Source organism: Tahibacter soli (assembly GCF_025717065.2).
Taxonomy (GTDB): Bacteria; Pseudomonadota; Gammaproteobacteria; order Xanthomonadales; family Rhodanobacteraceae; genus Tahibacter; species Tahibacter soli.
Genome location: NZ_JAOVZO020000023.1, coordinates 518,427 through 576,097 on the forward strand (window position 1 = coordinate 518,427; position 57,671 = coordinate 576,097).

Annotated in this window: 25 protein-coding genes (2 of these 25 cut by a window edge); 19 read left to right on the forward strand and 6 right to left on the reverse strand. The window is 70.0% G+C overall.

Annotated features, from left to right (window positions below; translation table 11 throughout):
- The 3 genes from OD750_RS27250 to OD750_RS27260 all read left to right on the forward strand — a co-directional run.
- Nucleotides 1-6,971, forward strand: partial view of an RHS repeat domain-containing protein gene (locus OD750_RS27250; protein ID WP_263542480.1) — the 3' portion only. 247 nt of this gene lie to the left of the window's left edge; 6,971 of the gene's 7,218 nt are visible here — the last part of the coding sequence; its start codon lies off the left edge, out of view; it ends in the stop codon at nucleotides 6,969-6,971.
- Nucleotides 6,972-7,173: 202 nt separating this feature from the next.
- The gene (locus tag OD750_RS27255; RefSeq protein WP_263542479.1) at nucleotides 7,174-10,035 is read left to right on the forward strand and encodes a serine/threonine-protein kinase; all 2,862 of its coding nucleotides are present in this window, start codon (nucleotides 7,174-7,176) and stop codon (nucleotides 10,033-10,035) included.
- 8 nt (nucleotides 10,036-10,043) lie between these two features.
- The gene (locus OD750_RS27260; protein ID WP_263542478.1) at nucleotides 10,044-10,574 is read left to right on the forward strand and encodes an ECF-type sigma factor; all 531 of its coding nucleotides are present in this window, start codon (nucleotides 10,044-10,046) and stop codon (nucleotides 10,572-10,574) included.
- A 50-nt stretch (nucleotides 10,575-10,624) separates the two neighbouring features.
- Here OD750_RS27260 and OD750_RS27265 read toward each other — a convergent pair whose 3' ends face one another.
- Genes OD750_RS27265 through OD750_RS27275 form a run of 3 tightly spaced genes read right to left on the reverse strand, consistent with a single transcriptional unit; the run spans nucleotide 10,625 to nucleotide 18,833 of the window.
- The gene (locus OD750_RS27265; protein ID WP_263542477.1) at nucleotides 10,625-17,866 is read right to left on the reverse strand and encodes an Ig-like domain repeat protein; all 7,242 of its coding nucleotides are present in this window, start codon (nucleotides 17,864-17,866) and stop codon (nucleotides 10,625-10,627) included.
- Entirely contained in the window at nucleotides 17,863-18,447 is a 585-nt protein-coding gene (locus OD750_RS27270; RefSeq protein ID WP_263542476.1) for a hypothetical protein, read from the reverse strand. Before OD750_RS27270 ends, OD750_RS27265 begins: the two co-directional genes overlap by 4 nt.
- Nucleotides 18,448-18,479: 32 nt before the next feature.
- Entirely contained in the window at nucleotides 18,480-18,833 is a 354-nt protein-coding gene (locus OD750_RS27275; RefSeq protein ID WP_263542475.1) for a hypothetical protein, read from the reverse strand.
- Between the two features lie 45 nt (nucleotides 18,834-18,878).
- Between OD750_RS27275 and OD750_RS27280 the strand changes: the two genes are divergently transcribed.
- The 8 genes from OD750_RS27280 (at nucleotide 18,879) to OD750_RS27315 (ending at nucleotide 44,941) form a co-directional block, all read left to right on the forward strand.
- Nucleotides 18,879-19,502: a hypothetical protein gene (locus OD750_RS27280; protein ID WP_263542474.1), complete on the forward strand. Its 624-nt coding sequence runs from the start codon at nucleotides 18,879-18,881 to the stop codon at nucleotides 19,500-19,502.
- A complete protein-coding gene (locus OD750_RS27285; protein WP_263542473.1) occupies nucleotides 19,492-19,842 on the forward strand; it encodes a hypothetical protein in 351 nt (116 codons plus the stop codon). The genes OD750_RS27280 and OD750_RS27285 overlap by 11 nt, the downstream gene beginning before the upstream one ends.
- A 434-nt stretch (nucleotides 19,843-20,276) precedes the next feature.
- Nucleotides 20,277-27,425 carry an RHS repeat-associated core domain-containing protein gene (locus OD750_RS27290; RefSeq protein ID WP_263542472.1) on the forward strand — a complete coding sequence of 2,383 codons (7,149 nt, stop codon included), beginning with the start codon at nucleotides 20,277-20,279 and terminating at the stop codon, nucleotides 27,423-27,425.
- Between the two features lie 277 nt (nucleotides 27,426-27,702).
- On the forward strand, nucleotides 27,703-29,319 hold the full coding sequence (locus tag OD750_RS27295) for an RHS repeat-associated core domain-containing protein (RefSeq protein WP_263542471.1): 1,617 nt from the start codon (nucleotides 27,703-27,705) through the stop codon (nucleotides 29,317-29,319).
- Nucleotides 29,320-29,524: 205 nt separating this feature from the next.
- Nucleotides 29,525-30,082, forward strand: coding sequence for an ECF-type sigma factor (locus OD750_RS27300; RefSeq protein WP_263542470.1), 558 nt, complete (start codon nucleotides 29,525-29,527; stop codon nucleotides 30,080-30,082).
- A gap of 39 nt (nucleotides 30,083-30,121) precedes the next feature.
- The gene (locus OD750_RS27305; RefSeq protein WP_263542469.1) at nucleotides 30,122-32,884 is read left to right on the forward strand and encodes a protein kinase domain-containing protein; all 2,763 of its coding nucleotides are present in this window, start codon (nucleotides 30,122-30,124) and stop codon (nucleotides 32,882-32,884) included.
- Between the two features lie 208 nt (nucleotides 32,885-33,092).
- Complete coding sequence (locus OD750_RS27310; RefSeq protein WP_263542468.1) at nucleotides 33,093-37,646, forward strand: DUF11 domain-containing protein; 4,554 nt, start codon at nucleotides 33,093-33,095, stop codon at nucleotides 37,644-37,646.
- Nucleotides 37,647-37,873: 227 nt separating this feature from the next.
- Complete coding sequence (locus tag OD750_RS27315) at nucleotides 37,874-44,941, forward strand: RHS repeat-associated core domain-containing protein (RefSeq protein WP_263542467.1); 7,068 nt, start codon at nucleotides 37,874-37,876, stop codon at nucleotides 44,939-44,941.
- Nucleotides 44,942-45,042: 101 nt separating this feature from the next.
- Here the strand turns inward: OD750_RS27315 and OD750_RS27320 are convergent, their stop codons facing one another.
- A complete protein-coding gene (locus OD750_RS27320) occupies nucleotides 45,043-46,527 on the reverse strand; it encodes a serine hydrolase (protein WP_263542466.1) in 1,485 nt (494 codons plus the stop codon).
- A 140-nt stretch (nucleotides 46,528-46,667) separates the two neighbouring features.
- On the opposite strand from OD750_RS27320, the gene OD750_RS27325 reads away from it, so the two are divergent.
- Complete coding sequence (locus OD750_RS27325) at nucleotides 46,668-47,513, forward strand: ECF-type sigma factor (RefSeq protein ID WP_263542465.1); 846 nt, start codon at nucleotides 46,668-46,670, stop codon at nucleotides 47,511-47,513.
- A complete protein-coding gene (locus OD750_RS27330; RefSeq protein ID WP_263542464.1) occupies nucleotides 47,510-50,125 on the forward strand; it encodes a serine/threonine-protein kinase in 2,616 nt (871 codons plus the stop codon). The genes OD750_RS27325 and OD750_RS27330 overlap by 4 nt, the downstream gene beginning before the upstream one ends.
- A 26-nt stretch (nucleotides 50,126-50,151) precedes the next feature.
- Here OD750_RS27330 and OD750_RS27335 read toward each other — a convergent pair whose 3' ends face one another.
- Nucleotides 50,152-50,643 (reverse strand): hypothetical protein, encoded by a 492-nt coding sequence (locus OD750_RS27335; RefSeq protein WP_263542463.1) that lies wholly within the window; start codon nucleotides 50,641-50,643, stop codon nucleotides 50,152-50,154.
- A 102-nt stretch (nucleotides 50,644-50,745) separates the two neighbouring features.
- On the opposite strand from OD750_RS27335, the gene OD750_RS27340 reads away from it, so the two are divergent.
- From OD750_RS27340 to OD750_RS27365, 6 genes are all read left to right on the forward strand, one after another.
- Nucleotides 50,746-51,624 (forward strand): LysR family transcriptional regulator, encoded by an 879-nt coding sequence (locus tag OD750_RS27340; protein WP_263542462.1) that lies wholly within the window; start codon nucleotides 50,746-50,748, stop codon nucleotides 51,622-51,624.
- A 136-nt stretch (nucleotides 51,625-51,760) separates the two neighbouring features.
- Nucleotides 51,761-53,806 (forward strand): DUF6242 domain-containing protein, encoded by a 2,046-nt coding sequence (locus tag OD750_RS27345; protein WP_263542461.1) that lies wholly within the window; start codon nucleotides 51,761-51,763, stop codon nucleotides 53,804-53,806.
- 162 nt (nucleotides 53,807-53,968) lie between these two features.
- The gene (locus tag OD750_RS27350; protein WP_263542460.1) at nucleotides 53,969-54,241 is read left to right on the forward strand and encodes a hypothetical protein; all 273 of its coding nucleotides are present in this window, start codon (nucleotides 53,969-53,971) and stop codon (nucleotides 54,239-54,241) included.
- Entirely contained in the window at nucleotides 54,238-55,050 is an 813-nt protein-coding gene (locus OD750_RS27355; RefSeq protein ID WP_263542459.1) for a hypothetical protein, read from the forward strand. Before OD750_RS27350 ends, OD750_RS27355 begins: the two co-directional genes overlap by 4 nt.
- Before the next feature lie 177 nt (nucleotides 55,051-55,227).
- On the forward strand, nucleotides 55,228-56,772 hold the full coding sequence (locus OD750_RS27360; protein WP_263542458.1) for an EAL domain-containing protein: 1,545 nt from the start codon (nucleotides 55,228-55,230) through the stop codon (nucleotides 56,770-56,772).
- Nucleotides 56,773-56,788: 16 nt separating this feature from the next.
- Entirely contained in the window at nucleotides 56,789-57,472 is a 684-nt protein-coding gene (locus tag OD750_RS27365; RefSeq protein WP_263542457.1) for a hypothetical protein, read from the forward strand.
- Nucleotides 57,473-57,509: 37 nt separating this feature from the next.
- Here OD750_RS27365 and OD750_RS27370 read toward each other — a convergent pair whose 3' ends face one another.
- On the reverse strand, nucleotides 57,510-57,671 hold the end of the coding sequence (locus tag OD750_RS27370; RefSeq protein ID WP_263542456.1) for an amidohydrolase family protein. It continues 1,125 nt past the right edge of the window; 162 of the gene's 1,287 nt are visible here — the last part of the coding sequence; the start codon falls outside the window, past its right edge; its stop codon occupies nucleotides 57,510-57,512.

A 57,671-nucleotide genomic window follows, 5' to 3' on the forward strand; every position in this document is an offset into this window, starting at 1 on the left:
TGGCGCGCCGTCGCCCGGAAGTCTCCGGCGGCAGCGCGCACGGGCACGAGCGCTGGAGCCTCACCTTGCTCGGCGAACGCATCGACCTCGTGCGCAACGCGACCGACACGCTGTGGATCGCCGCCAGCGACCATCCGCAGCTGGAAGTACGGGAGGTGAACGCGCAGACGCTCGTCGCCTACGACGGCGACGGCCGCTCGTATACCTTTGACAATCGCCGCACGAACGGCGCCCCGCTCGCCGGCGGCAATCTGTATCTGCTCACGCGCATCGCCGACGCATCGGGACGTTCGGTGCGGCTCGAATACGCGACCCCCGACGTCGCGCTGCCTGGCGGGGGCAACGGCGTGCAGCTCGATCTCGCGCGCGTGCGCTACAACGCGCATCCGACCACGCCCGACTGCTACAAGAACGAAGTAGTGCTGCAGTACGACGCGCCGGCCGCGGCGCCGCTGTCGCTGTCGATCGCGGGCGGCAGCGTGCTGGCGCGCGCGAGCAAGCTCGCGACGATCGGGGTCAACGCGGCGGCCGACTGCGCCGCGACGCCGACGCGCCTGCGCACGTGGCGCTTCGACTACACCGACGCGCAGACGCATCAGGACAAGCCCGACACCGACACCGGCCTGCCGCGCCTGCGCGCGGTCACCATGACCGGCCGCGCCGGCACGCCCGAGGCCGACGTCGTGCTGCCGGTGGCGGCGTACGCCTACGGTTCGGTCGTCGATCCGGCGACGCGCGTCATCACCTACCAGAAGGCGCAGCCCGTCAATCCGCCGATCCACACCGGCGCGCACACGTTCGACTTCGGCATCGGCTACACGACGACCAACGCGTCGAGCGCGCCGCACGGCCCCCATGAGGTGGTGTACGACCTCACGACCGACCAGAACCTGATCGACCTCAACGGCGACGGCCGGGCCGACTTCTACGACGAGACCGGGTTCTACCGCAACGTGCCGGCCGCGGGCGGCATCAGCCAGCTCCTGCCCGGCACGCGGGAATCGTGGGTCGACATGCGCGAGCGCATCGAATCGCGGCAGATGAACGCGCCGACGCATCCGCCCGGTACCGCGCAGATCGTCGGCGGGAACGACACGCTGCGGCAGGTCATCGACATGAACGCCGACGGCCGCCTCGACGTGGTGGAAGCCGGCGTGCCCGACGACGACCACTGGACGATCCATCTGAACGCGCCGTCGGAATGGGACGCCAAGGCCATCACCTGGCGCAACGTCGTGGTGTCTATCGACGCGCCGCGCAACGCGCTGGCCGCGACCGGCGCGAACATCTCGCGGCTGCCGCTCGCGCGGGTCACGCTGCTGCCGCAGCTGTTCGCGCACTGCTGGTACTGGGAGTCGCGCTGGAAGGAGGACAGTCTCGCCGGCTGCAGCGACATACCGGCCGGCGCGTCGCTGCCCAAGACGATCACCGAGTTCGCGCTCAGGGACGTCAACGGCGACGGCTATCCCGACTTTGTGTACAACGCCTCGCCGGTCAACGTCGTCGACCCGGTGGCGAAGCCGCCGATCCCGACCGATCCCTTTCCATTGCAGCGCGCATCCACGACGGTATCGCCCGACATGCAGGGCTCGCGCGACGTGCGCGTGCTGATGAACGTCGCCGGCACGCATCTCGCGGCGAACGGCGCCCTGTTCGCGGCGACGCCGATCACGCTCGAGGCGGGCGGCACGAACGGCTGCGGCATCGAGCGCTGGGAACCCGATCCGGCGTTCGTGCCGGCGCCGACGACGTTCGCGCCGGTCAACCAGCTCTGCGGGTTCGCGGACGTCAACGGCGACGGCCTGGCCGACCGCGTGACGACCTCGACGCAGAACGGCACGTTCGTGTCGAAGGCGATGCTCGGTACCGGCGACGCGGCGCAGCCGTTCGCCGCCGGCGCGGCGGTGACGCTGCCCGGCGTGATCGGTGCCACGCGCACGAATTTGACCCAGGGGCCGGCCGGCGGCTGGGAACCCGTGTGCGGGGCGCCGAATCAGGCGTTCTCCGACACGCAACGCACGCGCGGCCTGCGCGACGTCAACGGCGACGGCATTCCCGACTACATCAACGGCGCGACGGTGGCCATGGGTACGGGCGCGGGCTATGCGCCGGCGGTGACGGTGTCGAGCCCGGTGGGCCTCGAACTGTCGCTCGAGCGCACCGCATGCCCGACCGTGTATCGCAGCACGCCGCGCGGGCTGTACGACATCGACGGCGACGGACAGCCCGAAGTGATCGACATGGTGGGCACCGGCAGCCCGCACTGGGAGGTCTACCAGATCAAGCGGCCGCGCCCGCAGTGGGAGCTCGCCGCCACGCCGAGCGCGCCCGAGGCGGGACGTCTCGTGAGCATCGACAACGGCTACGGCGCCTACACGCGCATCGCCTACCAGTCGGCCAAGGACGACACGTACAGCCGGCACGACGTGCCGTTCGCCGAAATCGTGGCGACGCTGGTGGCCGTCACCGACGCGACGGGCGTGCCACTGGTCGAGACGGTGCGCCACGCCTACGGCTACGCGACGCAGTATTTCGATCCGGCGGCCGACGCGTTCGTGTTCGCCGGCTACGCCCGTACCGTGCAGGCGCAGCGCACCGTCGACGGCAGCCCGAACCTCGGCATGGCCACCATCAGCGACGCGTACGAAATCGAACCGTTCGTGCCGGGCACCAACGCCGCGCTGCGCCTCGCGCGCTACGCCAACGTCGGCCGCGTGCACGACGTCACGCGGCTGGCCGGCGCGCTCGGCGACCTCGCCAATCCGTGGGCGCTGCTCATGACCGACACCGGCAGAGACGCGCGTCGCGTCGGCGGCACGCACTACGCGTGGGACCTGCGCCTGTTGCCGGCGGGCAAGGGGCCGGCCGCGAACGCGCCGTGCGTCGACATGATGTATCCGTACGACTACGCCGCGAGCCTCGCCGACGCGCTGTCGGCGACCGACGATGCGTGCACGAAAAACGCGTTCGTTTTTCAAACGAACCGCACCGACTGGACCGGCAGCCCCGGCACCGCCTCGCCGGCCGCGCTGAGCCCCAACGTCGTCGCGACCAATACCACGGTCAAGGCGCAGGACGTCGACGATCTCGGTCGCGTCGCCGCGATCGCCGAGAACAACGATCTCAACCGCGGCGACGACGATCGCTGCGTGCAGGTCGCCTACGCGAATCCGCCGTCGGCGGCGGCGCGTCCGCGCGTGATCAACGCCGTGTCGCAGCGCACCGTGACCAATTGCGCCGCGAGCCCGGTCACGCTGACGAAGCAGCAGTGGGAATACGACGCGCTGCCGGCCGGGCAGGCGACGAAGGGCTACGCCACGGCGCACATCGCGACGCGGCTCGACGAGAACGGCGTGCCGGTGCCGGGCGCCGACGGCGCGAGCGCCGTGCGGCGCTTCGACGCGGTGCGCGACGCACGCGGCAACGCCACCAGCGTCCGGCGCGTACGCGACGACGGCGCGGTGCGCACCGTGACGACGACGTTCGACGCGTTCGGCCTCGCGAGCACGGGCATCAGCGTCGCGGCGACGAACGCCGACGGCACCGCGCTGCCGCTGCAGGCATCCGGCGTCGCGCGCGACCCGCTGACGCTCGACGTGCTCGCCGCGACGGAACCCAACGGCAGCCGCGCCGAAACGGCGTACGACGGCTTCGGCCGCCTGCGGCAGTCGGGCGCCGTGCCGGTGTCGGGCACCGCGGGCGTGCTCGCGACGACCACCTACCAGGGCTATGCGGTCGGCGAAACCGGCGGACGCCGCATCGTGGAAAAATCGTTTGCCGATCCGGTGCCCGCCGCGACCGCGTCGGTCGCGGCGGGCCGCACGCGCACCGCGATCGTCGACAGCCTCGGCCGCGCGCAGCGTACCGAGGTGCAGCTCGGCGCCGACTACGGCAATCAGGTGCTCGTGGTGGGGTTCCGCACCTTCGACGGGCAGGGCCGCGTGCGCTTCGACGCCGATCCGTTCTTGTCGACCGACCCGGGGCTGACCGCCTACGGCACCACGCATTTCTTCAACGCCGACGGCTCGCCGTTCTGCGACGTGCGCGGCGCCGGCATGCGCCAGCCGAAGTCCGCGTGGCAGACCGACGAGAGCCAGCAGATCTATCCGACCTGCTATACGCGCACGTACCAGTCGTACCGCCGCACCGACGCGGTGCAGCCCGCCGACGCGCTGCTCCCGGGGTCCGCGCAGGCCGGCGTGACCTGGGCGACGACCGTCAGCGCGACGGGCCGTCCGCTGGTGCGCACGGTCACGCGCGCGACCGGCGGCCTATGGACCGTGCTCGAGAAAACGCAGTTCACATCCGATGCGCTCGACCGCCTCGTCAAGATGCGGCGCTACCGCAATCCCGGCGCCGAGACCGAGCCCGTCGACACCGCCTGGCACTACGACTCGTTCGGGCTCGCGACGCGCATCGAAGAGCAGGGCAATGCCACGCAGCACCGCCGCTACGACAGCTGGGGCGCCCTCGTGCGCACGCAGCGCTGCGACGACGGCGTGAGCGTCGCGCCGTGCCCGGCGAGCGACCGCCGCCAGCTGTTTCGCCACGACGCGCTCGGCCGCGTGCTGCACAGCGAGGAGCGCAGCGGCGGCAGCGGCGACGCCGACGGCACGCTCGACGCCGACACCGTGAACGACTACACCTACGATGCGCCGGCGACGTTCGTCAGCCGCCTCGCGCCGACGTACGTGCTCGGCCGTCTCGCGTCGGCGAGTTCGCCGACGACGCAGGTGTCGCTGAGCTACGACGCGCTCGGCCGCATCAACGGCCGCGGCTACAACGACCGCCACGGCAATACCAACGTCGAGCGGCACGACTGGCACGGCGACGGCACCGAGGCGGCGCTGCGCCTCATCCTCAACGACAACGGCTTCAAGACCGAGCAGGTGACCTACGGCTACGACTCGGCCGGACGTCCGGCCTCGGCCGTATACACCGACGGCACGTTGCCGCAGCCGCTGTACGCCGCGCCCGCGAACGGCGTCGACGCGCTCGGCCGCGTGCTGCAGGCGCAGTACGGCGCGGCGACCTACAGCGCGTCTTACGCGCCCGGCGGCCGCCGCGTGCCGGACTACGTGCGTGTCGACGGCGCAGGCTCGGCCTACCGCGAAACCGGATTCCCGGTCGTCTTCGGCGTGCCGGCGTTCGATCCGGTGGGCCGCGAGCGACTGCGCACCGAGCGCGTCAACGGCGCGCCGACCGACATCGCCGCGCTCTACGATCCGCAAGGCCGCCTGTCCGCGTCGACGCGCAGCGTCGCGTCCGCGGCGATGCCGTCGCTGTCGTTCTCGTACGACGCGCTCGGCAACCTCACGGCGCAGACCGAACCCGGCCAGCCGTCGTCGGCGAACGCGGTGACGCTCGGCTATGCCGCGAGCGGCGATCGCGACCGCCTGTGCGCGATCGCGTTCGGCGCGGCCCCGCTGCCGGCGGCCTGCAACGTGCAGTACGACGGCATGGGCAACGTTCTGGCCGAGCCCTCGCGCACCGGGCAGCGCACGTTCACGTACTACGGCAGCGGCCGCGTGAAGACCGCGAAAGCCAACGGCAGCGAAGCCGTGTTCAAGTACGACGGCACCGGCAACCTGCAGACGCTGACGGTGACCGGCGCGACCGACGCGCGCAACGACCGCCGCCTCGGCGCGCTGCTGCGCGTGCGCAACGAAACCGCCGGCGGCGCGACGAAGTCGGTCATGACGCGCCGCATTCCGCTGCCCGGCGCCGCCGCCACGCGCCACGGCGCGACCGGACCGTGGACGTTCACGTTCGGCGAGGCGCGCGGCAACCGTTTCGCGGTCGACGCGTCGGGCGCGTTCTTGCAGGACGTCGACTACCAGGCGTTCGGCACCGCGAACGCGACCGGCGCGGTGCCCGGCACGCCGCAGTACGACAACCGCCAGTGGAACGGCGGCGATGCGTTGAACGCGCTCGGTCTCGTTCAACTCGGCGCGCGCCTGTACGACCCCGCGATCGGCCGTTTCCTGAGCCGCGACCCGATGTTCGATCCGAACAACCCGAACCCTTATGCGTTCGCCGCGAACGATCCGGTCAACGCCTCGGACCCCGGCGGCAACACCATCGTGTTCGGCGGCCTCGACTTGTTGTACCGCATCGAAGGCAACGTGTCGGGCTGGGCCATCGAGGCTTCCATTGCGCAGCCGACCGAAACGGCGGGTCCGTCCGGTTCGTCCGGCCCCGCGCCGTCGCAGCCGGTGGCGCCGCCCGCGCCGCCGGCGCCGCTCCCGTCGCCGGGCCTGTCCGTCCCGCCGATCGTCGACACGGGCGGCGGGGCGATCCTCATGCCGCCGCTGTCGGGCGCGCCGGGTTCGTGGAACAACACGCTGACGCTGTTCGGCAGCGTGAGCACCGGGTCGGCGTCGGTGCCCGATGTTGCCGGCACGTCCGGTGCGAACGATGCGCCGCGTCCGAGCCCGAACCTGTCTTCGCCGCGTGTCCCGGACCGGTCGAGCGGTGCCGACGACTGGGTCGAGGCGATCCGCAAGTTCCGCGCGCGCACGAAGCAGCCGCCGTCGGACGACGCCGGCCCGCATACCGACGGGCCGGTCGAGGTGTTCGCGACGTTCGAGCTCGAACTGGGCGATGCGTTCTGGGACGAGAGACGCAACCTCATCGCGCACGGCGGCATTCGCCGGCCGAGCGCGGTGCTCGGCCGCGCAAGCGGCGGCTGGAGCTACGAGTTCGCGTTCGGCATCGGCGACGACGGCGAGGGGTTCAAGGCCGTCGGCGCGGGGCCGTGGGCGCGCGTCGACGTGGGGCCGGTCAACCTCACGACGGCCGGCGTCGCCTACTGGGCGAACGGCAACAACAGCCACGTCGCGGGCGAAGCGAGCCTCAACGTTCGCGTGGCCGAGGGCGTGTTCCTGAAACTCGCCGGCACCCACGCGTGGGCGTTCAGCGGCGGTCCCGCGCACGATTCGGTGGGCGTAGGCATCGGCTTCGGCCGCTAGCGGCATCCGCACGGCGCCCGGCCTGCCCGGGCGCCGTCTTTTTCGTCCATGGCGCACGAGCGTTCTTCTTTGCGTTGTACGCCGGCGACGTCGGCCACAATGAGGATCCGTCCATGAAAATCGCACCTGCGGCTTGCCGTCGTTTTTGCGTCCGACGATGCTTGCCGTCCGGCCCGTCGCGGCCGACTTCATGAGTGCTTCGATGCCGCCTTCGACGCTGCGCGCGCTGTTCGACGAACTGGTCGATCTCGATCCGGCCGCGCGCGCAGTGCGCCTCGACGCGCTCGCGCTGCCCGCCGACCAGTCGGCCGAACTGCGCGCGATGCTCGCGTTCGACGCGCTCGTGGCCGCGCCCGCGGCCGAGCGGGAACGCGTACTGCGCGCGCTCGCCCCCGACGACGACGTGCTCGCGCGGCTGCGTCCGATGCTCGCGTCCGATGGCGCGTGGCCCGATATGCTGCGCGGCGCGGCCGGGGAGGCGATCCGTCGCATCGACCGCGACGCGACCGCGTCGCCGCTCGTCGGCATGCGCTTCGGCGCGTTCGAACTCGTCGCGCTGATCGCCGAGGGCGGCTCGTCGTCGGTGTTCCGCGCGGTGCGCGACGTCGGCGACGGCGTGCAGACCGTCGCGCTCAAGGTGCTGCGCACCGGCCTGTTCTCGACCGACGCGCAGCGGCGCTTCCGGCGCGAGCAGGCGATCCTCGCGCAGCTGGAACATCCGCACATCGCGCGCCTCGTCGAAGGCGGCGTCAGCGACGCGGGCATTCCGTACATCGCGATGGAATTCGTCGACGGGCAACCGATCACGCGCGCAGCGGACGCGCGATCGCTCGGCCCGCGCGAGCGGCTCGAGTGGTTCGCGACGTTGTGCCGCGCGATCGCCGCGGCGCATGCGGCGCTGGTCGTCCACCGCGACATCAAGCCGTCCAACGTGCTGATCACGCGCGACGGCGGCCTGAAGGTGCTCGACTTCGGCATCGCCAAGCTCCTCGACGACGACAGCGCCGCGGCCACGCGCACGCTGGCCATGACCCCCGAATACGCGGCGCCCGAGCAGTTCGGCCGCGCGCCGCCGACGACGGCCACCGACGTATACGCGCTAGGCCTCGTGCTTGGCGAACTCCTCACCGGCCGGCGGCTGCCGCCGCACCGCCGCGCGAGCAGCGCCGTCGCCGCGGGCAGCGACGCGCCGCCGGGCATGCCGGCCGTGCCGGCGCTCGCGCGCCTGTTGCGCGGCGATCTCGACGCGATCCTCGCGATGGCGCTCGCGCACGATCCGAAGGCGCGCTATGCCGGCGCCGCCGCGCTCGGCGACGACATCGCGCGCTGCCTCGCGCGCGAGCCGGTGCGCGCACGGCCGCTGACGCGCCGCTACCGCGCCGGCCGGTTCGTCGCGCGCCACGGCGTGGCGCTCGCAGTCGCCGCGACGCTCGTGCTGGCGACATTCGCCGCGCTCGTCGCGATCGTCTGGCAGTCGCAGCGCGCGCAGCGGCAGGCCGAGCGCGCCGAGGAACAGGCCCAGCGCGCCGAAGCCGTGCGCGACCTGCTCGTATCGGTGTTCAACGCCGCCGGCGCCGAACTGCCGCGCGAGCGGCGCCCCGGCGTCGAGGAGATCGTCGAGGACGCGACCGACCGCGTGATGCGCGACGCGACGCTGTCGGCCGCCGCGCGCGCCGACCTCTTGCCGACGCTCGCGCGCGTCGCGCACAGCGTCGGCGCGAACGATCGGGCCGTCGCGCTGCTCGATCTCGCCGACGGCGCGCTCGACGCGACCTACGGCGCGGGATCGCCGCAACGTCTCGAGGCGACCGTGCTGCGCGCGGACGTCGAACTTGCGCGCGCGCATCCGGCGCAGGTGCGCCGCTTGCTCGATCCGCTGCGCGACGCGCTCGCCGCGGCGTCGCCGCGCACCGGCGTCGCCGGGCTGCTCACGCTCGGCAAGGCGCACATCCGCCAGGGCGAGCACGACGCGGGACTGGCGCTGCTGCGGCAGGCGGTGCGGCTCGCGCAGCGCCAGCCCGAACGCGCGATCGACGTGCGTGCGCGGATCGACGAGGCCACCGCGCTGATCGACCTGCAGCGCTTCGCCGACGGCCTCGCCGCGGTCGACGCGGCGCTCGCGGCGTGGCGCGACATCGGCGAACCGCCGAGCCAGGCGATCGTCGAGCTGCACGCGACGATCGCGCTCGCGGCCGAAGGCGCCGGCGACGTACCGCGCGCCGAGCGGGCGTATCGCGACGCGATCGCGCTCGGCGACCGTTATTTCGACAAGCCGAATCCGGCCGCGGCGTGGAACGTCGGCATGTACGGCTCGTTCCTGACCGCGCAGGGGCGGCTCGACGAGGCCGAGCCGCATCTGCGCCGCGGGCTCGAACTGCGCCGCAAGGTGTTCGGGGACGCCGACCCGCGCACGCTCAACGGCCTCGCCGGCATGGGCAAGCTGTATGCCGCGCGCCGCGACTACGCCGAAGCGGTGCGCTGGTACACCGAAGGCATCGACGCCTGCGCCGCGGCGCGCGTCGACGACGTGGTGTGTCCGCGCCTGCTCGCGTTTCGCGCACGCGCGCAAGCGGGCCTCGCGCGCTACGACGACGCGGAAGCCGACATCGAGCGCGCGCTCGAGCTGCAGCGCCGCCGCGGCGGCGAGGACACGCCGGCCTTCGCGTTCGTGCTCGAAAACCGGCTTGCGATCGCGGTGAAGCGGCAGGCGTGGGACGACGCGCTCGCGACTGCCGACCGCGTGCTCGCCGCATACGGGCGCAGTGGCGGCATGGTCCAGTCGACGCTGACGGTGCGCTTTCACCGGGCGCGCGCGCTGTTCGAACTCGGGCGCGTCGACGAGGCGCTGGGCGAGATCCGGTCGGTCGAACCCGAGTACGCGCGGCTCGTGCCGAAGGGCACGTCGCGCTTCGACATGCTGGCGCTCGAGGCGCGCGCGTTCGCGGGCAGCCGGCGCATGGACGAGGCGCGCGACGCGGCGCGCCGCGCGCTGTCGCTCGAACTGCCGGCCGGCGCGAAGCCCGCGGCGTACGACGCCATGCGCACGCTCGCGCAACCCCCTTGAGGACGCTCATGAGCCCGACGAAGGCAACGCCTGCGACGCATTCGATCGACCCTGTGTTCGAGGATCTCTACGCACGCCTCAAGGCGATGGCGAGCCGCCAGCGCGCGCGCGGCGCGAACGCCACGCTGTGCACGACCGAACTCGTACACGAAACGTATCTGCGGCTCGGCGACGCGCGCTTCGCGTTCGACAACGCCGAACGCTTTTTCTCGTACGCCGCGCGCGCGATGCGCTCGATCCTCGCCGACGCCGCGCGCCGGCGCGGCCAGCACAAGCGCGGCGGCGATCTTGCGCGGATCGATCTGGGCGATCCGCTCGTCGGCGCGGTGCACGTCGATCCGGCGCTTGCACTACAGCTCGACGATGCGCTGACGTCGCTCGAGCGCGAAGACCCGCGCGCGGCGCGCCTCGTCGAGCTGCATTACTTCGCCGGACGCGACCTGTACGAAGTGGCCGACCTGCTCGGCATCGCGCGGCGCACCGCCGACCGCGACTGGCGTTTCGCGCGCGCGTTTCTCGCGAGTCGCGCGAGCGGGTAGGCGGCTCGCGCGGAGCGCAGCGCTCCGCGCGAGCGGGGTTCGCTGCCGCGTCATTCGACCGGGCAGCCGTCGGGATCGCCCGCCGGTTCGAAGCCGTTGCGGAAGATCGCCTCGACGAGCCCGAGCACCGTGACGTCGAACGGCGCGGCCTGGCTCGCCTCGTGGTTCGCGTCGCCCGGATAGGCCGCGGCGAGCGCGAGCTTCGCCGACGGCTGATCGTTCGCCGTCAGCGTCGCGACGCACGTCGCCGCGCCGCCCTGCACGGCCACGCTGCCGCACAGCGCGCGCTGGCCGTCGCCGAAGTCGACGCCGCCGGTCGCGCCGACGCCGCCGGTCAGCGTCGCGACGAGCGTGAACGGCTGTCCCTCGACGAACGTGCGCAGGCAGTCGCTCGACAGCGCGAGGAACGTGCCGGCCTTGCGAATGATCGCCGTGGCGCCGCCGCTCGCCGTGTAGTTCGTGCCGGTGCAGGTCGCCGACACCGGCGTGGTGCCGGCGCCCGGTCCGACGCCGGCCGGCACGACGGTGCAGCTCGCGCCCGGCTCTTCATGCAGCGTCGCGGTGATCGGCCGCACGTTGCCGTTGTAGACGAATTCCAATGTCCCGAAATCCACCGTGCCGACCGCGCGGTTCACCGTGTGGCTCAGCGTGTTCGAGGCCGGCTGCTGGTTCGCCGTGTAAGTCGCGTCGCCGCCGTAGCGCGCCGTGATCGCGTGACTGCCCACGCTCAGGGCGGCGGTCGTGCACGCGGCCCTGATCGGCGCCGCCGTCGTCAGCGCGACGTCGACGCAGCCGGCGATCGGCGTGTCGCCGTCCTTGAACGTGACGGTGCCGGTCGGCGTCGCCGTCGCGGGCGCGACGGGTGCGACGGTGACGGTGAACGTCAGCGACTGGCCCCAGGCGCTCGGCGCGGTGCCGGCGGTCAGCGCGACCGTCGCGCCGACGCGCGCCGGTGCCGGCGTCGCGGTCAGCGCGTTCGATGCCGCTCCCGTCGACGCCGCGTTGCGCGCGACGACGCGGCAGCTCACCTCGACGTCGTTCGCGAGGCCGGTCACCGCGAGCGGCGACGCCGCGCCGGTGATCGACTGCGCGCCGCAGGTCGCCGTGTAATCGAGGATCGCGCTGCCGCCGTTGCTCGCCGGCGGATCGAACACGAGCGTGACGCGCGTGTCGCCGGGCTGCGCGGCGGCCAGCACCGGCGCGCCGGGCGAGGCCGCGGGCGTGACCTGCAACGGTCCCGCGATGCCGCTGAGGCCGGCCGCGTTGTGCGCGAACACGCTGCAGAACGCGACGGTGCCGTTGGTCAGGCCGGTCACGACGATCGGCGACGCCGTGCCCGTCACGACCTTGCCGGAGCAGACCGCGCGGTAGTAGTCGATCGTGCTGCCGCCGTCGTTCGCGGGCGCGGTGAACGTCAGCGTCGCGCTGCCGTCGCCCGGCTGCACGCTGACGAGCGTCGGCGCGCCGGGTGGACCGATCGGCGTCACGGCGAGCGCGCCGGACGCGGCGCCGGTACCGAACGCGTTGCGCGCGCTCACGGTGCAGTTGACGGGCGTGCCGTTGGCGAGGCCCGTCACGACGATCGGCGAGGCCGTGCCGACCGTCGACTGCGTGCCGCAGGTGGCCGTGTAGTCGAGCACCGCGCTGCCGCCGTCGTCGGCGAGGCTGAAGGTCAGCGTCGCGCGCGCGTTGCCCGGCGTCGCCTGCGTCAGCGCCGGCGCGGCCGGCACGTCGGCGACGGTGTGCGCGGCGGTGCCGCTCGAGCCGGTGTAGGCCGCGTTGGCGACGTAGCTCGCCGTGAGCGTCTTGTTGCCGCGCGTCAGCGACGTGAGCGTACAGCTGCCGGTCGACGGCGTGCCGGGCGCAAGCGTCGCGATGCACGACGCGCCGCCGTCGGTGACGACCACCTGGCCGCCGGGCGCCGGCGTGCCGTCGCCGAGCACCGACACCTGCACCGTGTACGCGGTGTTGACGCGCGACGGGTTCGGCGCGTGCGAGACGATACTCGTGGTCGTGCTGCCGATCGGCGTCGCGGCGACCGGGTCGGACGGCGGGCTGGTGCCGATGCTGTTGCGCGAGACGATGGTGCAGTTCACGGTGACGCCGTTGTCGAGTCCGGTCACCGTGATCGGCACGCCCGGGCTGTCCTGGCTGCGCGTGCCGCAGGTCGCGGTGTAGCCGGTGAACGGCGAACCGATGTTGCTGATGCCGATCTGCAGCGTGACGCTGCCGTTGCCCGGCGTCGCGGAAACGATCGTCGGCTTGGCCGGCACGACCGGGTCCTGCACCGGCAGCGAGTAGCCGGCCGAACTCGCCGCGCCGTTCGTGTCGTCGCCGCCGTAGTACGCGGTCAGCGTCGCGGTGCCGCTGATTCCGGTGGCCATGTCGCAGCTGCCGGTCGACGGCGTACCCGGCGTGAGCGTCGCCACGCAGGTGGGGTAGGCGTCGGTGCCGTCGAACACGCGCACGCGGCCCGACGGCGGATTCGCGCCGGAGCCGGTCACGCTGATGTTGACCGTGTAGCCGCGGCCGGCTTCCGGCAGCGCCGGCGACGTCGAGACGATATCGACCGCGCTCGCCGGGAACAGGCCGGAATAGTTTGCGAGGAACACGCTCGAGACCAGCGGCGTCCCGATCGCGGCGAGATTGCCGGCGTCGGAGGCGAAGGCGGCCATACCGTTGTCGCCGAACGCGCGGGTACCGGCGAAGCTCGCGGCGTCGGCGGCGATGCCGGCGGCGTTCTGCGACAGGCGCGCGATCGCGCCGCTCGTGCGGTCCTTCACGTAGACCGCGAGCGTGTTGTTGCCGCCCGCGACGAGATTGCCCTGCGCGCACGCGAAGCCGACGAAGCGCGCGCCCGAACTGAACGACGGCGAGCCGCAGTCGCCGCCGGTGCCCTGCGCGCCGGCCGCGCTCGTGTTGACGCGTTCGATCGCGCCGGTCTCCAGATCCTTGACGAACACGTCGGCGACGCCGTTGTCGTCGCCCGGCACGAGATTGGTCGCCCACGACACGAACGCGACGTAGCGGCCGTCGGCGCTCACCGACGACTGCTCGCTGTGGCCGTTCGCGGGCACGCCGGCCGCGTCGGCGCTGACGAGCTGCGTCGGCTGCGGCACATTGAAGTATTCGCGCATGTTTCGCGCGTACACGTTGCGCAGCCCCGCGGTGCCGCTGACGCCGAGATTCGTCGCTTCCGACGTGAACGCGAGGATGCGCCCGTCGTCGGAGATCGACGGCTGCGAACTGTTGCCGTTCGCGCCGATCGTCAGGAGGTTGCCGGTCGCGATGCTGCCGCCGGCGTCGCGCCGGTAGACGAGGATGTCGGTGAATCCGTTGCGGTCGGCCACCGCATTGCCGTCGGGCGACGTCACCGCGATGATCCGGGCATTGGCGCTGACCGCGATCGGCCCCAGCGTGTCGGCGGTGGCCTGCTGGCCGTAGAACAGGTTCACGCGATCGATCGCGCCGTCGGAGAGACGTTTGCGGAACAGGTCGACCTTGCCGTTCGTGTCGCCCGCGACGAGATTGTTCGCGGCCGACAGGAAGTACACGTCGCCCGCGCGCTCGGCGTAGGCCGGCGCGTAGCTGTCGCCGTTGCCGGCCGTGCCCGACGCGGTGGCGCTCAGGCGCGTCGTCGCGCCGTTGCCGGTACGGTAGGCGAACACGTCGCGCGTGCCGACGGCGTCGCCGTCGACGAGGCTCGAACTCCACGAGTCGTACAGCACGAGACTGCCGTCGCGCGAGATCGCGACGTTCTGGCTGTCGCCGTCGTTGCGCAGGCCGAAGTACGCGCCGCTCGCGCGCCGCGTGACGCCCGCCGTGCGATCGCGCACGAACACGTCGGCGGCGCCGTTGTTGTCGGGCGGCGCGATCGTCGGCGACACCGACTGGAACGCGACGAAGCGGCCGTCCGCGCTGATCGACGGCCACATGCGCGGCTCCCACGACACCTGTTCCTCGGTCGCGGTCGAGCCGTCGGGCCTCACGTGCTGGTTGACGATCTGGCCGGTCTGGCGGTCCTTGACGTAGACGCCGACGTGCGACGGCGGGAGGTTGTACGCGAGCTGCATCGCCAGATAGCGGCCGTCGGCGCTGAGCGCCGGCGTGCGGCTGTCGCGGTAGACGTTGCTCGACGCGCCGAGCTCGATCGCGCCTGTCGTCATGTCCTTGACGAAGACGCGCTCGCCGGTCCAGCCGGCGCTCGGCAGGTTGCTCGCGCTGCACTGGAACGCGACATAGCGGCCGTCGGCGCTGATCGCCGGCCAGTCGTTGCACGCGCCGCTCGCGACCGTGCCGTCGGCCGCGGCGCTCGCGAGCGACGAGGCGCGCGTCAGGCGGTCCTTGTAGAACACGCGGTTGGCGAGGCCGTTCGGCGTGAAGTCCGGCACGAGATTGCCGGCGGTGGAGTTGTATACGACGTAGCGTCCGTTCGCGCTGATCGCCGGAAACTGGCTGTGGTTGTCGCCGGGCTGGTCGGCGCCGTTGCTGCTGACGAGATCGAGCGCGCCGGTGACGAGATCGCGCACGTAGACGTCCATGCGGCCGTTGACATCGCCCGGCGCCAGTACGCGATACGTGGAGAAAGCCACAAAGCGTCCGTCCGCGCTCAGCGACGAGCGCAGCTGCGTCGCGGGCGCCGCGATCTCGGGCGTCGTCGGCGCGCTGCCGTCGGCGCGCGTCGTCGCGCGCACGAGGGCGCCGGTGTAGAGATCCTTGACGAAGACGTCCTTGTCGGCGCCGTCGCCCGGATAGAAATTGCTCGCTTCCGACTGGAACGACACGTAGCGGCCGTCGGCGCTGATCGCCGGGAAGCGGCTCGGGCCGTTGCCCTGCGTGCCGTCGGCGGCGACGCTGACGCGGCGCAGTGCGCCGCTCGACTGGTCGCGCACGAACACGTCCTCGACGCCGTTCGTGTCGTCGCCGACGAGGTCGGTCGCCGTCGACGAGAACGCGACGAAGCGTCCGTCGGCCGACAGGCCCTGCGTCGAACCGGTGGACGCCGCGTTGCTGTCCGGATAGCCGCTGCGCGGTCGCGAAACCCACAGCGGCGATGCCGGCGGCGCCGCCGACACGGTCTGCGCGACCGCGGCCGTGGTCATCGCCGGATAGTTCGCGTCGCCGGCCCACGTCGCGATGAGCGGATGCGTCCCGACGCTCGAGCCGTACCACAGGCAGTGGCTCGCCGGCAGCGCGATCTCGCAGGTGTCGGTGCCGTCGCCGACGACGATCGTTCCCGTCGGTGCGGGCGTGCCGGCGAACGGCGCGACCTCGAGCGACACGACCACGCTCGCCGGCTGCCCGAGCGGCACGCTGGACGGACGGTTGGCGACGATCGCGAACTGACGCACCGAATGCGCGGTCTGCGCCGAACTGCTGCCCGTCCACATGCCCTGGTCGGCGAATGTCGCCGTCAACGCACGCACGCCGGCGCGGTTCGACGCGAGCTGGCAAGAAGCGGTTTCGTTCGCCGTGCCGGCGAGCGTCGCGGTGCAGCGCGTCGTGAGCGGATCGTTCTCCGGGCCGTCGCGCACGATCACGGCGCCTTGCGGAAAGCCGCCGAGGTCCGGCGTTTCGCGCACGCGCACCTGCACGGTGTACGGCTCGAACGGCTTGGTCGACGACGGCGAATGCCCGACGATGGTGGTCGCGGTCGCGCGGCCCGCGAGCACGTCGTGCGTCGTGCTCGCGGTCGCGGGCGCAACGGCGCCGTCGCCGGCGTAGCACAGCTGCATCGTATGCGTGCCCGGGCTCGCAAAGCGGATCGAACACGCGTGCGCCGGCAGCGTCGCCGTGCACTGGTGCGAAGGATCGACCGGCGCCGACGCGCAGTTCGCGGCTTCCTTCACGACGACGGTGCCGGTGGGCTGCACCGGCGCGCCGTTCGCGGGCGGCGCCAGCGTCCAGTCGAACGCGACGTCCACGCCGATGGCCGACGGCGACGGCGCGTGCGTCACGTTCGAGAACGCGACGACGCCGCTCGACGTATGCGCGGCGGTCGCGGTGTTGCCGTCCCAGCCGCCCCAGCCGACGTAGTCGGCCGTCAGCGTCTTCTGGCCCGCCGTTAGCGGCGTCAGCGTGCAGCTGCCGGTGCCGCCGGACGCCGGCGCGAGTTCGATGGAGCAGGTCGCCGTCTGCGGATCGTCGCGATCGCCGTCGCGCACGACGACCGTGCCGCGCGGCGTGCCGCTCATCAGGTTGTAGGCGGCCTTGCCGACGGTCGCCTGCACGGAATAGGGCGCGATACCGACGCTGGTGGCGGGCGTGACCGGATCGATCTGCATGACGGTGTTCGGACCCGGCGTGAAATACCAGTTCACCGCCGGGTTGAAGCGCATGCGCGTCGGATAGATCAGCCGCCAGTGATTCGGCGCCAGCGGCGCGAGGCCGACGAACGTGCCGGCGAAGGCGACCTCGTCGTTGAAGCGCACGACGATGTTGCACTCGCCGCCTTGTGGATTGTTGTAATAGCCGGCGAAGACGGCGGTGCTGCGATAGTCGTCGGCCGTGCCGGCGATGCCGTCGATGCCGGCGCGCGCGAGCCGCAGCATCGCCAGATCGTCGTTGTGCAGATGGCGCCCGACCTGGCCCTGGATGTAGCCCTGGACCGCGACCGCCTCGCTGTTCGGGTGGCCGAGCGCGGTCATCACGTCGCTGTTGCCGTTCGCGGCGAAGTGCTGGCCCGGCGGCAGGTGATCGAGCGTCCGTGCCATCGTGGTGGTGTCCACGACCGCGGGCAGGAACGCGGGGTCGTTCGATCCGCGCGGGTACCACAGCAGGTTCACGTCGTCGCCGCGCTGGTCGTCGGCCGAGCCGGGAATGCCGTCGGCGTCGCCCAGCCGATCGAGCACGCCGTTCGCGCCGTCGCCGCTGCGCGAGTCGTAGTAGCCGTACGTCCCGTTGCCCGCGGGATTGTTGGCCTGGTTGGGATGGTCGAGGCCGTGCGCGTGCATGAATTCGTGCAGCAGCACGGTTTCGAAGTCGACCCGGTCCGCCGGCGCGCTGGTGTCGGCGCCGCTGGCGAACGTGTTGTCGGCGAGCGAGCGGAAGCGGTTGTAGGTGGCGATCACGTTGCGCACCGCCGGTTCCGCCGCGGTCGCGAGCGATAGGTTGATCGAGTTGTCGATGCAGACGCGGATCGACGACAGCTCGCCGCCGCCGCCGTAGTAGTTCTGGTGCGCGACGCGGTCGGGTTCGTCCTGGTTGACGGTCACGAAACCGCCGGCGACGCCCGGCTGCGGCAGCATCGTCACGCCGAACGCGACGAGCGCGGTGAGGTACAGGCGCTTCATGGCGTTCCCTCCGCGCCGACGCGCTTGCCCGGGCGCGCCGCAAGGGCGCGCAGGGCGCCGATCGCCTCGGCGACGCGATTGACCTCGGCGGCCTTGGGTTGGCGCTGCGCCGCCTGCTGCGGACTGCGCGCGACCAGCTGACGCGACTGGTCGCCGTCGCGCCATTGCAACGTGTACAGGTCGGCATCGGGATCGGCGTACACGACGGCATCGGCCGATGCGTCTTTCCACACGTTGCCGGTCTGCGCGCGCAGGCGCTGCCGATCGACCTTGTTCAATTCCTGGGGCGCGACCGCGCTTTGAAGGGCGGCCCATTCCCGCGCGTCGAGGCGCAGTTCGAAGTCGCCCGCGTCGCGCAGAAACCACGGCCGATGCACGGCGACGCAGCCGTCCGCGTGCGCGCGGACCTCGATGCGGCTCTCCTTGCCGTCGCGCATCGCGCCGCTGGCGATGGACAGTTCGAACGCCGCCGGCGGCGAGTCCGCGCAGGCGGCGGTCGCAGCGGACGCGGCGAACGGCATTGCCAGGAAGACGGCGGCAAGGGCGCGTCGGCGCCACGGGACGGTCGGGCGGCTGGGCATGAAAGACTCCGGATTCGCCGAGAAGGGCGGTATCAGCGTGTCTTTCGTTTTTTCGGGGCGGCGGTTGTCAGGCGGTCGTGAAAATCTCGCGGCGAGCGCGGTGGGATGAATTGTCCCGTCGCGACAGATCTCGCGAAGACCGACGCGCCGTCGGATCCCGCTCCGAGGTGTTCGCCGTGGATGAAAAGCCGACCGACCGCGCATCGAACGACGCCGACCTCGCGACCGAGAAGTGGCGCTTCGAGCGCGATCTGCGGGCGCGCGAATTCGAACTGCGAACACGCGAGCAATCGGTTCGCGAGGCCGAGATCGAACTCAAGCGGCTCGACTACGCACTGCGGGAGCGCGATCAGGCGAACCGCGACCGCGAGGTCGAGATCAAGCACGCCGAGAGCCGCGGCGCGAAGTGGCGCAGCCCGCTGATCGTCGCCGTGCTGGCCGCCGCGCTGGCCGCGGGCGGCAATGCCGTGGTGGCCTTCGTCAACGGGGCTTCGCAGCGCGACCTGGAGAAATCCAAGCAGGAAGCCGAGCGCATCCTGGAGATGATCAAGACCGGCGGCGGCGAAAACGCCGCGAAGCGTGCCGACGTCAATCTGCGCTTCTTGCTCGAATCCGGCCTGATCGCCGATCCCGTCCTCGGCGCGAAACTCTCCGCGTACCTCGACAAGACGCCGAAGGGCAGCGGTCCTTTGCTGCCGTCGGCATCGACGCGCCTCGGGTTCGACGACGCGGCGCCGATCGACGCCTCCTTGCGGCGCAACCTCGAAACGATATTCACCAGATACCTCGCGTATCTCGACAAGGCGGGTTTTCCGCCGGCGATCAAGAAGATCGTCGTGCAGATCGAACCGGGCTTCGACAACGCCGCCTACGACGGCGAAAAGATCATCATCGACGACAAGATCGCGGACGACCCGTCGGTCCCGATCCGCGAGTACATGCACCACGTGCTGCTCGAAGGGGGTCGAACATCTGCACACGCAGCACGCAGCCATCGAAGGCGGTCTCGCGGACTATTTCGCCTGCAGTTTCTTGAACACGCCGGTGCTCGGTGAAAAATTCGCGCGCGTTTTCGGTACGGCGAATCCCTACATCCGCAATCTCAAGCACGACGAATCGTTCGCGAGCTTCGCGAAGAACCTCGACGGCGAGCCGTACGGCGGCATGGCGATCTGGGGCGGACTGTTCTGGCAACTGCGCGAGGCGCTCGGCGCTGCGGTCGCGGACAAGCTGCTGGCGACCTCGTGGCAGGCGTTCGAGGCGCCAAAAAAGCGCCAGGACACCGCAGCGCGTTTCGCCGCCGTGCTGCAGGCGGAAGCGGCGAAACTCGGCGAGATGCAGTCCGCGACCGTTGCCAAGGCGCTGCGCGATCGGGCGTTTCCGATCGGCAAATGACCGGCCGGTTCGGTACGCATGGACTCGGTTCGGTGCCGGTTTGCGAATCCGATTTCTCGAATCGTGGGTGTCGCGAATTCGAATCGATCGTGGGTGTCCCGAATCCGATCGCGCGAATCCGAATCGTGAGTGTCCCGATCCGCCCCAATCGTGGGTGTCCCGAATCCGGGTGCTCGAATCGTGGGTGTCCCGAATTCGTGGGTGTCACGAATTCGTGGGTGTCACGAATTCGTGGGTGTCCCGAATTCCTGGGTGTCCCGAATCCGCGAATCCGGGTGTCCCAAATCCGTCGATGTCCCACCGGAACGCCGTTTGCCGTCCCCGCCTGCCGAGAAGGTCCGCACGGTTGCGGTACCGGATGGAGAGGGTGCATGGGAAGGTCGACAAGGATCGGCCGGCGCTGCCGCAGGGCGGCGCCGGCATTGGGAAGCGCGTTGCTGGCACTGTTGCCGCTGGGTGCCGGCGCGCAGCTGGCGCCGGTCGCCGGCGCGCATTACGACACGGCGTCGGACGCCGGATTCCGGCACGGCGCGAACGCCGCCGGCGACTACGCCGCGAGCGTGCCGCTCGATCTGCCGGCTGCGCGCGGCGATCTGCCCGTACCGTTGCGGGTGGTCTACGGCGGGCGGCGCGTCGGCGCCGCCGGCCTCGGCTGGGACGTGCCGCTCTCGTTCATCGCGCGCAGCACGACCACGTCGCAGCAGCGGCCGGCGCCGCAGGCGTTTTCGCTGACGCCGCCGCCGCTGTCGGCGCCGGAACGGCTGAGCCTCAATCTCGACGGCGCCTCGGTCGATCTCGTACGCAACGCCGCGAACACGGCCTGGACCGGCATCCGCGGCGACAGCACGATCGAGGTGCGCAGCGGCGGCGACGGCATCTTGCTGGCCTACGACGGCGAAGGCCGCACGTACACGTTCAGTTCGCGCGGCGCGACGACCGGCTCGCGGCTCGTCGACGGCAATCTATACCTGTTGACCGCGATCGCGGGCCCCGGCAGCGCAAACCGTCTGGAGCTCAGCTACGCGATCGGCGCGCCGGCGCTGCCGGGCGGCGGCACGGGGCTGTCGATCGATCTTGCGTCGGTGTCGTACAACGCGCATCCGGTCACGGCCGGTTGCTACAAGCACCGGGCCATCCTGAGCTACGACGCGGCGGCGGTCGCGCCGCTGTCGATGTCGCTGATCAACGGCGCGGTGCTTGCGCGACAGCGCAAGCTCACCGCGATCACGCTCAAGAGCCGCGAAACCTGCGGCAGCGAAAAGACGCTCGCGAACTACGCGTTCGCCTACCAGCCCGACGCCGACACGCGCCTGCCGCGACTGTCCTCGGTGACGCGGTCGGGCCAGCAGGGCACGCCCGAGCAGAACGTGTCGCTGCCGGTCGGCGCCTACGGCTACGGCGGCATCGTCGGCGCCGGCAACGCCGTGACGTTTCAGAAAGTGCAGAGCGCCGGACCGCCGTCGGGCGGCGGCCACTACGACAACGGCATCGGATACACCACCGCGGCGCGCCTGGGCAGCGCGAGCGATCCGCGCGACGAGCAGCAGCTCGAAACGACGCAGTCGCTGATCGATCTCAACGGCGACGGCCGCCCGGACTTCACCGACGCGGCGCGGCAGGTCTACGTCAACCGCGCCAACGCGGCCGGACCCGTGCAATTCGTCGCGGTGCCGACGCTGCTGCCGGCGTTTCCGTCAAGCCGGGCGCTCAGCTCCGGCCCCAACAGCACCCGCTTCCGGAACGACAACCGGCACGACACCTACGTGCAGTACCTCGACATGAACGGCGACGGCCGCGTCGACCTGATCGATGCGGCGAGCGACCCGAACGCATGGCTCGTCAAACTCAACACGCCGAACCCGGCCGACGCGGACAAGAGCGTCTATCTTGCGTACCGGATCGACACGACGCGCCTGCGCCAGGCGCTGCAGGCCGCCGGCACGACGTTCGACGGCGCCGTGCCGCTGGCGCGCCGCACGACGGTGCCGCAGAACGCGTATGCGACGTGCTGGACCAATCATCTCGTCGACGGCACGGTGCGCTGGCTGCCGAACCAGGCCGGAACGAACGGCGCAGGGTGTTCGGGCGCGCCGGCGATCACGCCGCGCAAGCGCACGATCACCGAGTTCGAACTCAAAGACGTCAACGGCGACGGCTACCCGGACTTCGTCTACAACGGCTCGTACGTCAATCTGAGCACACGCCACAGCCCGCCGCCGCCGAACTATCCGCCACCGCCGCCGCTGGACTTCCGCCACGAGCTGACCACGCTCGCGAGCGACCTGTCCGGCTCGCGCGACGTCAAGGCGCTGATCAACACCGCCGGCACGCACCTTGAAAACGGCGCGGAGCTCTTTTCCTCGCCGGTGCTGCTCGAAAGCGGCGGCAGCGACGGCTGCGGCGTCGACCGCTGGGAAGTCGATCCCGCGAGCGCCGCGCCCGGCGGCCTCATGGCCCAGACGTGCGCGTTCCAGGACGTCAACGGCGACGGCATCGCCGATCGCGTGACCACGTCGAACGGCATCGCCTCGGCGCGGCTCGGCACCGGCGACATGAGCCGGCCGTACGCAACCGCAAGCGTCACGCTGCCGGGACCGCTGTCGCGCACGTCGACCGATCTCGTCACCGACGTATCGCGTCCGGGCGAGGCCAGGCCGCAGTCGTGCGGCACGCTGACGCAGTACGACACGAAGACGCTCGCCGCGCTGCGCGACATCAACGGCGACGGCATCGCCGACTATCTCGACCAGGCCGGCTTCACGAAGACCGTGGCGCTCGGCACCGGCACCGGGTATGCGCCGGCGGCGACGATCGCGATCGTCGGCGCGGCGCTCGACGACAACGTCGCGCTGTCGGTCGAACGCAACCGCTGCGAGCTGCCGGCCGGCCCCGCGGCGAACGTTTCCGCCGGCACCGTGCAGGGCCTGTACGACCTCGACGGCGACGGGCAGCCCGAACTCGTCAACCAGAAGGCCGACCGCTGGGACGTGTTCCAGCTCAAGCCGCCGGTCGCGCAGGTCGACGTCGGCGCGGGCGTCGCGAGCGTGCCCGCGGCCGGGCGTCTCACGCGTATCGACAACGGCTACGGCGCGTCCACGACGATCGGCTACCGCTCGGCCAAGGAGGAATGGAACGGCGAGCACCGCGTGCCGTTCGCGGAAATCGTGGTCGAGTCGGTGGGCACGCGCGACGCTTCGAACAACGCGCTGCTGGCGACGTGGCGCTACGCGTATCGCGGCGCGTCGATGCACTTCGATCCGCTGGCCGACGCGTTCCGCTTCACCGGCTACCGGCGCAGCGTGAGCCTGCAGGCTGGCGGCGACGGCAGCGGCACCGCGACCATCGAGGAGCGCCGCGGACTGGACGTCTATACGGCCGGCAGCGACGCAGCCGCGCGACTGCGGCGCTACCTGCTGGCCGGCCGGCCCGCCGAAACGGTGAGTCTCGCGGGCAGCGTCGGCACGAATCCGTGGAATCTCCTCAACGTCGACCTCGCGAGCGATCCGCGCCGCAGCGCCGGCACGCAGTACGTGTGGTCGACGCGCGCACTGGCCGACGGCGTCGCGCCGGCGAACAACGAGCGGTGCCAGGACATGGTGTATCCGTACGACTACGCGTCGTCGAAGTCGCAGGTGCCGGCCGCCGACGCGTGCACGCAGCGCGGCTTTGCCTACCTGCAGACGCGCTTCGACTGGCGCGGCACGCCGGGTGGTGGTGACGCGCTGGCCTCGACGCAGACGGTACAGACGAGCCGCCAGGTGCTCGCGATCGACGACTACGCGCGTACGACGTCGGTGCGCGACGACAACGATCTCAACATCGAAGACGACGACGTGTGCACGCAGACCGTGTATGCCGTGCCGGTGACCGCGGTGCCGCGCGTGCTGGTCGCGCCGGCGTCGGTGACGCTGCGCGACTGCGACGGCGCGACCTTGCTGAGCCACGAGCGCTACGAGTACGACACGCCCGCGAGCGGCGTGAAGCTGCCGGCGGGCAAGGTGGCGGCCGGTCTCGCGACCGCGCAGATCAGCGCGCGGCTCGACGTCGCGACCGGCGCGCCGGTCGATCCGGCACGGCCGGACGTGCGCAGGTTCGATGCGATTTACGACACGGCGACCGCGCAGCTCCTGAACCTGACGACGGCGCGCGAAGACGGCGCGAGCCGCACGGTGAACATCAACTACGACGCGTTCGGTCTGGTGGCCACGGGCGTGCAGCAGGCCGCCATCGACGCCGACGGCACCGCGCTGCCGGCACAGGCGACGACTTCGACGTTCGATGCGGTGACCTTGCGGGTGCTCGGCGTGACCGACGCCAACGGCACGCGGCGCGGCCGCACCTACGACGGTTTCGGACGCGAGCTGCGCACGACGGTCGCGCCGCCCGGCGGCAGCGAGGGTGTGCTGAGCCGGACGAATTATCTCGGCTTCGCGATCGGTCAGGGCGGCGGTCGCCGCGTTACGCGCACGGTATTTCCCGACGTCGTGGCGCCCGGCAGCGCCGACACGGCGGCGGGCCGCTCGGCGACGGTGTTCGTCGACGTCCTGGGCCGCATGCAGCGCAGCGAGGTGGCGCTCGGCGCCGACTACGCGAACCGCACGCTGAGCGTCGGCCAGCGCAGCTACGATGCGTTCGGCCGCGTCGCGTTCGTCGCCGATGCGTTCGAGACCGGGCAGAACTTCGCGACGGCGTACGGCACGACGCATCACTACCGGCCCGACGGCGACGCGCAGTGCACCTGGCGCGGCTACGGCCCGCAGGCGTTCGCGGCGAACCCGCAGAGCGACGCGGGCGCGGAGCGCTACGTCGGCTGCCAGAGCCGCGTGTTCGACGCGAACGAGGAGCGCGTGCGCTACAGCGACGCCGACGCGCGTACGAGCGGCTCGCCGCAGGCGGGCGTCGAGCAGGAGGCGAGCTATAGCGCGATCGGGCAGCTGCTGCGCCAGCGCACGCGGCGCTCGGGCAACGACGAGACGCTCGAGATCGCCGACTACGGCTACGACAAGCTCGGCAACCGCATACAGACGAATCGCTACCTCGACGTCGTGAACCTCGCCGGCGCGGTCAGCAGCAACTGGCGCTACGACTCGCTCGGCCGCGTGACGCGACTCGCCGAAAGCGGCTCGGCGCCGCAGCGGCGCCGTTACAACGACTGGGGCGATCTGGTCTCGACGCAATGGTGCGACACCGCGGTATCCGCCTGCACCGAAGACGCGCCGAACCGCGGCTTGCACAACGTCTACGACGGCCTGGGCCGCCTGACGCACGGCGAGGAGCGCAGCAACGGCAAGGCGATCGCCGCGACGGTGCGCGAGTTCGCCTACGACATCGGCGTGAACACCGCGACGCCGCCGGTGCCGGCAACCTTCGTGCTCGGCCGACTGGCGCAGGCGAGCTCGCCGACGAGCACCGTCAGCTACAGCTACGACGCCTTCGGCCGCGCGGCGGCGCAGGTGTACACCGATCGCACGTCCACCGCGAACAACGTCTATGTACAGAAGCAGGAATATCGCGGCGACGGCGCGCCGACGCGGCTGCACCTGCTGTTGCCGGACACGGGCTATCGCGACGAAACCGCGGACTATGCCTACGATTCCGTCGGCCGCGGCCGCTCGGTCGTATATACGGACGCGTCGCTCGTCAAGTCGCTGTTCGATGCGAGCGGCAGCGCCGACCTCGACCTGTTCGGCCGCGTGCGCAGCGCGCGCTACGGCCGGAACCTCTACGCCGCGACGTATGCGGAGACCGGCCGCCGTCTGCTCGACCGCGTCAGCGTGAGCGCTCCGGCGCCGCTCGGAAGCGCGCGCGAATTCGTGTTCGCCGGCAGCAACGGCGCGGCGCCCGCGTACGACGCGGTCGGACGCGAGCTGTCGCGTCAGGAGCTCACGGACGGGCAAGCCGCGGCGCCGACGATCCGCGCGAGCTACGACGCGCTGGGCCGTCTAGCGCAGGTCGAGCGCCGGCCGGCCGGCGCACCGGCGACGAGCCGGCGCGACATGAGCTACGACGCGCTCGGCAACGTGTTGGCGCAGATCGACAGCGCGGCGGGCGCGAACCTTGCGCTGAGCTACCAGACGGCCGATCGCGACCGGATCTGCAGCGTCGGCTATGCGACGACGCCGAGCCCCGCGTGCAACGTCAAGTACGACGCGGTCGGCAACGTCGTGGAAATGCCCGCGCGCAACGGCGCCACGCGCACGCTGAGCTATCTCCCCGGCGGACAGACGCGGCAGATCGTGCAAGGTACGACGCAGGCGACCTACGACTACGACGCGTATGGCCATGTGCAGCGTCTCGCGCTGACGAGTTCCGACGCGACCGACACGCGCCAGGACAAGCACTTCGGCGCGTTGATCAAGCAGCGCGACGAGACGGTCGGCGGCGCGCGCACGGCGGTCGTGACGCGCACGATTCCGGGACCGGGCAACCTGCGCGCGACGCGCCACGGCGGCGGCGAGGGCACGGGCTGGACGTTCGCGTACGGCGAGACCCGCGGCAACCGGTTCTTCACGAATCAGAACGGCGCGTTCGTGCAGGACGTCGACTATCAGCCGTTCGGCGAAGTGAGGACATCGGCCGGCGCGCTGCCCGGTGCGGCCGATTACACCAGTGAACAATGGAACGGCGGCGACTTCCTCGCGGCGCTCGGCATCTCGCAGCTCGGCGCGCGCCTGTACGATCCGGTGATCGGTCGTTTCCTGAGCCGCGATCCGCTGCTGCTCGCGAGCACGGCATCGACGAGCAATCCGTACGCGTTCGCCGAGAACGACCCGTTGAACAAGGCCGATCCGACGGGCCTTTCGACCGATCCCGACTTCGGATTCAGGCCGCTGCAGCGCGAATTGAGCGGCATCGCCGGGCACGATACGCCGATCTCGTCGATCCACTCGAACCGAAACGCCCCGCCGATCGGGGAACTCCCCGGGCTTGGCGGCTTCGAGCCGACGCGCGGCGGCGGAGGCACGATCTGCGTATTTCCGCCGCCGGAGCCTCCTGTCGATACGGCGACGGGAACCGGCATACGCACGCCGTTCGCCACGCCGTCGAACGGCAGCGGCGCTCGACCGGACAACCACGCGTTGAACCTCGGCAACGGTGCAAATGTGTTCGCCTCGCCCAGGAGCGGCGGTCAATCGACGGCGGCGGCACCGATGTCGCCGCTCATCAAGCGGGTTCGACTCGAAGCCTCACCGGAGATGGGCAAGGGCGAGCTGACCTTGAACTGGGCGCCCGTTCGCGAGCTGATCGCGCCGCAGCGAAGACTGATCATTCTGACCAGCCTTTTCGATCTGATCGACGCGGATCTGGACGATGCCGACCGCTTTCGGGACGAAGTGGATATCTGGCGTCACGGCTCGAAATACGCCCGTCAGTGGATCAAGGAGAACGACGCGCTGAACAAACAGCACACCGAACTCTATGTCGAAATCGAGGCGCTGAGGAGCGCGATGGGGATGGACCCGATCGATAACCCTCGCGCCGAAAGAGCCCTGCATCCGGCATCGCCGGAAGGCAACTTTATTTGGGAATTGCTTTGCGTGAGTAAACCGGGTTCTTGCACAGACGCCAGGCTATATCGGTAAAACCGCGCGCAAACCCGCGAGCGGTTTTGCGCCGGACGATGCCTCATGGCGCGTCCGGCGCTTTGCATTTCCACGCGTGGTTGACGCTTGATGGCCCGATCGCCTTTGCTCGCAAGCTCGCCGAACTTCGTCCGGGACCAACGAAGCCGGAAGTCCGGGACAAGCAGTTCTTGCGATGCGCCGGTATCGATCGAGATTCCGATGTCCCATCGCGTCGCGCTATTTCGTCCCTGTTCGCGCAGAGCCCGCGACGTCGCGGGCCGATCGGAGACGAAGCATGGAAAAGCGGATCGAAGTCGGCAGGCGACGCGCAACGACGGCGCCTGCCTGGGGCGGCATGTTGCTGGTGCTGCTGCCGTGGAGCGCCGGCGCGCAAACGGGCATGGGGTTGCAGGCCGGTACGAATCTGACGTTGAGCTATCAGACGACCGACCGCGACCGGATATGCAGCATCGGCTATGCGGCGACGCCGAATTCCGCGTGCAACGTCAAGTACGACGCGGTCGGCAACATCGTGGAAATGCCCGCGCGCAACGGTGCCACGCGCACGCTGAGCTACTTTCCCGGCGGACGGACACGGCAGATCGCGCAAGGCGCCGCGCAGGCGACCTACGACTACGACGCGGACGGTCACGTGCAGCGCCTCGTGCTGACGGGGCCGGGAACGACCGACACGCGCCAGGACAAACACTTCGGCCCGCTGATCAAGCGGCGCGAGGAAATGATCGACGGTGTGCGCACGACGGTGATCGTGCGCACGATTCCGGGGCCGGGCGATCTGCGCGCGACGCGCCACGGCGGTAGCGACGGCGCGGGCTGGACGTTCGCGTTCGGCGAGGCGCGCGGCAACCGGTTCTTCACGAACCAGAACGGCGCGTTCGCGCAGGACGTCGATTACCAGCCGTTCGGCGAAGTGAGGACCGCCGCCGGCGCGCTGCCGGGTGCTGCAGATTACACGAGTGAACAATGGAATGGCGGCGACTTTCTCGCGGCGTTCGGCATCTCGCAGCTCGGCGCGCGCCTGTACGATCCGGTCATCGGCCGTTTTCTGAGCCGCGATCCGCTGCTGCTTGCGAGCGCGGCGTCGAAGAGCAACCCGTATGCGTTCGCCGAGAACGATCCTTTGAACAAGGCCGATCCGACGGGGCTGGTCGCCGATCCCGACTCCGGTTTGCAGCCGCTGATACGCGAAATGAGCAGCGTCGCCGGTGCCAATACCTCGCTCTCGTCGATTTCTTCGGGCCGAAGTGCACCGGCGGCCGGCGGACCCGCGCCCGGCGGCCACGAATCGGTGCACGGCGGCACCGGCACATCGCCGCCGCCGGAGCCTTCAGGCACCGGCAACACGATGGGCGGCGGCATGCGCACACCGCAGGCCAGTCCGACCGGCGGCGGCGGCGATCCGCCGGACAACCGCGCGCCCAATCTCGGCAACGGCGGCAACCTGTTCGCGGCGCCCGGCGGCGGCGGAAACGGGCAGGGCTCGCCCGCGAGCGCGCCGAAGCCGGCCATCGAACCGCTCGGCCCGCAAGACCGGTTGCCGATCGTCGGCATGTCCTCCGACGAGATGCATCTGAAAATCGCCGAGGCGCTGATGAAACTGCTGCAGGAAAATGTGGAAGATCTCGGCGCCGAACCTTTTTCCACTGCCGCGCGCGCGGACCGCATCGGGGCCGAACGGCGCGATCTGTACGAGCGTATCTTCGATCTGCGACAGCAGAGCCGCGATCTGCGCAAGAAGCTCGGCTTGCCGCCGCCGGATGTCCGGATATCCCGTCCCGGCGCGCGAAACACCGATGGCGGCGGATTTCCGGTTACGCCCGGCGAACTCGGCTGCCTCGCGCTCGGCGGCAATTGCGTGCCCCGCAGCGTCCAGGACGTCCTGCGTCAATGACGCCGGGCGCGCGCCGGCGAAAGGCCGTCGGCCGTCGCCGTCGGGACGCCCGCGGATTCTCAAGGAGACTCGCGTGATTTCCATCCGTATGCATCACGCCGACATCGTCGCGAAACAACGGCGTTCGTCACCCGGCGCGGTCGCACGAACATTTGCCTTGCCGCGACAATTGCAGTCGTTCTCGGCGACATGCGACCCTTGCCGCATGTCGACCGAACCTCTCGTTTCACCGGATGCAGGAAGCACCATCGGCACGGCGGCCGGCGACGACCTGTTTCACGCGGCGTACGAGCGCCTGAAGACGATCGCGAGCCGGCAGATCGCGCGCGATCGCGGCGTGACGCTCAACACCACCGAACTCGTGCACGAGCTGTACGAACGCATGACGCGACAGGAGATGCTCGCGCTCGGCGGGCCGCGCAACTTCTTTGCCTATGCGGCCAATGCGATGCGCAACATCCTGATCGACCGGGCGCGCCACCGGCTCGCGCAGAAGTCGGGCGGCGACTGGATCCGCGTGACGATATCCGATCACCACGAATCGGCGGCCGACGCGCTCGCGCTCGACGTCATCGCGCTGAACGACGCGCTGGGACGGCTCGAAGCGGAAGACCGTCGTGCGGCGAAAGTCGTCGAACTGCGGTATTTCGCGGGGCTGCCGGTCGAGGAGATCGCCGACATCATCGGCGTCAACCGCCGCACGATCACGCGCGACTGGGATTTCGCCCGCGCGTTTCTGCACGCGGAGCTCAAGAAGGCCTAGCCGGGCGGCGCGGGCCGCTATGCCAAGGCGCATCCCATCATGCGCATCGTCCATTTATCCCTTCGTGACTATTTCGAGGCCGCGCTGGCGTTGCCTGCCGCCGACCGCGCCGCGTTCCTGCGCGAGCGGTGCGACGATCCGTCGACGCGGCGCCGCGTCGAGGCCATGCTCGCCGCGCACGACGGCGAGGGCCTTCTCAATCTGCCGGTCGAAGCGCTCGCCGACCGGTTGGCCGCGGCGCCGGCGATGGACCCGGCCGACTGGACCGGCCGCACCGTTGGCGGCGTGCGCCTGCTCGGCGCGATCGGGCAGGGCGGCTCCGCCGTCGTCTTTCGCGGCGAAAGGCTGCTGCAGGACGTGCCGCAGACCGTCGCGGTCAAACTGCTGCGCCACGTGCTGCTGACCGAGTTCGACGTGCGCCGCTTCCGGCGCGAGCGCGCGGCGATGGCGCGCCTGACGCATCCGCACATCGCACGACTCTTCGACGGCGGCACGACCGACGCGGGCCTCGCGTATCTCGTGCTCGAATACGTCGACGGCGAGCGCATCACCGACTACGCGACGCGCGAGGGACTCGGGTCGGGCCCGCGCATCGCATTGATGATCGACGTGTGCCGCGCGGTGGAAGCCGCGCACCGCGCGCTGATCGTGCACCGCGACCTGAAGCCGTCGAACGTGTTCGTCACGCGCGAGGGCCACGTCAAACTGCTCGATTTCGGCATCGCGAAGTTTCTCAACGCCGACGAAGACGCGACGGTCACCGGCCACGGCGCGCTGACGCCGGCCTATGCCGCGCCCGAACAATTCCATGGCGAGGCGGTGACCACCGCGACCGACGTCTACGCGCTCGGCGTTCTGCTCGCCGAGCTTGCGACCGGCCGGCGCCCGGGCGACGTCCGCGCAAGCGATGCCGACGACACGCGGCCGCTGCCGCGCCGGCTGCAGGGCGATCTCGCCAACGTCGTGCGCATGGCGACGGCGTCCGATCCGCAGCGGCGCTACGCGTCGGCCGGTTCGCTTGCCGACGATCTGGAGCGGTTTCTCGAATCGCGTCCGGTGCGCGCGCACCCGCCGTCGCGGCGCTACCGGCTCGGAAAATTCTACGCGCGCCATCGACCGGCGATCGGCGTCGCGGCAGTGTTTCTCGCGCTGCTGCTCGTCGCGGTCGCCGCGGCGCTGTGGCAGGCCGACGCCGCGACCGCGCACGCGGCGCGCGCGCGCGCCGAGGCCGCGCAAGCCCGAGCCACGCGCGACTTCATGATCGACGTGTTTCGCCTCGCCGAACCGGCGGGCGCGCGCGCGGCGCCGCCGAGCGTCGTCGACGTGACCGAGGCGGCGCTGTCGCGCATCGCGGACGACCGGCGCATGGATTCTCGCGCGCGGCTCGAACTCGAAACCCGGCTCGGCGCGGTGCTGCGCGGACAAGGCCGGCTCGAAGGCAGCCGCGAGGTGCTGCGCGCGGCCGCGGCGCGCGGCGAGGCGGCGTTCGGCGCCGACGACGCGCTCGTGGCCGACGCGCGCCTCGAGCTGATCGAGGCGTCGATCGCCGCCGGCGACTACGCCGCCGCCGACGCAGAGGTCGAAGCGCTGGGGCTCCACGCGCGTCTCGATCGCGACCGCACCGTCAGACGCGCGCTGCTCGCCGCGACCGTCGCCGCGCGCCGCGGCGACGCGGCGAAAGCGACGCGGCTGATCGGCGATGCCGAGGCGCTGTGCGCCGATTGCGCCGATCCGCTGCGGTTCGAGCTCCTGATCGCCAAGGGCGACGTGTACGGCACGTTCGACCGCAACGCCGTCGCCGCGGCGTCGTTCGAGGCGGGCGCGGCGCTCGCCGCGACGCTGTACGGGCCGGTGCACACCAAGCGCGCGTCCGCGCTCGACGGCCTTTCGAGCGCGTACCGGCGCATGGGGCGTGCCGACGACGCGCTGCGCATCGCGCGCGAGGTGCTCGACATCGACGATCGCGTCGGCACGCCGGCGCTGCACTGGCGGCGTGCCGTGCACCTGCATCGTCTTGCGAACGCGTATCACGATCTCGGCCGCTTCGACGAAGCGCTCGACGCGTTCGAGCGCAGCCTCGCGGTGTCGAAACAGGTGAGCGACGACAACGACCAGTCGCTCGCCGTGGACATCCGCAACGTCGGCATCGTGTATTACAAGCTCGGCCGGTTCGATCGCGCGATCGCGCATCTGAACGACGCGCTCGCGCGCTTCGTCGCGTTCAGCGGCCCGCACCATCGCAGCGTCGCCGACCTGCGTGCGAACATCGCCGACATCCTCGCGACGGGCGGCGACACGGCGAAGGCGTTGCCGATGGTGGATGCCGCGATCGCGGATCTGCGGCAGGCCGGCGCAGGCGCCGAGCGCCCGCTCGCCGAGGCCTGGCTGCACCAGGGTTCGATCCGCCTGATTGCCGGCGATCCCGCCGGCGCGCTCGTCAGCATCGAACAGGCGACGGCGCTGCTCGACGCGCCGGCCGCCGAAACGCGCGAAGCGACGCGCCTGCACGCGCGCGTCCTGCACGGCGTCGCGCTCGCGCGGCTGCGGCGCGCGCAAGCGGCGAGGGCGCAACTGACGCCGGCGCTCGAACGGCTCGCCGCGCTCGACGCGAACCATCACGGTCAGGCCTACGCGCGCTTTGCGCTCGGCGCGCTCGCGCTCGCCGAAGGGCACTGCGAAGCGGCCCGCGAAAACCTCGAGGCCGGCCGCGCGCTGCTGCGGCGCAAGCCGTTCGTCTACGCGCATCTGCGGGCCGCCGAGGCCGACCTCGCGTCGGATCTGCCGCGCCGCTGCGCGCCGTGATTCGCCGCAACCGGCAGCGCCGTTGAAGCAATGACGGCGTTTTCGCGTTCGCCGTGATCGGCCGGCGCGCCCGATTGCGCTAGTCGGAGTGTCGCGGTCGCGGGGCTGGCGCGATCGATGCGAGTGCGCCGACCGGGCGGCTCGCGTTTCTTCTCCGTGGCACCTTTGATGCATGCACGGTCGCTCTTTCTCAGGGGGAAAGATTCCGATGAAACGCTTTTTCGCAGCACTGTTGTTGGGGCTGTCGTCCGCTATCGCGGCCGGCGCGACGTGGGCGTCCGAGCACGACTCGGCCCGGCCGGTTTCGACATCGGCGGGCAACCCGACGGAGGCGCGCATGCGCCTGGCCGGCACGTCGAACGTCGATCTGCGCAATCTGTCCGGGGGAACGCCGGTCAGGCGCGATGCCTTCAGAGCCGCCGCTCCGGAGTTCGCGCCGCGCGAGCTGCCCGGCGCGACCGGCGCCGCGTCCGAAAACGCAGCACCGGTCGTCGGCGCGGCGGCGCCCGCGCCGATCGCGAATTTCGACGGCCTGGACTTCGCGACCTTCGGTGCGACCTATCCGCCGGACGCCAACGGCGACGTCGGTCCGGTCTATTTCATCCAGGCCATCAATTCGTCGGTCGGCATCTTCCGCAAGTCGGACGGCCTTCGCGTCGCGGCGTTCACGCTCGATACGTTCATGAGCCAGGGTGCCTTCGGCAATCCGTGCGACACGAACAATCGCGGCGACGCGGTCGTGCTCTACGACACATTCGAGGACCGCTGGGTCATCGCCGACATCGCGCTCACGGTCGACGGCTCGGGCAACGTCATCAATCCGCCGGGCGCATTCCAGTGTTTCGCGGTCTCCAAGACCGGCGATCCGGTCTCGGGCGGCTGGAACTACTACGCGATTCCGATCGCGGGCGGCGTCAACGACTCTCCGAAACTCGGCATCTGGCCGGACGGCATCTACGTGTCGGGCAATCTGCTCAACCTTCAGGCCCCGAACGCGTTCGTCGCGCCGCGCGTTTATGCGCTGAACAAGGCGCAGATGTACGCCGGACTGCCGACGGTGCAGATCGTCTCGTTCGATGCGCCGTCGGCGGACTTCTCGCTGCTGCCGGGCAACGCGCGGCTGCAGACCGGCACGCCGCCGGCCGGCACGCCCAATTACTTCGTGTCCACATGGCAATTTCTGAACGGTCTGACCGTGTATAAATTCCACGTGGATTGGGATCACATCTCGCTGTCGACCTTCACCGGCCCCGACGTGCCGCTCGCGGCCACGAGCTGGCCGAATGCGAGCGTCGCCGGCGCGCCGTCGCTCGGCGGGAATTCGCTCGACGTCGTGCAGATCCGCGCGATGCCGCAGGTGCAGTACACGAACCTCGGCGGCGTCGAATCGCTGTGGGCGACGCACACCGTCCGGCGCGCCAACACGACCGGCTTCGCCGCGCCGCGCTGGTACCAGGTGAACGTCACCGGCGGCACGGTGGCAGCGAACCTGCCGCAGGCGACGACGTGGGATCCGGACGGCGCGAACGTGATGCACCGTTTCATTCCGAGCCTCGCCGTCAATCGCGCGGGCGACATGGCACTCGGCTACACCACGTCGAGCAGCACGACCAAGCCGGCGCTCAAGTACGCCGGGCGGCTCGCCGGCGACCCGGTCAATACGTTCAGCCAGACCGAGCAGCTCTTGATTCAGGGGGCCGGCACGCAAACCGGCAGTTGCGCGGGCAGCACCTGCGCGCGCTGGGGCGAATACAGCGCGATGACGCTCGATCCGGACGGCTGCACGTTCTGGATGACCGGCGAGTACTACGCCGCGGACGGACTCAACTACCAGACGCGGATCGGATCGTTCTCGTATCCGTCGTGCACGCCGGTCGGCGCGGGCGGAACCGTGTCCGGCGTCGTGACGGCCGCCGTCGGCGGCGCGCCGCTGAACGGCGCGACCGTGTCGCTCGGCAGCCGCACCACGACGACCGACGCGACCGGCACGTATACGTTCACGGCGATTCCGGCCGGCACGTATCCGAGCATCAGCGCGCGCTTTCCCGGCTGCATCACGGGCACGGCGAACAACATCCCGGTCGGTGATTCCATTACCACAACGCAGAATTTTGCACTCGGTGCGGCGGCGCAGACAGCGTGCCTGACCGACACGACGCAATCGGACTTCCAGGCTGGCCTGCCGACGAACGTCGACCTCGTCACGAGCCCCGCCGACGTCATTCTCGCCGGCGGCCCGAACGTCGATCAGCAGAACGCATCGCTGGGCACGAGCGGCGTCGGCATCACCACGACGACCTGGGGCGGGCAGACGTTCACGCCATCGGTCACCGGGCTGATCACGCGGGTCGACGTCAACCTGTTCTGCAGCGGCTGCACCGGCACGATACCGAACTTGACCTTGAGCATCCGCGCCGCCAGCAGCGGCCTGCCGACAGGCGCGGATCTGGCGTCCGGAACGATCGCCGGATTCAACAGCGGCGCGAGCGCGTACTACACCGCGAACCTCGTTACGCCGATCGTGCTCAATGCCGGCACGCAGTACGCGTTCGTCGTGCGTCCGACGGCCAACCCGTCGCCGGGTACTTATGCGCTGACACGCAGCGGCACGTCGACCGCGGGCGCCGACGTCTATGTCGGCGGCTCGCGCGTCGCCGGCGCGACGAGCGGCACGGTCTGGTCGATACCGCTGACCGGCGGCATACAGACCGATACGGGGTTCAAGGTATACATGGATACCGGCTATCGCGCGGCGGGCGACCTGATCTCGTCGGTCAAGGACGCCAACCCCGAGCCGGGCCACGCGCCGAACTGGCCGACGCTGTCGTGGAACGCGACGGTACCGGCGAATACGAGCCTGCGATTCCAGGTGGCCGCGAGCAACGCGTTCACGGGGCCGTTCAACTTCGTCGGGCCGGACGGCACCGCCGCGACGTTCTTCACGACGAGCGGCGCGTCGCTGAGCCAGTTCGACGGCAATCGCTACCTGCGCTATCGCGCGTACCTCGCGACGACCGACAGCGCCGCATCGCCGACGCTCAACGACGTCACGGTGTGCCACACGAATCCCTGCATCCCGCCGCCGACGCCGACGGTCACGCCGGGCGGGCCGACGACGTTCTGCGCCGGCGGCAGCGTCTCGCTGACGTCGTCGAGCGCGAGCGGCAACCAGTGGAGTCTCAACGGCAATCCGATCGGCGGCGCGACGCTGCAGTCGTTCGTCGCCACCGCGTCGGGCGACTACACGACGACTACGACGAACGAATTCCAGTGTTCGAGCGCCTCGTCGGCGATCACGACGGTGACCGTCAACCCGCTGCCGCCCACGCCGACGGTCACGCCCGGCGGCCCGACGACGTTCTACGCCGGCGGCAGCGTCACGCTGACGTCGTCGAGCCCGAGCGGCAACCAGTGGTACCTCAACGGCAATCCGATCGGCGGCGCGACCGGCCAGCAGTACGTCGCGACGGCGAGCGGCAACTACAGCGTCGCGGTCGCGAGTTCGGGCTGTTCGAGCGCGTCGTCGCCGGTCGCGGTCACCGCGATGGCGCCGCCGGATCTTTCGATCACCGTGACCAACGGTGTGACCCAGGTGAACCCGGGCGGCGTCACGACCTATACGGTCACGGCGTCCAACAACGGGCCGAGTCCCGCGCCAGGCTCGACGGTGGCCGATACGTTCCCGGCGGCGCTGACCTGCACCTGGACCTGCGTCGGCACGGGAGGCGGCACCTGCACGGCCTCAGGCTCGGGGAACATCAACGACACCGTCAATCTGCCGGTTAGCGGCAGTGTCACTTATACGGCAAGTTGTACGATCGCCGCTTCGGCGTCGGGCACGATCAGCAACACGGCGACGGTGAGCGCGCCGCCCGGCGCGACCGATCCGGTGCCCGGCAACAACGCGGCGACCGACATGGACAGTCTGATCACCGTGGCCGACGTGTCGATCGCGATGACCGACAACCGCCAGTTCGTGCAGATCGGCAACACGCTGAACTACGTGATCGGCGTCGCGAATGCCGGACCGAGCAACGCAACGGTGACGGTGACCGATGCGTTGCCCGCGCAGCTGGGCAGCGGCAGCTGGACCTGCGTACCGACCGGCGGGGCCTCGTGCGCCGGCGGCAGCGGCAACACGCTGAGCGATGTCGCCACGCTGCCGGCAGGCAGCCAGGCGTCTTACCTCTACTCGGCGACGGTGCTGGGGAGCGGGCCGAACGAAGAGATCGCTAACACGGCAACGGTCGGGTTGCTGGTCGGAACCGATCCGGCGCCAGGCAACAATTCGGCCACCGATACCGACGCCGTCGTGATCTTCCGCAACGGTTTCGAGGGCTCGTCGTCGCTGCAGGCGAAGGTCGCGGGCGAAGGCGGCGACATCGTGGCGGCCGCGCTGCGCGTGGATGCGCGGTTGCTCGGTGCGCTGAATATCGCGCCGCGCTTCATTGCCAGCGGTCGGACGGCCGACGGCGGCGTCCTGTTCACGCTGGAACTGGCGCGCCTGGGCAAAGACGTCGCGCTGCGCACGTCGACCACCGATCGCAGCGGCGCGAACGAACGCTCGACGTGGCGTCCGGTGAATCTCGGCCGGCACCTGCTGTCGTTCGCGTGGCAGCCGGCGGCCGACGGAAACGGCGCGTTCCTCACGATCAACGGCGACGCGGCGTTCCTCCTCGACACCGGCGTGCCGGGTTCGCTGGCCGACCTGTGGATCGCGACGGAAAACGACGTGCCGTGGCTGGTGCTGCCGGCGCGCTGAGCGTCGCTGTGCATTGAACCATCGGGTCCGGCGCGTGCCGGGCCCGATGGATCGGCGGCGCGCTCCGATAACCAAAATCGATACTTCTATAAATTTCGGGAATCTGGCGGACATCTCCATAAATCGTCGTACTGGGTATCGATCGCCGTGCCGCGAACGCTTGTCGGCCGGGATCGCGCGACGCGTCGGACGCGCCGCGGCCGAGCCACGACACCAGGAGATCGACAATGGAAACCCGTTCCACGCCCGCCGCGCAGCGCGACACGGCAGCGGGCATTGATGTCTTGCAGCCCGCCGGTTCGCGGCGGGCTCGCATCCTCGGCCACGCAGCGACCGGCAGAATTCTGCTGACGCTCGCGATGGCGGCGACGACTTTCATGAGCGGCATGCCGTCGAGCGCACAGGCGCAGGCTGCGGCGGCGACCGCATCGGCGCGCGACCGCGGCGAGGCGGTCACGTTCGAACGCCGCAAGCTGCCGTACAAGCGCCCCGTCAAGCGCAAGTTTCCGGACTTCCCGGGCGGCGACCTTCTGCCGGCCGAGGAGGTGGGCTATCTGGCCGGCGCGGGCGGCGTCGGCAGTACCGGCCAGGCCACCTACAGCATTCCGATCGCGGTTCCTGCCGGTGTGCGCGGGATGCAGCCGGCGCTGAGCCTCAACTACGACAGCGATGCGGGCGACGGCGTGCTCGGCATCGGCTGGGGGCTGAGCGGCAGCTCGATCATCCGGCGGTGCCACAAGAGCCTGCGCACGGACGGCGTCGTCGACGGCATTTCCTACGCGGACGACGACGCGATCTGCATGGACGGCAAAAGACTCGTCCGGATCGGCGCGTCGCCGGAGGGCTGGGGCGAGTACCGCAGCGAAGCGTCGCCGTTCGATCGCATTCTGCGCGTGGGCGATTCGTGGAAAGTGTTCGGCAAGGACGGACGCATCTCCTGGTACAAGGCGCAGGCGCTGCCGCGGATGAGGATCGCGGACCCGAATCTCGATCAGGATCCGGGAAACGACAGCCCGAAAATGGTGCCGTGGCGGGTCGGCGAAGTCGCGGACGGCACGGCGGTCCTGATGTGGACACTTGAAAAAGTGGAGGACCGGTTCGGCAACTGGATCTCCTACGTGTACGACGGTATCGTGCTCAAGGAAATCCGCTACGGGTTCAATGCCGACAACACGACGTACAGCCGAAAGATCGTATTCGACTACACCGGGCGCCCCGATGTCGGACCCGTTTCGTACGTCAACGGTGTGCGCATCGCACAGCCGCAGCTTCTGCGGGCCATCAAGATCTATGCGCCGGCAGTTCCCGGCGGCACCAGCCTGCAGTTGACGTCGCAGTACCTCATGCTTCACGACACGTCGGCCAAGTCGGGCCGCTCGCAGCTGGTGATGGTGAAACAGTGCGACGGGTCGAGCGAGATCGTTCCTCGCTGCGGCTGGGAAAGAACGTTCGTCTGGAAGCAGGCCGCCGCGCCGGTCGTCACGGGCGGGCCGATGAGCGATGTCCAGACCTATGCCGACTCCAGCGACTACGGTCACGGGCCGGTCATTCTGGACGCCAACGGCGACGGCCGTCAGGACGTGCTGTACCAGGAAACGGCGCTCGCCGACGGCTGGAAGCTCCTGCTGGCGGGCGAGCCGGCGGGCATCCCCGTCGGCGGCGACACGTTCGACATCGACGGACAGACGCTGCGCGCCAATGCGTCGCGCTTCCGGATCGCCGATATCAACAACGACGGCCGCGACGACCTGATCGTCGGCGGCCTCGCCAACGAAAACACCGATCCGAAGTTCAAGTATTTCTGTCTCACGTGGGTGAGCGGTCCGGGACAGGATCATTTCGAGAAGTGCCTGGCGCCCGAGACGAAGCTCGAGTATTCGAACCTCGGCGCGGAGGAGGCGTTCAGCGCTCCGTTGTGGAATTTTGGCGATTTCAACGGCGACGGACGCGTCGACCTGATCGAGAACGACCGCGTTCGACTCAACCTCGGCGCAGTCGGGGCACAGGCGCAGCTTCAACCGAGCGACGAGCCCGCCGACATCGCCGGGCCGCCGTTCCCGTTCCCGTGGAAGGTGTACAACCGCGGCGCCGGCGTTTCCGATCTCGACGGAGACGGCCGCGCCGAGCTCATGCTGGCATCGCCCGTCGGCGTGACACCGGGCACGCCCGGCGACGATCAGTACCTGTGGGACCAGGGCGAGTTCACGATGCGCAGCCGCGGGCTCGACGCGACCGGGGCGGTCGAGGAGGCTCTGGTACCCGGCCTCGGCAACGACAGCCTGATGTGGGCCAAGAAAGGGCTGCACAATTTTCCGACCTGGGCCGACAGCTGGGTGTGGGAAGCCGAGCGCGATCCCTATCAGGCATGGATGCTCGATATCAACGGCGACGGTCTGAAAGATCGCCTGCTGATCCGGCAGGTGTTGAACGAAAACTGGCATCCGTCGGCCGACGCGCCCGGCGTGTACGCCAACAACGCCTTCTATGAAATCGCCTACAAGGGCGAGGACGAGAAAGGCGGCTTCGGGTCCTTCGTGCAATTCAATACGGGGCGCGGCTTTACGCCGGCCAGGCGGACGAAGACCCAGTTCCGACCCCTTGAGATGTTCGCCAAATGGAGCCTCGATCAGGCCTATCTCGACTGGCGCTCGGAGCTGTTCGGCAGCGCCGTGGACGTGGTCGATCTCAACGGCGACGGACGCGACGACGTCGTCGTCAAGAGCATGCATACGCTCGACTTCGGCACGGCCCCGCAGGTGCTGGCCAACCATCCCGGCGGTTCGCAGAACCCGGACAACTGCGTTCCGGCGGACCTGCATTCGAACCAGTGCAGTTTCCGGCCGATGGTGCGCGCGTACCTCTCGACCGGCGACGATTTCAAACTGATCGAAGACTTGTTCGATCCCGGCAGCCCCGGCATCGATCCCACGATGGACACGCCGTACGGATTCGGCCACACGCGGCCCGTCGAGATCGACGGCGACGGCGCGCCGGAATACCTGCGCTCGGTGAACAAGCGGATCTCGAGAGTCGATCTCGACCTGGGGCCGCCCGAGGTCATCGCCGAAGTTCGCGACGAAGGCTCGGACGTTCCGCGGGAAGTGTTCACCTACCACGACGTGTCGTTCCCGCGCACGGGCGACGGTTGCGCCTATCCGATCGAATGCCCGGGCCGGCTGCTTTCGCGGGTCGACGAGCATCACGTCGACGTCGGTCGCGACAGGAACGGCAAGCCGATGTACCGCCGCAACAAGTACAGTTATTGGCGTCCGCGCTCGGACCTGCGCGGGCGGGGCATGCTCGGTTTCGACAGTACCGAGACGATCGATCTCGACACGGGCGTCCGGACGACGTCGACGTACGAGCTGAACACCGTGCAGGTCGCGGAGTTTTTCCCCTACGCCGGCACGGCGACGAACGTGACGACGGACGTGCCGATCGTCCAGGCGCCCGACGACGGCAAGCCGAACCTTTCCGCCGGCGTCGTCAAGGTGTGGCGGACGACGGTCGACAACCTGCCGGGCATCAAGCTGCTCAATCCCGATGCGAACAACAACCCGCGCAGCTACTTCGGCTACGTGTCGCTGAGCGCCGGCGAGACGCGCGAAAAGCCGATGCAGCTGAACCTCGTGAACGGCGTTCCCAAGCTCGTCGAGATCGGCAATCTGCCGGGCGACATTCTCAACTACACGACGACGACGACCGCCTACGACGATTGGGGCAACGCGACTTCGTCGGAAGTCGACGTGCTCAACGGCGAAAAACGCGTCACCACGACGACGTATCTCAACGACACGGCGACGTGGCTGCTGGGCCTGCCGGACGTCGTGACGACCACGTCGCTCGGCCAGCAGCGCGTCGTCGACCACGGCTATACGGACCAGGGACACCTGCAGACCATCCAGGTACAGCCGAACGATCCGGACCCCAGCGTGCGCAGCACGACGACCCGCATCGCCGATACGCGCGGTCTCTTGATCCAGCTTGCTGAAGAGGCGCCCGGCGTTCCGGTTCGCGTCGACAACCTGTACTACGACGCCGACGACGTTTTTCCGGCGCAGCGCATGAACGCGCTGGAGCACACGAACACCGTCCTGCGGCATCCGGGCCTGGGCGTGACGGTGCTCACCGAGGATCTGCTCGGCAACGTCGCGACGGCCAAGTACGACACGTTCGGACGCCTGCGATCGACCGACGGGCCGACCGCGATGGACGTCCAGAACGTGAGCTACGCGGAGTGGCTTTCCGCCGACGGGCAGATTCGCGGGCTGAAGGTGCGGACGCAGATGACCGACGGCGCCGACCGCACGATCCACAGCGACGAACTCGGGCGCGACGTGCTCGCCGTCCACCAGGGCTTCGACGGAAGCGCGCTGCACGCCGACCGCCACTACAACCTGCTCGGGCAGTTGGTCGACGTCTCGCGTCCGGGCAAAGGCGCTCCGTCGGGTTTCCGAACGCGCATGTCGTATGACACCGTGGGCCGGCCGCTCAAGACGGTCGACCCCAACGAGGCGGACGTCCACTACGAATACGAGCCCTTCCTCACGCATGTCTACTCGCCTCGCGAGCCGGGCGACGACCCCGGCATGCTGGGAACGCTTCCCTATCACCACAAACGCACAATGCACGCCGACTGGATGGGGCGCATCGACTGGACCGAGGAGCAGGGCGTCGTCGACCAGCAGCCGGTCACGCTGCATTCGCGCTTCGCCTACGGTCCGTTCGACCTCCTGACGTCGGCGGTCGATCCGCAGAGCAACGCGATATCGATCCGCTACGACGTGCTGGGCCGCAAGATCCGCATCACGGATCCGGATGCCGGCGTGAGGGAGTTCGGCTACAACGGGCTGCACGAAACGATCAGCGAGACGACACCGCTCGGCGTGACGATCGCCCGCAACTACGATGCGATCGGCCGCCCGACGGCCCGCACCGACTCGCAAGGCACCACGGTCTATGCGTGGGATCTGACGCCCACGGGACTGGGCCGGCTGGGCGCCACGGCGAGTCCCTTCGTGGACCAGGGGCCCAACGGCGTCCCCAACGGCGTTGCGGACGTCCCGCGGATAACGACGGAGCACACCTACAACGCGCTCGGCCAGCCCGAGCTCTCGGTGTTGAAATTCAGCGCCGCGGACAACGGCGCGACGGAAGAGATCTACACGACGACCAAAGGCTACGACAGCTTCGGCCGCCCGGAGAGCATCGGCTATCCGTCGAACGCGGCGCCGCTGGCGTTGACGCTGACCTACAACGCCCACGGATACCCGCAGTCCGTCGCGCGCAGCAAGCCGGGCGGCGGCTCCCAGCTCGTCTGGGAGACGCTGGCGCGCAACGCCGATCTGGCCCTGGTCGATGCGAAGTTCGGCAACGACGTCCTCGCGCACTGGTCGCGCGATCCGGTCACCGGGCTGGTCGAGAAGATCAGCGCGCGGCCCGTGTTGTCGGTCGATCCGGCGCCGTCGTTCGAAGTCGGCTACGGCTACGATTCGGCCTACAACGTGAAGTCGCGCCGATGGTCCGGCACCGCGTTCGGCAATCGCAGCATCGTGGAGGAATTCACTTATGACATCCTCGACCGGCTGAGCACCTGGAAGCTCGACGGCGCCGACGCCGTGCGCAACGGCGAATACGTCTACGACTACGACATGCTCGGCAACATGACCGGCATCGCCCGGAACGGCGCGGCGATCTACGCGGCGAGCTATGGCGTCAACGGCAAGCCGAATGCGCTCAGGTCGTATGCCGACCTGCCGGGCAACGGCCAGCCGGGGCTGCCGGTTTTCCCGATCTACGACGCCGCCGGGCGGCAGTCGATACCGCTGCGGCGCACGGTCACCTACACCGATCAGGATCTGCCGCGACAGGTGATCAAGGACGGCGCGACGCACGACTTCCGCTATGTGCCGGCGGGCCCGCGCGTCGAGAAGAAGAGTTCGGACGGCCGGCGCACCGTGTACATGGGCGGCCTGTATGAAAAGCGCGTCGCCGGCAACACCGTCGAGCACGTCTATCTGCTGCCCGGCGCGGACGGGATCGCCGCGCAGGTGACGCGAACCTGCACGGGCAGCAACTGCACCGAGGACATCCGCTATGTCGTGCGCGACCAGCTGGGCTCTTCGAGCGCGGCATTCGACGAGAACGGTCTGGTCGAGGCCCAGGTGTTCGATCCGTGGGGCGAACGCGTCGTCCACACCGGCGGCGGCGCATTGCTCGACGAGGTCGCGCACGGTTTCACCGACCAGCGCCACGAGACCGAGCTCGGATGGATCGACATGAACGCACGCATGTACGACCCGGCGCAGCGCCGGTTCCTGTCGGCGGATCCGATCGTGAGCGATTCCCTGTTCGGCGCGGGACGCAGCCGCTTTTCATATGTGCGCAACAACCCGATGCGATTTACCGATCCGACCGGCCTGGCGCCGACCCCGGGATCGGCCATTTATCAAAATTTCAACAATGGAACGGACCCGTCGGGCGGCGTCACCGTCGAGAAGCGCACGTTCGCGGGGGATTCCTACACACACTCCGGCGGCACGCGTCCCGAGCAGCGGCCGTCATGGTCGTCGAACCAGGGCGCGTTGTGGTGGGCGACCGACGGCCCGCCGGCGGCGGCGGACGAGGGCAGCACGGAGTCCGATCCCGGCATGCCGAGCCCGAGCACGCACCCGTCGTTCGATCCCGCTGGCGAAGATCCGGCGCATCCCTTCGGCGGATGGGAAGGGCTCGGCGCCGTGCCGGGCCTGGCCTTCTACTCGCCGATGCTCGGCGATGCCATGCATGCGCAGTCGCTGATCGGCAAGGCCGGCGGCATCTGGGATCTGTACGACGTGCCGCAGACCTTGTACGACTCGATGCCGGCGCCGCTGATCAACAACATCCACAGGCCGAATCAGCACGTTCGTGCGCAGATGACCGTGCTGCGGATCGAGCAGGAAGTGCAGGCGTTGTCAGACGCGATGCAGCTGCTCACGGAGAACGGTGCGGATACGCCGGCCGTGCGGGAGGCGGCGCTCTCGTACCGGGCGCAACTGGAGGCCGACTACGTGAATCTGAAGGCGATCATGAACGGCGAGAGCGACCTTCAGTTCGCCGGACCCTTCAAGGCCGGCTGGCCGGCGATCGACTTCATCCCGGGCGGCAGTTTCTTCCCGCAGCTCGAGCCCGGGACGCCGGCTTTCGAGCAGGCGGAACAGTACATCTGGTACAAGGACATCGGTGACTGTCCGCGTTGCGTCAGTCCGTTCGAAGGCACCGTCGTCGACCCCAACATCTTCACGCGACCGAAGTAGACCAATCGGCCGGAGAGAAGGCTCGTCGTGCCGGAGCATCCGGTGCGCGGGCCTTCTCCCGTCGGCATGACCCGACGACCATGGGCGAGCTCCGGTCGGCGTCAGCGAACGCGCGTCGCCTCTTCCGACTGCCCGCCGGCCTTGCCGCGCGGATACCAGGTTAGCCCTGTGACGTTGCCGTTCGCGTCGGTGCGGAAAGAGACCTGGAGTCGTTCCACTCTCGCGCTGAAGTCCTGCAGCGTCTCCGAGAACACCTCCGTCGGCGAGCCGGAACCGTCGTCGACGAGCAGATAGTCTCGCCGCCGGACGACGTCGATCATCGTGCCGTCCTTCGCGAGTCGGTACCGGCCGGCGTAGCCGTCCAGTACGAACGGATCGACACTGACGAACTGCCGGACCGGATAGGGCGGTGGCGGCGGCGGCAACGGCTCGCCCGTGAGCAGATAGCGACTCCACGCGGGGAGCGATTCGTCCGATCGTGCGTTCGCCAGCACGACGACACCGATGCGGCGTTCCGGATCGAACGCGACGATGCTTCGATAACCTTGCTTCCCGCCGTCGTGATAGAAAATCTCGTGGCCGCGAACGCGGCGGACGATCCAGCCCAGCGCAAATTCCGAAGGGTCGGCTCCGCGCCTGACGCGAACCGCGGATCGCTGGTAGCGCATCGCCTCCGCGAGGGGCGTGTCGACATAGCCGAGATTGGCGGCGAGATACGTCAGCAGATCGTTTGCCGAGGATCGCAGCGCACCTGACGGATAGAGCGTCTTCGTCTCCGCCGTGTAGACGGGCTGAAGATCCTTGTCGTGTCCGAAGGCGAGTCGCTTCAACTGTTCCGGCGACAGTCGGATCGCGGTGCTGCGCATGCCCAACGGCTGCAAGACGCGTTCACTGAGAAGCGCCTCGTACTCTTTGCCCGCACGCAGACCGAGAAGACGCCCGAGCAGCGACACGCCGAGGTTGGAATACTGCGGCACCCCTCCGGGTTCGCGCGGCGGCGTATACGTCGAGAGGAAGCGATACAGGTCCTGCACCGTGTACGCCTCCATGGGATCGGGTTCGGCCAGCAGGTTGATGTTCGTCGGCCACGCCGGCAGCCCGGACGTATGCGTCGACAGATCGGCCAGCGCGATCGGCCGGCCGCGTCGCGGCATCCTCACGCCTCGCGGCAAGAACGTCGAAGCGGGATCGTCGAGCTTCACTTCGCCGCGGCGAATCATGTCGGCGAGCACCAGACCGACGAACGACTTGCTGACCGAGCCAACAAGGAAGATCGTGTCGCCGTCCAGCGGGCGCTCGTCAGGCGTGCCGGAACGTCCGTACGCGACGACACGCCGGCCGGCAGGCTCGATCACGCCGATCACGACGCCGACGCCGTTATGCGCCATGCGCCGGTTGAGGAACGCGCGAAGGTCGTCGTCGGACGGGATCGACCAGTCCTCGGTCGGCGCCTGCGCTGCCGGCGTCGCGGGCGCCGCGGATGTCTGCTGGGCCGGCGCGCCGGATGCGAATCCCAGCGCGGTCAGCAGAATGCAGGAACCCCACAGCGCCCGGCGGGCGCGTCGGACCGTATACAGGTTTGCCACGGACTCTCCTCATCGATACGCCGGCTCGGACGCCGACATCGAACAACCGGACGAGGTCGCCGGTCAATCGCGGGCGCCCCGCGAACGCCACCGGCATTGCGCCATCGAGTCGACCTGCGTCGCTTCAGCGCGCGGCGCTCGTGCGCGTCGGTGCGCCGCCGCTTGCGAGGCAACGCACGGCAAACAGCACATACCTATCGCTCCCGTGCGGGGCAGAACGAATCGATCGGCGCGTATCGAGCGCAAAAGACGATCGCCTGGCGGGACCGCGAAACGTTTCGCCGCTCTGCCGCGTCCCGGATGGTCGGCTTGCGGAACGAGTCGTGCGATCCGCGACGTTGCGCGCCGGCAAGCCTCCCTTGTCGAGCGAGACAGCAACGATGCTTCCGATTTTCAACGCACCCGCCGGCAACGCGCCGCATGAAATCACGCACCTGCTCGGCCGCTGGCGCGCGGGCGATCCGGGTTCCGAGCAGCGCCTGATCGCGCTGCTCTATCCGATGCTGCGCGCGCTGGCCCGGCGCGAGCTCGCGGTCGGCCGCATGACCTTGCGCGCGACCGAGCTCGTGCACGAGACCTACCTGCGGCTCGTCGACCAGTCGACCCCGTTCCGAAACCGCGCGCATTTCCTGGCGCTGTTCGCGCGGATCATGCGTCGCGTCGTCGTCGACGTCCTGCGGCACCGCGGCGCGGCGAAGCGCGATCGCGACCTGCGCATGACGCTGCCCGACGGCGACAGCGAGGACGCAGCGTTCGTCTCGACGGCCGATATCGTAGACGGCCTCGCGCTCGATGCTGCGCTCAAGGCGCTTGCGGAACACGATCCGCTGGCTGCGCAGATCGTCGAAGCGCGCTATTTCGGCGGCATGAGCAACGAGGAGATCGCCGTCGCCCTCGACGTGGGAACGGCGACGGTCGTGCGCCATTGGCGATTCGCGCGTGCCTGGCTGCAGGCGCGGCTTCATTCCGCAGGCGGCGTGTCGTGACGGCGTCGGCGAGCTCGCTGCGCGACGACGACGGCGCGCGCTTCGAGAGGCTGCGTGCGCTGTTCGACGCCGGCTGCCTGCTCGCCACCGGCGATCGCGGGCGCTTTCTCGCGCGCGTGGTCGACGAGGACGTCGCGCTCGGCGGCGAGCTGTCGCGGCTCTTCGCCGAACACGATCGCGCCGACACCGGCCGATCGCGCCGCGCGCTGCTCGCCATGGTCGCCGAACTCGCCGCGGTTCCTTCGCACAAGACCGGCAGCCGCATCGGACGCTACGAGATCCGCCGCGAACTCGGGCGCGGCGGCATGGGCGTGGTCTACCTCGCCGAGGACGAAAACGGCGCGCCGGCAGCCGTCAAGGTGCTCGCGGCGAGCGGCACGCGACCGCGATTCGAGCGCGAGTGGGCGATACTCGCCGGGCTCGCGCATTCCCGCATCGCGCGCTTTCTCGATGCGGGCGATACCGACGGCGGCGCGCCGTACTACGCGATGGAATACGTTCCCGGCGTCGCGTTCGGCGAATACTGCGACGGCGCCGCGCTGCCGGTCGCGGCGCGTCTGGCGCTGTTCCTCGACGTCTGCGCCGCGGTGCAGTTCGCGCACGCGAACCTCGTCCTGCACCGCGACATCAAGGGCGACAACATTCTCGTCACGCCCGAAGGCGTGCCCAAGCTGATCGATTTCGGCATCGCGCGCTCGCTCGAGCGCGATGCCGCGACGCGCACGCAGCAGCGGTTCTTCTCGCCGGTGAACGCCGCGCCGGAACAGATCAAGGGCGAGCGGCTGGGCGTCACCTGCGACGTCTATCAACTGGGGACCGTGCTCTACGAGCTCCTGTGCGGGCAGCCGATCTTCGATTTCCGGCAGCTCACGCCGAGCCAGCTCGAGCATCACATCCTCGACGTGCCGCCGGTGGCGCCGAGCCTCGTCGTGGCGCGCGGCGCCGCCGGCTGCGCGCGCCTGCGCGGCTGCGCGACGCCGCGTGCGCTCGCGACCGTCCTCGCCGGCGATCTCGACAACATCGTGCTGCAGGCCCTGCGCAAGAAACCGGACGAGCGCTACGGATCGGTCGAACGTCTTGCCGAGGACGTGCGCGCCTATCTTTCGCGGCGGCCGGTGTCGGCGCGGCGCGGTCACGCCTGGTATCGCGTGCGGCGTTTCGCCAGCCGCCATCGCATCGCCGTCGCGGCAACGGTGCTTGCGCTCGCCACCGCCGTGTCGCTCGTCGCCGCTCTGGCGCTGCAGGCGCGCGATCTCGCGCGCGAGCGCGACGCCGCGCGGCACGATCGCGATCGCGCGGATACCACCGCGCGCTTCCTGGTCGACCTGTTCAAGACCGCCGATCCGCGTACGGCGCTGACGCGCGACATGCGCATCGGCGACGTGCTTTCGAGTGCCGCGCGCGGCCTCACGCTGCGCACCGATCTTTCCGGCGATATCCGCGCCGGACTGCTGACGGCGCTCGCCGAGGTGCAGCTTTCGCTGAGCGATCATCGCGCCGCGCTTCGTCTGCTCGACGAGGGCGCAGCCGCGCTGGATGCCGCGGGCCTCGCGCGCAGCGCCGCGATGGCGAGCGTGCTCCAGACGCGCGCACGCGTCGAAGGCGCATCCGGCAACACGCGCGCGGCCTACGCGCTGGCCGCGGAGGCGCTCGATCTTCACGAAAGACTCGGCAGTCCGCCGTCGGCACGGATCGTCGCGCGACATACCGCCGTGCGCGCGCTCGAAGATTTTGCGCCGGCGCGGGACGCGATCGGCGCCTATCGGGCGCTGCTGTCGTCTGTGCAGGAGGCGAGCACCGATGCATCGCGGCTCGCACGCATCGAAATCCAGCTTTCGCAGCTGCTGCTCGCCGAGCGCGATCCGGCCGCATGCGATCTCGCGGCGAGTGCGTCGGCGCGCCTGCGTGCCGGATTGCCGGCGCGGCATCCCGACGTGCTCTGGGCCGCCGCCGCGGTCGCCGCCTGTCGCGACGAAACCGCAACCGAACCCGCGCCGGCGGTGCTCGCCGACCTTCAAAGTCTGTATGCCGAGCAGGTCGATCTGCTGGGCACGCGATCGTTCGTGCCGGTGGCGACGCTGGCATGGATCGCGGCGGCGTTTCACCGCCGCGGCGCGAACGCCGCCGCGATCGCCGTGGCGAGCGAAGTCGAGCGCGCCTTTTCGACGCTGCACGATCGTCCGCAATTCGACAGCTTCAGTGCCTTGACGAGCCTCGCGCGGTACGAGCTCGCCGACGGCCGCATCGATGCCGCGACGGCGCATCTCGAGCAGGCCGCTTCCATGGCGCGCGCGATCTGGGGCGAGTACGGGGCGAAGATCGCCGAGGCCGACGGCCGCCTCGGAGTGGCGTACGCGAGGGCCGGCCGCTGGGAGGCGGCCGAAACCACGCTGCGCCGCGCTGCCGGCCGCGCGCGGGACGAGGGGCCGCGCGCCGCGTGGATCGGGCTCGAGCTCGCCGACGTCGAGATCCGGCGCGGCCGCATCGACGAGGCGAGCGAGGATCTCGCGGCGATCGAGCCCACGGTCGTCGCCGGCGCCGCGAGATTCCCCGAGTTCGGCACGCGCTGGACGGCGCTGCGCGCGCGTCTGCCTGCCGAGTCGTCCCCGTGATCGGCGGGCGGTAAAAGCCGACCGCCCTACACGTGCAGGTCGCGGCGCACGCGCGCCAACGCCGTCGGCCAGTCGGGGCAGGGCGTCACGCCCGCGTCGATGGCGGCGTCGCGCTGCGGCCCGAAGAGGTACCGGTGCGGCACCAGGCCGGCGAGATGCCGCAGCACGTCGGGCCGATCGTCGATGAAATGCGTCAGGCGCAGTTCGCGGCAATGGTCGGCTTTCTGCGGGCGCTGCAGGCAGAAACGCACGTGATCGCGCGGCATGCCGGTACGGCCGTAGAAGTCGTGGTGGTCGAGCCAATGCCGCGTCTTCTCCTGCACCGACGGCCCGCACTTGGACACGAGCCAGACGGCGCCGCCGAACAGCCGGACGAGTTCCGGCACCGTCTCGAACATGCCGGCGTAGGGCGGCGTGGCCAGCGCCGCGGCCAGCGTCCCGCCGATAAAGGAAGTGTCTGCGCCGCCGTCGCCGTCCGGCGCGATCAGCACACGGCCGATGTCGATTCCCAGTCTCATGATGTTTCTCCGTTGGTTGGCGGAGCGCATCGTGACCTCGCCGGTCTTAGACCAGAACTACCGATTATTGACGCGCTATAGTTTTTGGTTATAGCTACGCGAATGAACCTCGACGCCGTCCTCGCCTTCGCGGCATTCGCCGACCGCATGAATCTGAGTGCGGCCGCTACCGATCTGCACATCTCGCAACCGGCGCTGCATTCGAAGCTGCGCAAGCTCGGCGAGCAGCTCGGCGTGCCGCTGTACGTGCGCGTGGGGCGCAGGCTCGAACTCACGGCGCAGGGCGAGGAGGTCGCGCGCTTCGGCCGCGAGATCGCCACGCAGACGCGCCTGTTCGGCGAGCAGCTGCGCGACGGCGGCGGCAGCGAACTCAGTTTCGCGGCGGGGGACGGCGCCTACCTCTACCTGCTCCGCCCCGCGCTGCGGCGCTTCCTCGCCGAGGGTGGCACGCGCCTGCGGCTGCTGACGCGCGACCGCGACGGCGCGCTCGACGCCGTGCGCAGCGGCCGCGCGCAGCTTGGCGTCGCGCCGCTGCAGAGCGTGCCGTCCGACGTCGAGGCGCGCGTGCTGACGACCGTCGGCCAGATGCTCGTGGTGCGCAACGACCATCCGCTCGCGCGCCGGCGCCGGCTGAAGCTGCGCGACCTCGCGCACTGCGCCCTGATCGTGCCGCCGGAGGAGCGACCGCACCGGCAGCTGCTTGCGCGCCTGCTCGGTGCGGCCGGGGTGCCGTGGACCGTCGCCGTGGAAGCGACGGGCTGGGATTTGATGCTGTCGTTCGTCGAACTCGGCGCCGGTGCGGCCGTCGTCAACGGCTACTGCCGGCTGCCGCGCGGACTGCGCGGACTGCCGATCACGGAGCTGCCCGTGCTGCGCTATCACGTCTTCCATCGCCGCGGCCTCAAACCCGCCGGCGATCTCGCGCGCCTCGCCCGCACGCTGCACGCGCACGCGGACGACTGGCGCGAGCGCGCCGGATGATCGACATCGCCGTGCGCCTGCACGCCTGAACCGAACGCCTTCGACGTGATCGCGTCCGACGCCGCTTTACGCGTCTCCCCCGCGAGCCGGACGGCAGCCCGCCATCCGCGCTGTCCATGCGAAGGAGAAACAGATCGTGGTGCATTCGAAATTGCGGGAAGTCCCGGCGTTCGGCCGGCGTTGGACGACGGTTGCGCTCGCCTGTGCGGCCCTCGTGTCGTGGCTCTGTACGGCGACGGCGTCGGCCGTCACCTGGGACTGGAAGCTTCCCGTGCCGACCGGCAACGCCATGCGCGCGGTCGCACAGGGCGCGAACGCGTACGTTGCCGTCGGCAACGGCGGCAGCATTCTGTATTCCGATGACGGCAGCGCATGGTCGCTCGCGCGCGCAGGCGGCGCCGGCGACGCGCTCGAAGCCGTCGTCTACGGCAACGGCGTGTTCGTCGCCGTGGGGCAGGGCGGCGCCGTGTGGCGATCGGCGGACGGCCGTCAGTGGACGCGTTCGACGAATCCGACGACGACCGCGTTGCGCGCCGTCACGTACGGAAGCGCGGGCTTCGTCGCATGCGGCGAGCTGACGCTGATCACGTCTCCCGACGGCGCGACATGGACCCCGATCGATACCGGCGTGACGCCGGGCGTGTTCGGTCCGAGATTCCAGGGCGTCGCATACGGCAACGGCGTCTACGCGGTCTGGATCGACATCGATCCGATCGGCGCCACGTCGGCCGCGGCCGTGCTGACGTCGGTCGATGCCGCGACGTGGGCGCGCGTGCCGCTCGGTCCGTTCGACGGGCACGACGGCGTGTTGTTCGCACGCGGTTTCGTCCATGCCGACGACCGCTTCGTTGCGCTCGCGACGAGCGACACCCTCGACAGCGTCAGCCTGACGTCGTCCGACGGATCGCATTGGCGCGCCGGCACGACGGCGACGCATGAAGGCACTACGGTGTACTTCAAATCCGGCGCGTTCGATCCGGCCGCCGGACGCTACGTCGCGCTCGCCGGCTTCAACGATCCGCCGCTGGCGCTCGATGCGTATCCGGTCGTCATGAGCTCCGTGGACGGTCTCGACTGGACGAGCCAAGGGATCGTCAACGACATCCCGCTGGTCCGGCTGGCGCGGGCGGGCGACATCGTGTTCGGCTTGCCGAATGCGGGCGGCGGCATGTACGCGAGGAGCGGAGCGTCGACCTGGAGCGCGATCGCGCCGGTGTCGCCGGTCTGGCGACTGTCGTCGATCCTCGCCGATGGCGATGTCGTGATCGCTGCCGGGACGGGCGCCGGCGACACCAAGCACGGCTCGACCGCCGCGCTGATCGCGTCGTTCGACGGCGGCGGGACATGGTCGAAGGTGCTGACCGTGGAAGGCACCGTCGAAGGCGGCGGATTCGCCGGACTCGCCGCCGGCGCTACGCACAAGGTCGCGGTGGGCACGGCGAACCATTCGGTCACCGGTGCTTTCGTGCCGGTGGCGTACGCCTCGACCGACGGCGCCACATGGACGAGCGCCGATCTCTCCGCAGTCGATGCCGATGTCAGCGGGTCGTACGGCGTCGCGTACGGCAACGGCGTCTTCGTTGCCGGCGCCGCGTACAACGGCGATGCGGTGGCGGTTCTGACATCCGACGACGACGGCGCAACCTGGCAGTCGCGGGTCACGAATCTTTCGCAGCCGATCGGCCGAATCGTCTTTGCCGGCGACAAGTTCGCGGCGGTGTCGGCAGGGTTCTCGTCGTCGGTGTTCTTCTCGTCCGACGCGACCGTCTGGTCGGAGCGCGCGACCGGCACGTCCGCGAGCTATCTCACCGACATCGCTTACCGCGACGGCACCTACGTCGCGCTCGGACTCGCGTTCGGGCCGGCGGGCAACGTGTCGACGCTCGTCGTGTCGGCTGACGGCTTTTCGTGGGAGCCGGTCGACGCGGCGACCGACATCGTCGCGCTCTCGGCCGACGCCGACGGCTTCGTCGCGACCGGAACAGGCGGCAATGTATACCGTTCCGCCGACGGCCGGACCTGGACGTCGAGCTGGTCAGGCTCGGCGGATTGGATCACCGCGTCCGCCCGGCTGCCGGACGGTCGCCTTGCCGTGACGACGGTGCGGGGCGGCGTGCTGGTCGGCACGTCCGCGGACCGGATCTTTGCCGACGGATTCGACGTCGCCGCGCGGCGGCCTTGAGCCGTCGCGGAAGTCCGCGGCGTTTGCCCGGCGCGGAGATCTCGAACGTGTTGACCCTCCACCGGTCGCCGACTACGCTGCCGTTTCACTCTCGGGGCGCGCATGAACCACGGAAGCCGCGGAATCGTTGCGCGTGCGCTGCCAGCTGTCGCCGTCGCCATGATGGGTTGCCTCGCAGGCGACGTCGACATCGTCAGCGCGAGCGAGCCGACGGCAACGCCCGCGATCGCCTATGCGATCGACGCGCACATCGTGGCCAACGGTTCGTCGGCCGCGTCGAGCAACGGCTGCTATCGCGTGCGCGCAACCGTCGGCGAACCGGCCGCCGGCCACGCGACGAACGCCGGCCATGCGCTGTCCGCGGGCTTTCGCGCGATGGCGCCGGGTCAATCCGGCGACGATCTTTTCTTCAGCGGTTTCGAGGCCTGCCCATGAAATTTCTGCCGGCGTTCTGCGTGTTGCTCCTGGCCGCCGCATCGGGCGCGGTGTTCGCGGTGACGCCGCAATCGACCGCGTTCACCTACCAGGGCAGCCTCAGCGCCAACGGGCAGCCGGCGAACGGGAACTACGACCTGACGTTTTCGCTGTTCGACGACGCCGTGGCCGGCAGTCAGGTCGGCGCCACGCTGGCGCAGCCGCAGTACCCGGTGGCGCAGGGCGTGTTCACGATCGATCTCGATTTTCCGGGCGCATTCACCGGCAACCAGCTGTGGCTGCAGGTCACGGTCAACGGCACGCCGGTGCTGCCGCGTCAGGCGGTGAATGCCGCGCCGGTCGCGCAGTACGTGTTGAACGGCAGCACGCGAGGCCAGGGCGTGTACGAGGTCTACGGCACCGGACAGCTCGTCGTCACCGCCGCGACGTCGACCTACACGCTGATTCCGGGACTCACGCAGACGGTCTACGTGCCCGATAACAGCGTCGTGCACGTGCACAGCGACGGCGGCGTGCAGAGCACCGGGGCGACGTCGACGTCGTACTCGGTCGTCGACATCGGTCTGTTCGTCGACGGTGCGGTGTCGATCACGGGCGGGCAGCGCCGGCTCTCGATCGCGAACACGGCCGCGCTCAGTCAGCTGATCGCGAACTGGTCGATCGACCGCACCTACACGCTGCCGGCGGGCAACCACACGTTTCAGGTCAGAGCGGTCAACGGCGCGGCCGGCACCAGCCCCGCGAACGTCAGCAGCGGCAGCGCTTCGCAGCTGATGGGCGTGTTGACGGTGACGGTGATCAACAAGTAGCGCAAGTCGCGCAGGCCCGGGCGGCACAAGTCCAAAGCGCCGAAGAGTCGCGAAAGCAACCATTGCGGCTTCGCGTATTTGTTCGAGCCACGCTCCGGTCCGCTTGTCGTCGAAAGCGCGGCCTGCGGCGTCGATGTCTTCTGATATCCTCGACGCCTTATGCGCCGTCGCGACAGGGTGCTCTTCGGTTCCGCCATCGCCGCCCTCGTCGGCGGCGTGCTGCTGTTCGCGGCGATCGGCTGGGTGGTCTGGCGCGAATCCGTCGCGACCGAGACGGCCTATGCCGGCAGCCTCGCCGCGTCGCTCGGACAGCGTGCCGAAGGCATCTTCGTCGACACGCGCGATCTGTTGGCCGGCTTCGACCGCTCGGACGCTCCGCGCTGTTCCGCCGACCACCTGCGCACCCTGCAGCAGGCCGCCGTCTCGCGCCCCTACATCCGCGCCATCGGCTACTGGCAGGCGAGCGAGCGTCGCTGCGGCGTCGGCTTCCTGCCGCCGGAAGGACTCAAGCCCGCGCGTGCCGACCGCATCTACGACACCGGCGTCATCGCCTGGTGGCCGAACAAAAGTACCGAAGTGGGCGGTGTGCAATTGTTCCTCATGCGCTACGGCGACCACGACGTGGCGATCGACCCGCGCCTGCTGCTCGACCTCGGCCCCTTGCAGCAGCGCCGCGCCGGCCTGTGGGTCGAGAAGCTGCGTCTGGCGGCCTCGCCCTGGGACGCGGAGCTGCCCGTGCCCGACGCGGTGAGCGCCGGCGTGACCGTCGATCGCGGCAACGGCGTCGTGGTGTCGCGCTTTTCGCGCAACGACCTGCTGCCGATCGACGTGATCGCGGTCGAGCCGCTCGACAGCGTGTGGAACCGGCATGCGTCCACGCTCATCGCCGGCGCGGCGTTCGGGCTGGTCCTGGTCGCGTTGTGGTTCCTGCTCATCCTGCGCTACTCGCGGCATCAGCTGAGCCTTGCGACGGAGCTGCGACGCGCCGTGGCCGGCGAGCACATCCGTGTGCAGTACCAGCCGGTCGTGGAGCTGGCCACCGGGCACTGCATCGGTGCCGAAGTGCTGGCGCGCTGGACGCGCGACGACGGAGAGGTCATGCGCCCCGACGTCTTCATCGCGCTCGCCGAAGAAGCCGGCTTCATCCAGGACGTGACGCTCGCCGTGATGCGCATCGCCGTGCGCGACCTCACGCAGCTGCGCCGCGAATTTCCCGGCATCGCCGTCAATCTCAATCTCGCACCCGCCGACCTGCAGGACGAACGCGTCGGCACGACGCTGGCGTCGAGCCTCGCGGCCGCCGGCCTGCCGCCGGACGCGATCAAGCTCGAGATCACCGAGCGCGCGCTGGTCAACAGCAACACCTCGCGCGCGCTGATCCGCGACTTTCGCCGTCGCGGCCACGAGGTCGCCGTGGACGATTTCGGTACGGGTTACTCGAGCCTGTCGTATCTGCAGACGTTCGAGCTCGACGTACTCAAGATCGACAAGTCGTTCGTCGACGCGATCGGCAAGGAGGCGGCGACCAGCCAGGTGATCGTGCACGTCATCGAGATGGCGCGGTCGCTCGGCCTCGCGACGGTCGCCGAAGGCGTCGAAACGGCGGAACAGGAACGCTGGCTGCAGGAACATCGCGTAGCATTCGGGCAAGGCTACTACTACAGCAAACCGCTGGACCTGGAGGGCTACGTTGAATTTCTGCGTCGTCGCCGCACCGCGTAAGAGGCATCGTACCGGCATGCGCCCGTACTGCTGCGGGCTACTCGCCGTCGCGCTCGCTTTGAGCGCGTGCGCGACACGCGCGCCGCGTCCCGCCGCGCCGCCGACGCCGGCCGCGAAGCCGCCCGTCGCGGCACCGGTCGCACCCGCGCAGGCCGTGGCGCCGGCGACGAAAAAGCCGCCGGTCGCGAAGGCGTCCGCGGCACCGGAGGTCAAGGTGTTGCCGCCGGCCGGCTACGAAAACGAAAAGACGCGCCTGAAGCAGGCGCTGGCGAAGAACGCGGCCAACACGCTCGCACCGGACGACGTCGGCTACACGCTGGACGTGCTGCACGGACGCCTGCGCCAGGAGGTCGGCAAGTCGGCGCACATCGCGCGCGAGGCCGATCGCATCGTGATCGACCTGTCGGGTCTGCTCGGCTTCGCGTCCGGCGCCGACCAGGTCGACGCCGCGGGCCGGCAGCGCCTCGAGGCGCTGGCGCGCGTTCTCGTCGAATACCGCGCGACGTTCGTCTCGGTGCTCGTGCGCGACGGCGAGCCGTCGCAACCGTCGGACCGGCGCGCGCTCGCGCTCGCGCGCGTGCTGATCCAGAGCGGCGTGGCGCGGCAGCGCATCGTCGTGATCGGCCAGGACGCGAACGCCGGTGTCGCGTCGGTCGCGCGCACGGCGCTCATGATCGAAGCGATCGTGCGCGGCGGGTAGGGCGCGCAGGCGCAGGCCCGGCGTCGCCGCGACCGCGTTACGCGATGCTGCCCGCCGCGAACTCGAGCCCGATCGTCTCCGGTCGGCCGGGCAGCGTCAGCGTCGTCAGCCGCTCGGGACTGCGCGCGATCACCTTGCCGGCGCGCAGCACGAGCAGGCGGTTCGCCTTGAGTCTTATCGCCTCGAACGGATCGGCGGC

Bases quoted from the DNA above. Each gene is read 5' to 3' on its own strand.
- OD750_RS27305 (WP_263542469.1), top strand. From the start codon at position 30,122: ATGCGCATCGTCCATTTATCCCTTCGTGACTATTTCGAGGCCGCGCTG.
- OD750_RS27315 (WP_263542467.1), top strand. From the start codon at position 37,874: ATGGAAACCCGTTCCACGCCCGCCGCGCAGCGCGACACGGCAGCGGGC.
- OD750_RS27295 (WP_263542471.1), top strand. From the start codon at position 27,703: ATGGAAAAGCGGATCGAAGTCGGCAGGCGACGCGCAACGACGGCGCCT.
- OD750_RS27310 (WP_263542468.1), top strand. From the start codon at position 33,093: ATGAAACGCTTTTTCGCAGCACTGTTGTTGGGGCTGTCGTCCGCTATC.
- OD750_RS27365 (WP_263542457.1), top strand. From the start codon at position 56,789: ATGCGCCCGTACTGCTGCGGGCTACTCGCCGTCGCGCTCGCTTTGAGC.
- OD750_RS27300 (WP_263542470.1), top strand. From the start codon at position 29,525: ATGTCGACCGAACCTCTCGTTTCACCGGATGCAGGAAGCACCATCGGC.
- OD750_RS27270 (WP_263542476.1), bottom strand. From the start codon at position 18,447: ATGCCCAGCCGCCCGACCGTCCCGTGGCGCCGACGCGCCCTTGCCGCC.
- OD750_RS27335 (WP_263542463.1), bottom strand. From the start codon at position 50,643: ATGAGACTGGGAATCGACATCGGCCGTGTGCTGATCGCGCCGGACGGC.
- OD750_RS27350 (WP_263542460.1), top strand. From the start codon at position 53,969: ATGGGTTGCCTCGCAGGCGACGTCGACATCGTCAGCGCGAGCGAGCCG.
- OD750_RS27255 (WP_263542479.1), top strand. From the start codon at position 7,174: ATGCCGCCTTCGACGCTGCGCGCGCTGTTCGACGAACTGGTCGATCTC.
- OD750_RS27260 (WP_263542478.1), top strand. From the start codon at position 10,044: ATGAGCCCGACGAAGGCAACGCCTGCGACGCATTCGATCGACCCTGTG.
- OD750_RS27265 (WP_263542477.1), bottom strand. From the start codon at position 17,866: ATGAAGCGCCTGTACCTCACCGCGCTCGTCGCGTTCGGCGTGACGATG.
- OD750_RS27355 (WP_263542459.1), top strand. From the start codon at position 54,238: ATGAAATTTCTGCCGGCGTTCTGCGTGTTGCTCCTGGCCGCCGCATCG.
- OD750_RS27340 (WP_263542462.1), top strand. From the start codon at position 50,746: ATGAACCTCGACGCCGTCCTCGCCTTCGCGGCATTCGCCGACCGCATG.